Below are 48,483 nucleotides of genomic sequence, written 5' to 3' on the forward strand. Positions count from 1 at the left end.
GGTTCTAAATTTACTCCATTAATATTTTTCTGAGCAAGTACATAGTCTTTATCTAACCACAATGGAATAAAAGGAGTCAGGAGTCAGGGGTTAGAACTAATTACTTAAGAGTAGAGGTTTTAAGTCTACTTAATTTATTAATTCCTCAATGATTTATTCTGAATTTTAGCTCTTGTACCTTACCAATATGTCTTTTGAACTCCCTTGAAAGTTATAACTCTAACTATCTACATAGATTTCTTACTCAAATTCTTTTTCGATCAAAAATCTAATTGACTAAATCATAGTATCTAATTCTCAATCTTTACTTCCTTGTCAATTCCAGTCAGAATTTCTATGATTTATTAATTGTCCAGAAAGGAAATTGCTGAGTCGGTTCTAAATTTACTCCATTAATATTTTTCTGAGCAAGTACATAGTCTTTATCTAACCACAATGGAATAAAAGGAGTCAGGAGTCAGGGGTTAGAACTAATTACTTAAGAGTAGAGGTTTTAAGTCTACTTAATTTATTAATTCCTCAATGATTTATTCTGAATTTTAGCTCTTGTACCTTACCAATATGTCTTTTGAACTCCCTTGAAAGTTATAACTCTAACTATCTACATAGATTTCTTACTCAAATTCTTTTTCGAGCAAAAATCTAATTGACTAAATCATAGTATCTAATTCTCAATCTTTACTTCCTTGTCAATTCCAGTCAGAATTTCTATGATTTATTAATTGTCCAGAAAGGAAATTGATGAGTCGGTTCTAAATTTACTCCATTAATATTTTTCTGAGCAAGTACATAGTCTTTATCTAACCACAATGGAATAAAAGGAGTCAGGAGTCAGGGGTTAGAAGTAATTACTTAAGAGTAGAGGTTTTAAGTCTACTTAATTTATTAATTCCTCAATGATTTATTCTGAATTTTAGCTCTTGTACCTTGCCAATATGTCTTCTGAACTCCCTTGAAAGTTATAACTCTAACTATCTATATAGATCCCTTATATCATGTCTCTCTAAATAACCCCAATAAAAAAAATTTAGGGAGTAAGGAGTAGGGAACAAGAGGAAATTTGTTTGCTCTCCATGACAAACGGAAAAAATATTCTCTCTCAACAGAATAGCATTTTTATTATGGCTAATTAATGAGACTTGATATTACTCAAATTCTTTTCCGAGCAAAAATCTCAATCATTAAATCATAGTATCTAATTCTAAATCTTTACTTCCTTCTCAAATCCAGTCAGAATCTCTATGATTTATTAATTGTCCAGAATGGAAATTGCTGAGTCGGTTCTAAACTAACTCCATTAATATTTTTCTGAGCAAATACATAATCTTTATCTAACCACAATGGAATAAAAGGAACATCTTCTCCTAATAAATCTTGAATTTCTCTGAAAATACCTTGGCGCTTTTCTGGGTTTTGTTCTTGACGTTGTTGCTCTATTAATTGATTGATACGATCGCTATAATAAAATGATCCTTGAAATTGGCTAGCTCCTGCTTCGCAACCTGTTTCTTCTGAGCCTTTTGTACATTCTAAAAATGGTTGGATATAGTTATCAGCGTCAACAAAATCTCCGTACCAATCTAACATAAAAGTTTGATATAGTCCTTTATCTAAATTTTTAAAGGCGGTTGCTGCTTCTACACTATTTAATTCTAATTCCATTAAACCGTCTATTTTTTCTTCTACAGATGCTTTGAGTGTACTAGCGACTAATTGTCTTTTTGTGGAATTAGATGCATACCAAATTTCTATTTTTGCTGGATTATCTTGAGAATATCCTGCCTCTTTTAATAACTCTTTAGCTTTGTCAAAATTTCCATCTCCATAATTTTCTTGAAATACTGGTTTATAACCTGCAAATTTATTGGGAATTAGACTATAAATAGGTTCTGATTGCCCTCGTAAAACTCGTTTATTTAACAAATTTCTGTCAACAATAGCTGCTAATGCTTGTCTCACTGCTTTGTTATCTAATGGTGCTGAATTAAGATTTAAAACTATATAATTAACTGTCTTACCATCTGTAGAAATTACTTGCCAACCTTGACGTTCCGATTCTTGTTCTAAGTTATAAATTTGGTCGGTGTCGAGAGATAAATAAGCTACATCAATAGCACCTGTTTTAAAGGCATTAAATAAATTGGCTGAACTAGAAAATATTTGAATGTCAACTCCTTTATTTTGTGGTTTTTCTCCCCAATAATTTTCAAATATATCTAACCGTAAAACATCAGTTCCGTACTCAGCTAATTTGTATGGTCCCGTACCAATAAATGTATCGGGTTTAAATTTATTTTCATCTGTTGTATATGCTTGAGGCGAAACAGCACAAAGACCAGAAAATGCTAGTAGAGGAGTAAAAGCAGCAAAGGGTTTTTTTAACTTTATTGTTAACTGATATTCTCCCGTAGCTTCTACTGACTCTACTGTATTTGCTAATAAAGAAGAAGGTGGACCTTCATTTTCAATAAAACGTTTTAAAGAAAAGGCCATTGCTTCGCTGTTGAAGGGAGTACCGTCATGGAATGTTACCCCCTGACGAAGAGGAATTGTATATTCTGTGCCATCTTCGCTAATTTTTGGCATTTCTGTGGCTAGTTGAGGGACAAGTTCTGTTGTTCCTAACTTGTAACCGTAGAGGCGATCGCCCAAATTATAGAGTAAGTTACCAGATATTACTTCGTAGGCATCTGCTGGGTCTACGGTACGAGGTTTAAGAGTTGTACCAATTGTAATACGATTTGTTTTGATTTCTGTAGTAGAGGTGTTATTAGGATTATTCTGTGGTTGACTACAACTAATAACTAGGAAACAGCAAAGACAAAACAAACTAATAAATTGAATAATTAGCTGTCGGGAACGGTTGACAGAATTAAATAATTGATGTTTGACCAATTTAATTATTTACCTCACTCATAATGGAGCTTCTTATTTTTTCTGAGATAAATTCTACCAAGATTTTAGTTCCTCAGAAAATTATTTAAAATAGTTAGACATCTTTGGAAAAGAGGGAGTAGGGAGTAGGGAGAAATAACTGATAATTTCTGTACGATAATTGATTTGATTTTTTATTATTGGAGATGTCTATTGCTTCTAAATTATGACTTGTTTAGTGCAAGCTCAAAATATTAAAAAGCTTTTCCGTTCCGGAATGCTCCGCAAACAGCAATTCAGCAGCTATAATTCAGATAAAACTAAGATAAATGCAATTTAAAAAGGTATTTCAACCCTTCTTCAATTGTCTTGCTTGTAGAATTAGGATATTTCAACCCAAGCTGATAGATAGTTCAACAATTAATAATTAATAATTAATAATTAATATAGCAATTCCCATACTGGTAAGGTACAAAATTTTAGCTTTTAGGGAACAGGGAACACCGGATCTGGGAACAGGTATGGAGAGAATAGAGAACATAATAGAAATAAAGATAGGTGTACCTCATTAGCCTGGGAAACGCTATAATCAACAATTACTTCTTCTTTTCAAGGAGAGGATTGACGCTTAAGGAATTTTTTTCTCCTTTATAAGGAGAGACTTTAAACCTTAATTATTCGGTAAAATTGACATTTATAGCGCTGTGCGCAGCTCCGGAAGGCAACAGCTCCGGAAGGCAACAGGGAACCCACCCCTCGCCCCTCCCCCTCCCAGGAGGGGAATAAAAAAACGATAATATAAGATTTTAGCTATTTAGCCCCTCCTGCAATTTGTAAATATACCAGCGCTCATTGCTATACATAAAATTATTCTTACTAGATTTGATGACTACCATGAAAATTTCTTGAGAGTATTTGTCACAACTTCTAATAATAATTTATCTATACATAGGATATAGCAACCCTCAATCATTTGTGATAATTTGATTATTTCTCTATTATTTATATACCCTAAAATTCTAAAATATTTTACAACTGAAATAATATCACTCTATTTATCAATGAACACCATAGTTTTGCTGATGTTAATTCTTATCTAATTTAGAAAAAAATTAAGAATTATCACAGACTATGGATAAGTTTAGAGGTTCATGTTTAAAATTGCGATACCATATAGTTTTTACTGGCAAATTCTATGTGTGATTCTCAAAATATCAATAAAAATTTGAGTGTAGAAGAAGTTTATACTTGTCCTGTATGTTATCATGGCCAGATATCAGCAATGGTTTTAATGGATGCTTTTGCTTGTAACTTCTGTAACCATATTTTTACTGCGGATTTGGTAAAGCAATCATTGAAAATAGCGGATAGTTCTTCTCCTTTAAGTTGGCAGTGGAATGGTAGAAATTGGAAAGTCGATTATCCTAATGCCGAATTGAGTTGGGTAATTAAGTTATTAGCAGTTGCATTTGTAATATTACCAACAACATTAATAGGATTAACGGCTTACTTTTATCCTCCAATACCTGGTACTCCTTTGTGTTGGTTACCGAAAGTTTGGACTGGTTTAACTTTTCTATTTCATTTGCTAATTATCGTTAATATTTTCATTGATTATTATCAGTTTCCAGTCAGGTTATATTTAAAAGCAGTAGGACGGTATTTATGGTTTAGAATTTCAACACAAAATTCTTCTAGTTGAAGAATGAAAAAGTGGATTGGGACTCAAACACAAACCAATTGTAAATATCGTGCAAAGGGTGGAATATTAAACCCAAAAGAAAAAGATAAATTTCAAGATGCTCAATTGCTGAATCAGACATAATTAATGAGCAAGGGATGAAGATATGAGATTTCCAGATGAGTTATGAAGCTGGATTATCATTTTTTACCATACTAAAAACTTGGTAAATTTTTTCATTTTTCCCTGTTCCCTAAAGTCTTAAATTATCTTTTTACCGAAAAATTAAGGTATAAAGCCTCTCCATTCATGGAGAAAAAAGCGATCGTTTGCGTTTGCGATAGCATTCCTTAAGGAAAGCATTCCATAGGATGGGATGGCGAGGTATCCTCGCCATATCCAATCGATCAAGAGAAGAAAAAAATTTCTTTTAACCCAATCCTCTTCTTTTCAATTCTTTTCAAGGAGAGGTAATTCTAAATTCTCAATTCTTAATTCTAAATTATTGAAACCATTTAAAAAAAAGAATGTGTTTGAATAATCACTGTGATTCAAAGACTTTAAAAAAGATGTCTCTTTGACAAAATCGCTAAATTTGAATTGCTATAGCAAAGAATGAGTTGGTTAGGATATAGACTGATAATAAACCTTAGACAGGGAAATATTTTTTCCACTGTTGCCTGTTGCCTGTTGCCTGTCGCCTATTACCTATTACCTATTTCCTATTCCCCATTCCCTGCTATACAAATTATCTTAGCCAAAGATAGCATTAATTAAAACATCAGTTAAATTCATCTTTTCCAAATCATCAATAGTCACAGTATTACAAATATCAAACCTGGCACCTATTGTTTGTAATTCATTATCTAATAATTGAAAAAACTTTGTTACTTCAGGCTTATTTCCTACCTGAATAAGTGAAATACCCAATTCTTCATCTTGTTGCAAATTATTAGCCGCAAAAATTATAATATCCTTGACTCGCTCAGGGTCTTCTATCTCACCTACCGTAACAACTAAGATAGTTTCCCCATTTGGCTTTGCTGTATTTAAAGCACGTCGCTCAAAATAATTATCAATAGCATCCTTAAGAGCATCTGCTAAATTAGTTTTGCCCGAAGGTTGATTTTCCAGGAAGATATGAGCTAAGTCGGTGGATGTCACCTGGTCATATCGTTTAAAATAATCTGAAAATAGGTAAACTGTTAGTCCATCTAAATCTAGCTTCTCACATTCACTTGCTAATTTGATTACCGACTCTTGCATTAGTTCCCAAGGACTTTTGCCTATGGCAGAGTCAGATAGATACATATCTTTGCTTTTATCGATGATTAAGGTGTAATCACGCTGTTGTATAGCAGCACCACCTTCAAGTAACGGGTCCATAATATTGGTCTCCATTATCTTCTCTTACTAAATTGTTAATAGCACCAAAATTTGTTTGTGCTGACTTAATTTTCTACTGTCTGCGGAAAATGTTTTTATCCATCTGTAGAAACTTCTAAGTTATGATGAGATTATAGTTAGAATTTTGATTTTCCAGTAAAAATTTACAATTTCAATAGTTCAACATTATATCATCTTGTTGGTAGTTGCATATATTTTTAATTAAGCAGAAAATTTAGATAGAAGCAAACTTTCATTGACATCAGCTCTAGGAAAATGTCTCTTCTCCGGAAAAACACCCAATTAAATTGAAATAAAGTAATAGTTGTTTTTAGAGCTTTTATGACGAATTATTGCGGAACTAACTGAGTTTTTTGTAAGTCTATTTTAGTTAAATACTATAAATTTGTATTATCTGTAACTAATCAGACAAAATGGTACAAATCAAGTCCATTTTAGTTATGATAGATTAATTAGAGATAGACAAATTAAGTTTAACTAATACTAAATTTTGCAATTCTGCTGTTATATGTAGCCAAGTAGCAGAATAAAATTAAAACTTACACTTTTATTTGATCCTGTAGTTCTAGTCATAGTTCTAAAGTGACTGGTTTCCCTACTAATAATCACAAGTAAACCTAGCAATAATAAATGCGTATTAACCATGAAATTAAACTCTAAAAATCATAAACCAAATCCAAATGAGCGAGTTGATAAGAAATCACCTCATCCTTTTTTACTAGCATTAATTTTGACTGGAATATTAGCTGCGGAAGCATATCCCAATCTTACTGAAACAGCAATTGCTGCTGTAAAAGTGCTTCAATCTCAACAATTAGAAACAAATACCAAAACTCATTCTACAGCTAATAAATTTGCCAACCTTATCAAGTCTGCAACAGAGACTAAAATCGACTATCAGACAGAAAGTTCTCAACCCTTTTTTCTAAAAAATAAATCTATCAATCAGATACTTGCTGTTAGCAAACCTTCCATTAGTCAAAATTTTGATGGTCTAAAAAAAATCAGTAAACCTACCCTAGATAAAGTGGAAAAAATTGCCGATAATCACGAAATAATACCTAATAATATAGTTGATGCTGTTCGCGAAGATTTAAGTAATCAAACGGGTATTTTGCCTGAAAATATCAAAGTCACTCAAGTCAGTCAAGAAACTTGGCCTAATACTTGTTTGGGACTTGCAAATAGTGATGAACTTTGTGGGCAAAGATTAGTAGAAGGTTGGTATATTATCTTGTCTGATGGTAATGAGACCTGGTCTTATCGTACAGATAATAAGGGTAAATTAATCAGAGTAGAACCAAAAAATTAAATATAGTTCTCATAAATCGCCTATATAATTACCAAATACTTTAAAAAGGAGAAATGGAAATTCCATAAATAGATTGTGTTCCACTACGTTTTGCTACATCAAATGAAATATTTGACAATTGTGGAGCAATAGCTAAGTTTGGTATTATGAAAATCTATAGACAACTATAGTTAGCTTTAGTAAGTGAAGGAAAACCTTCAAACAGACTTTAGTCTATCTTAAAAATGATATAGTTTTAAGAACTGAAGTTTTAATTTGAACAAAAAGGAAATATCTGAAGTATTTAGATATTCTTGTTTCAACAGACTTACTCTATCAGGAGTAGTTTATGATTAATTTACCTAGTTTCAGCCGATACAAACAAGAATTGTTCAAACCATTGATAACGGTAAAAAAGTAAACTCGAAGCTGCTATTATTTAAAGTTGAATTTCAGATCTAAGTAGAACATGTTCAACAATTAATAATTAATAATTACCTCTTCCTTTAAAGGAGAGGATTGACGCTGAAGGAAAATTTTTCTTTTTATCCCCTTAAAAGGGGAGGCTTTAAACCACAATTTTTCGGTAAATTTTGGGCGCTATGTATCAAATTAGGTAGTGCAGAGCGCAAAGTGTGGGAATGATTTGATGAATATAGTCCCTAAATCGTGGAAATAATTATGGAATGTCCTCTGTCTGGTGATCATAAACCCCATAAACACGGAAAAACCATTCAACAATGAATAATGAATAATGAATAATGAATACAAAGATAACGGTTAGGTTAGCGTACGCGTACTTCCATTGAATTTGGGTTCGCCCGTCGCACAAGATTATACTGCTGCACAAAGAGCTGAGTTGGCGTTCGCCCAGCGTTGCGTTACTCTGTATCGCTCCTTGGAGTTGGAACGACCTAATTACTTATCCCACACTTTGCGCTCTGCACTACCGAAAATTGTAAATTAGCTCAAAAGTTTATATTCATTGCCTTTAGGGTTTTTTTGATTAAAAATGCAACGTCTTTTTTTTAGCCTGGTCTACTTAAGCTAAGTAGTTTGAGTCTGAAGAATTACTTTCAAAAAAATAGTAAATACCGGAAACCTGCAATATTCTTATCTTTAGAGTTATTACTACAGAACTCTCAGAAGATAGTTGTACAGAAAAATTTAATATTAACATGGAGTTAAGCGGACTCGAACCGCTGGCCCCCTCAATGCCATTGAGGTGCTCTACCAACTGAGCTATAACCCCTAATTGCGAATATTTTAGCCTTTTCTCAACTAACTGTTTTTTCCAATTAGTACTCTAACTATACCAGAACTTCTAGATTTTACAGATACCTTATCAATAATACTTATTTTAAATTAACTTGTATATAATAATATTTGATATTGTTGTCGTATAAAAATTAGCAATTGGCAAATTAATAATGTCTAGTGGTATTTGTATGACATTTGCATATCTTGGGTTGTACCTCTAGATGACCAGATACATCAAGCCCGGCAATTCCCGGCCAAAGTCGGGAAAACCGTTCATAGCAACGTGACGGCAAAACCATCAACGCAGGCGGTATCTCGCAATGCTTCGAGGAAAATCCCCAAAGCGCTATTTTTTGACTTATTTATGGCTAACTCACATGAGTATTTATTTTGCGCTTTCTTTTTCAAGACTTGGCAACCATTCGGGATGACTCACGCGTCGGGATCGAAATAACGCGATACTCAGTTGTCAGTTATTTTCCAACTTCTATCATAACACTATTTTCAGGAAATTGCCAGGGATTATCAAATCTAGTAATGCACCTGTAATAGTTTCGCTATATTTAACTAGAAAAGGAATTAATTTTTACACTTCTTGAGATTGTGACTAAAGAGATGAAATCTTCTCTCTGTCTGCGTTAAGCATGAGTTATCTTGATCATTTTTACTTCTTTAGTATCGAATATATTAACAAAACAATGGATATATTATTAACAGGACTTACCCAAAGACACTATATATAGCGCATACCAATTTAGGAGATTGCTGACGCAAAGCTCCGCTAACGCTATAATTTTTTCAGCATAACCTTCTAATCAACAAGGTCCGCAGAAAAATGGACGTAACAGGACTCGAACCTGTGACCCCTACCATGTCAAGGTAGTGCTCTAACCAACTGAGCTATACGTCCAAACTATATTTTAGTATACCAATTCTAGAGCAAAAGTCTAAATTTTATGAGAAACATATAAACAATAACTATTTTTGATCTATAAATAAATAAGTATATATTATAAATATGCCTTTGACCGAATAATTAAGGTTTAAAGCCTCTCCTTTCCAGGAGAAACAAGCGGTCGATCTTCGGAGCGCACCCGTTGGGTGGGATGGCGTTAGGGTTTGCGATAGCATTCCGCCAGGAAAGCGGCTCTGTCAAGAGCTGGTCTCCTCGCAATATCCAATCGACTCCTGTGAAGAAAATTTTTTCATGATTAGTCAATCCTCTTTTTTTCAAGTAGAGGTAATTAATAATTAATAATTAATAATTAATAATTAATAATTAATAATTAATAATTAATAATGGCTTTGTTGCACAAAGAAACCGAATAAGGTAAAAATAACACTGCATGGCACAACAAACCTATTATTAATTGTTGAACCTAGCAGGGGTATTGTAGTAGATACTGAACTACCCGACTGTAACCTACGCTGTGGGGAGATTTTCTGATTTTAGAGGGGACTGCCGTCTGTTCTTAACTCTACTTTTTTCGCTATACTAGTGCAGAATGGCGGAAATAACTGACCAGTTACAAAATCCTAAAAGCCTTACCAATCAATACTTCTGACTTCTGACTTCTGACTTGGTGACTTCCGCGTAGCGGCACTAGCCTTATCTAAAATATCAATTTTTTTTGAAATGTACAGATATAAAAAATATGAACAAAACTGTAAAAATACTGCTGAGAGATTTCAATAAGCAAGATAATCATCATTGGAGTGAGAGTAATGTTTAGTGTCTGTAGCATCAGCAGTCTACCCTATTATTAAAAAACTTGCCAAAAATTCAACACCACCGATAAACCAGATATGGCAGTAAATGCAATCTTATTCAACCTAAATATTGACAAAGTTCTCACAAAACGAACAGAATATTCATCATACAAATTATGAGTACAAATTCATCACAAGTAAACACATCTGCGGTGCAAGCAGGGGGTCAACTTAGCTTCTTTGAAAAATATCTTACCGTTTGGGTAGCGTTGTGTATCCTCACAGGTATTGCACTAGGGAAAATATTTCCTGGTGTTGCCAGTGCATTAGATGCTATGAGTATTTATCAAGTATCCATACCCATTGCTATCTGTTTATTTTTTATGATGTATCCCATCATGGTAAAAATAGACTTTACCCAAACCAGAAATGCAGCTCGCACTCCCAAACCTGTAATCTTAACATTAATCGTCAACTGGGTAATTAAACCCTTTACCATGGTAGCATTTGCGCAAATTTTCCTCGGTTGGCTATTCCGTCCACTATTAACAGGTACAGAAATATTGCGGGGTACAGAAGTAGCTTTGGCAGACTCCTACATTGCTGGAACAATATTACTTGGTATCGCACCCTGTACGGCAATGGTATTAATGTGGGGTTACCTTTCCTACAGCAACCAGGGACATACATTAGTAATGGTGGCGATTAATTCCTTGACAATGTTGTTTTTGTATGCTCCACTCGGACGGTGGTTACTGTCAGCTAATAATTTAACTGTGCCTTGGGAAACTATTGTTTTATCGGTGCTAATTTATGTGGGTTTACCTCTAGCTGCTGGAATGTATAGTCGTTACTGGATTTTCAAAAATAAAGGAAAAGCATGGTTTGAGCGTAAGTTTCTCAAATATTTAAATCCAGTTTCTACTGCTGCTTTGTTGATAACTTTAGTTTTATTGTTTGCTTTTAAGGGAGAATTAATTGTAGAAAATCCTTTTCATATTTTGTTGATAGCAGTACCACTATTTCTCCAGACTAATTTTATTTTCTTGATTACTTATGTAGCAGCTCTGAAAATGAAATTACATTATGAAGATGCTGCTCCTGCTGCTTTAATTGGAGCTAGTAATCATTTTGAAGTAGCGATCGCCACTTCAGTTACTCTATTTGGTTTGAATTCTGGGGCAGCTTTAGCAACAGTAGTGGGAGTATTAATAGAAGTACCAGTAATGTTGATGTTGGTAGAATTTTGTAAACGTACAGCTTTTTGGTTCCCTCGCGAACCAGAAAAGGCAACATTAATTGACCCCCGTTGTTATGCGACTCCATTGGTAGGGGAGTAGGGGAGAACGTTTCACTGAAGTTAGAATTCAGAAGTCACAAGTCAGAAGTCAGATTTTATCTACTAAAAACTTTGATAAGACTATAGTTTCGGGCAATTATTTGACATTTAAAGAAGCGAAACTATTTGTGACCAATAAATAAGGTCTCAAACCTCCCCTTTCAAGGAGATGAAAAAAAATTAATTCAGTATTTCAAGCCTCCTACTGAAGTAGGAGGTACTGATAACTGATAACTGAAATGACATCCCTACGGAAAACAGTCTCAAATCCTAGTTTGTCGTACCTCATGGGTAAGTCCTGTTTATGAATAAATTGAAACTGCTAATTTAAAATTTGTTCTTGACAACCTACCACCTAAAACCTAAAACCTACCACCTAAATAAAGCATACACTTTGATAACAGAATTCAGAAATGACAAATTTTGACCATCCTCCAAGAATTTTATTCCTATACGGGTCTCTGCGCGAACGTTCCTACAGTCGTTTGTTAGCAGAAGAAGCTGCTCGGATAATTACAGAAATGGGGGCGGAAGTGAAATTTTTTCATCCCCACGATCTACCTTTACGAGGACGAGTAGAAGATTCTCATCCAAAAGTTCAAGAGTTGCTAGGATTAAGTCAATGGTCTGAAGGGCAAGTCTGGACATCGCCAGAAATGCACGGTAATATTACAGGTATTCTCAAAAATCAAATTGACTGGATTCCTTTAAGTATTGGTTCAGTGCGTCCAACTCAAGGAAAAACTTTGGCAGTTATGCAAGTGAGTGGGGGTTCTCAGTCTTTTAATGCAGTTAATAGTCTACGAATTTTGGGCAGATGGATGCGAATGTTTACTATTCCGAATCAGTCTTCTGTAGCGAAAGCTTATCAGGAATTTAATGAAGATGGAACTATGAAAGATTCAGCTTATCGCGATCGCGTTGTTGATGTTATGGAGGAATTGTACAAATTTACATTACTATTACGAAATAAGATTGATTATTTAACAGACCGCTATAGCGAACGTAAAAGTTTGGAGAACAACAGGAAAAACTAACAATGGAACAAGAAACGAATCAACCAATAACAGAAAACTTGTGGTGGGTGATTCCAGATAAACTAGCAGGAGTTCGCAAACCAACTGAAGAAGAGTTACCAGAATTACAGAAACTAGGTATCGGTGCAATAGTCTCTTTGATGGATGACCCTTCTAACTTAGAGCTATACAAACAAGCAAACTTACCTTACTTGTGGTTGCCTACCAAAGGAGGAACTGCACCAAGTCGGGAACAAATTAAACAACTACAGGATTTTATTGATAGTCAAAACAATGGTGTTATAATTCATTGCAGCAATGGCAAAAGACGAACAGCTACTGCTCTTGCGGGGTATTTGATTATTTCTGGTTCATCTTATGATGAGGCAATGGAAATTATTTCAACTGCAAATCCAGAAATTGATTTACGGGAATCTCAAAGTAGCTTTTTACAGACTTTGGCAAAAAATTAACTTGTTTAAGAGGTTAAAAAGCTGGATACTATAACGCCATTTGCTCCTACAGATAGTGTATTATCTAATAATTTGCTTAAGTCCTGAGCTAGTTAAGAAAAAAGAAAATTTGGTGTTGGTGCATTGTAATGGTAGTGCTTTGTAATTATTTTTATTATGAGAAACTACAGTGGGAGCATCTTCTTCCCGTACTATGCTATTCACTATTGCTATGTAAAACTATCGAAAATTTAAAGGAGGAAAAATATAGCAATGCGTATCGGAATAAATGGATTTGGTCGCATGGGAAGGTTGGCACTGCGTGCAGCTTGGGAATGGCCAGAACTAGAGTTCGTTCACATTAATGAAATTAAAGGAGGTACGGCAGCAGCAGCACATTTACTTAAGTTTGATTCTGTACATGGCAGGTGGTCGCCGGAAGTAGAAGCAACAGGCGAACAGGTAATAATTGATGGTAAACCTCTTAGTTTCAGTGAATATTCTCAACCAGGTGAGGTGCCTTGGGAAAATTTTGGTGTCGATCTTGTCTTGGAATGTTCTGGCAAGTTTAGGACTAAAACCACTCTCGAACCTTACTTTCAGCATGGTGTCAAAAAGGTAATTGTGGCAGCACCAGTTAAAGAAGAAGCTTTAAATGTAGTCATGGGTGTTAACGATAATCTCTATGAACCTGAAAAACATCACTTACTCACGGCAGCTTCTTGTACTACCAACTGTTTAGCTCCAGTGGTAAAGGTGATTCACGAAGGATTGGGAATTAAACATGGAGTTATTACTACTATCCATGACAATACTAATACTCAAGTTATTGTTGATGCACCTCATAAAGATTTGCGTCGTGCCAGAGCTACAAGTCTTTCACTGATTCCGACTACAACTGGTTCGGCAACAGCGATAACATTAATTTACCCAGAACTTAAGGGTAAGTTGAATGGTTTAGCGGTGCGGGTTCCTTTGTTAAATGCTTCTTTGACAGACTGTGTATTTGAGGTGGTTCGTCCTACCACAGTAGCAGAAATTAACAGTTTATTGAAAGCTGCATCTGAACAAGAACCACTGAAAGGAATTTTAGGTTATGAAGAACGTCCTTTAGTTTCTATTGATTATAAAGATGACCCCCGGTCTTCTATTATTGATGCTCTTTCAACAATGGTAGTAGATGAGACTCAAGTGAAAATTTTGGCTTGGTATGATAATGAATGGGGTTATGCTAATCGTATGGTAGAGTTAGCTCGAAAAGTTGCTCTGAGTTTGAAATAGGCATTTCAGTTATCAGTTATCAGTTATAGTCATTCTGGTTTAGATTGAGACGAGTTTTTCTTGCTGTGAAAGGCTTTGAGCTGAAAAAGTGCCCCATTCTTATTCAGAATAACTATATCAGTTCTCAGTAATTCTCCTTAGAGACTAATATAGAATCTAGTGAACAGTTGTCATTGCGACGATAGGAAGCAATTTCAGAAGTTAAGGAGATTGCTTTCTTCCACTCCATTCCAGTCGCAATGACTTGGATATAGTAGTTACCCAGATTTTATATAATTACTGGTTTAGTGTAATAATGATCTAATGAGTAATAACTTATGACTGATAACTGATACCAATTTGAAAACAGAATGTTACGAATAATAAGAGCGATAAAAATACTTTACAGAAGCTGTCCCTTTGACAAAAAAGAGAATTTCCGACCTAAAAACAGGTATTAAATCTATTCCCATACGACTTCTGAATTGCAGAATTGCTGTTTGCGGAGCATTCCGTAGGAAATTCTAAGAAATACCCTAGCTATTTGTAGCAAACATTTATCAAAATGGTATGACAATAAGTTAAATAAATAGGATAAAAAGGATAAAAATATGGCTGAAGTTTCTATGACGATGAAAGATATTTTTAAGCACAGAGCAATTCCAATTATAGAGAATTGCCTTGCTACTGATAATTTGTTTGAAAATTTAGAAAGAGATGAAACGCAATATATTCGATACTTTTCTGAGAAATTGTTCTCTAAAAGAATTACAAGAAATGACTGAAGAAATACTTAGTGATAGAATCAGACGTATATTGGGAGGACAAGTATTATTTAGATTACTGAGTGATTTAACACCTAAAGAAATAGAAGATTTTGATGCAGCAATGCGAGATTTGAGGAAAATGCAGTAATGACATATTTATTAGATCCAAATATTCTAACTCCTCTTATTAAACAAGATTCTAGACTATTGGTTCGCCTTGATGATGTTAATTATAGAAGAGAAAAACTCTTTATCAGTTGTATTACCTATTTTGAAAGTAAGGGAGGTTTATTAGCAATTAATTCCCAAAAAAAGTTAGCTATTTTGGATGATTTGTGTAAATAATGATATCAATATTTTGTTTTTAGACAAGATAGAGATAATTAATATTGCCTCTGGCATTTATGCAAATTTAAGGCAAAAAGGAACACCCATACAAGTTCCTGATATTGTGATTGCAGCTACAGCAATTCATCACAATCTGGTGTTAGTTTCTAATGATTCAGATATGTTAAGAATTGAAGTTTAACTTGAGAAAATTGGTTACAATAGTTTAAAGTAATAAAAATCATGGCTTCTACCACAAGTTCTAGTATAAAAAATTATGCCCTAGTCACCCTTGCTTACTGGGGTTTCACCATTACTGATGGTGCTCTGCGAATGTTAGTGCTACTCTACTTCTACAAAATTGGTTACTCTCCCCTAGAAATAGCCTTTTTGTTCTTATTTTATGAAGTTTTTGGCATCTTTACTAACTTTTTCGGCGGTTGGATCGGTTCTCAATTTGGATTAAGAGTAACTCTTTACAGCGGTCTTGCTCTGCAGGTTTTCGCCTTAATAATGCTTTCATGGGTAAACCCAAATTGGGCACAATGGTTGGCTGTATCTTATGTGATGGTAGCACAAGCATTTTCGGGAATAGCAAAAGACTTAACGAAAATGAGTTCTAAAAGTGCGATTAAGTTAGTTGTGCCTGAAGATGCTGAATCATCTCTATTTAAGTGGGTGGCAGTATTAACTGGTTCCAAGAATGCTCTGAAAGGAGTTGGTTTTTTTGTCGGTAGTGCGCTACTGACATTATTTGGATTTGTCAATGCTCTGTGGATAATGGCAGGCGGATTATTTTTAATTCTGTTCACCAGCATAATGTTGCCAGAAGACATGGGCAAAATTAAGCAGAAAGTGAACTTTAAAGAACTTTTTTCTAAAAGTGAGGAAATTAATATTCTTTCTGCTGCTCGCTTCTTTTTATTTGGTTCGCGAGATGTCTGGTTTGTGGTAGGATTACCTGTTTTCCTGGAAGGTACTTTGGGTTGGTCGTTTTATCAAGTTGGTGGATTTATGGCTTGTTGGGTGATTGGTTATGGTATTATTCAATCTTTAGCACCGACTCTGATCCAGAAATTTGGTTCTGGCGAGCCACCACAATCGAAAACTATCCAATTTTGGACATTTACCTTGACTGGTATTCCTGGAGCGATCGCTCTGGCGCTACAATTAGGTTTACCTGCTAATTTGGTAATTGTTAGTGGTTTGATGCTATTTGGCATAGTGTTTGCTTTTAACTCTGCGGTTCATTCCTACCTGGTATTAGCATTTACTGATGATGAAAAAGTGGCTTTAAATGTTGGCTTCTATTATATGGCTAATTCTGGTGGTCGTCTTGCAGGTACGGTTTTATCTGGGTTGGTTTATCAGATATTTGGTTTAGTTGGGTGTCTGTGGGTATCGATGTCGTTTGTGTTAGCAGCAGGTTTAATTTCTTTGAAGTTACCCGATCCTCAACCGAGTCAAGCTATTGCTTGGAAAGCTGGTGGGGGAGATTAATCAGTTATCAGTTATCAGTTATCAGTTATCAGCAGGACTTATGCAGTCAAGTAGGTTGAGTAGAATGATAGTGAAACCTAACCAAATTCCAATTTGAATGGTTTTGTGTTGGGTTATTATATCAAATCCGGATAACTACTATACCCAAGTAAGTCATTGCGACTGGAACGGAGTGGAAGAAAGCAATCTCGTGACACCCCTGAGATTGCTTCCTATCGTCGCAATGACCGTGGATTTGATATTACTTTTAACTGTTAATTTGATTAGCGATCGCATATTGTCAAAATTCCTTTTTCTGAACCTATTGGAGATATAAACCCATTTCCTTCTAGTGTTGTTTCCACAATAACTTGACCTGTAGCAGTTATTCGTCTGATTACTATAGGAAGAAATCTGCGAGTATTACAATCAATTTGCACTCCCATATAAACTTCTCTCATTCCATCTTCGTCTTCCTGGTCGTATTGCTTTAATATTTCTGCTCCCCACAAGTTATCGCCCAGGTATTCAATAGTGTTCATGTTTATTGATGTTGTGGCTTTACGGTTAGCTCCTACGGGATACCATTCTACCATCCGTTGTGTTATCAGCAGACTTGCAAAAAGTTCAAACATAATTAATTCCTCAATAACTAATTAAACAGAAACCAGATTTATCTACGAAATTTCCTGATTTGAAACACAATAATCAGGGGAATAGACCTGATTTCTTCATCGGTTGCTACTCAAACCCCTCATCCACACCAATATTGTAGTTGTGTTCTTGAATTAGGGTGATATATAGATGTCAGACCAGTAAAGTTTTGACTTTCTCCGAACTGATTCTAAAGTTGTTTAGTTGTCGGTTTCTGATAAATTTCTCCTTGTTTCATTACAAACAATATTATGACTATAAATCCTGATATATATAGTAACAGTCAATCACTACTTTTGCAAACAATTATTTAGGCTAATGTTAGAGAATAAACTTATTGTCCACTTTTGTCATCTATTTACCGCATACGGCTCCAAAACAAAATCCCACAAATGATGCGCCATCTCTAATTTACTACAAGAGGGAATATCTAACTGCCTACCTTCTGCATCCAGAAAAATTCCCTGATTTGTATTACTGCCAAAACCTGCACCTTCGCGATCGATAGGGTTAGCAACAATAGCATCTAAATTTTTAACTCGTAATTTCTCCAAAGCAGGGGCAACAATATCTCCAGTCTGTGCTGCAAAACCAATTAAGTATTGATGAGACTGCTTTAATTTTCCTACACTCCGCCACAATATCCGGTACTGGTGTCAAAGGTAATGAATTTGGTAGCGATCGCTTGGGCAATTTCTCACTACTATATTCAGCTTCAAACTTTTTTACTCATAATATTCCGCTATTTGACAATCTTTTCAGGATTTGAAAATTTGTAGCTCTAAGTTTATGAACCCAAAGTTGCACTAAATTTCGGTTTTGCTCAACCAAGGGATGAATTTTTGTACTTCCTCTTTCTCTATAACTCCTCCCACACTCCCCACACTCCCCACACCCCCCACACCCACAAATTCATCCCGCACTCTATGCAACGCCTAAATTTCAGAACCTCTAGCTTCTTCAGCTTGAATGGTATCAGGTGTTAAATGTCGCCATCTAAACCTATGGGAAAATTGATGTGATTTCCCTTCCACAATATCCGCTGCAATTTCTCCTAATAAAGGTGCCATTTTAAACCCATGTCCGCTGCCACCACTACTCACAGAAAGACCTTGAATTTCTGGATGGTTATCTATCCAGAAGTGTCCGTCAAGGGTATCAGTATATAAACATCTACGAGTATACACCAAAGGTGCATCTACCAATTCGGGGAAAGTTATCTTCAGAAAAGACCGCATCTTCTCTACCTCATTATCTTTAATTCGGCGATCGCTATTTTCGGGATGAAGAGGTACACCACTAGAATGTTTAGCTATCTTGACAACACCATATTTAGGCAAAAAAGGAAAACCATACCAACCAGAATTAGAAATATCGGCTGCAAAAACACTCAAATAGGGCGACGAAAAGTATTTAGGGTTTTGAGGTTTTAACCAAAAAACAGGATGACCAGTGGTTTTCATGTAAGGTTGTAGTTCTGGCAAAAGATAGGGAGTATTCGCACCTGCTGCTACCAGCGCATGACCACATTCAAAAGTATTTCCCTCTCTAGTTTTGATTCCTTGCAACTTCCCATTTTCCACAATCAAACTTTCTGCGGTTTGCCCTTGGTAAATTTCAACACCTAAAGAACAAGCATACTCAGTTAGTTTTTCTACTACCAGTGAAGATTCTACATAACCTGCTTTCGGATTAAAATTAGCATCTATGTAAACCGAGTTATTCACCATTGGAAAACGTTCTTTAATACTTTCAGCATTCATTCTGTCTGGAGAATAACCACTTTCAACGAGATTTTGGTAACTAAACTTTTCAAAGCTGTGGCGATCGCTTTCTATTTTATCTTTACACAGCATTAAAAAACCTACTTCGTGATATAATTCTTCCCCAAAAAAATCATTCCATTCTTTCCAGCGGTCAATACATATTTCTGCCATGCGGAAATATTCTTTATCTGTACCATATTCCATACGGACAACTTTAGTAATATCAGTAGAAGCTGCTAGATGATGGGGAATGGTATCTGGGTTAATAACTGCCACTTTATATTTTCTTTTGGCTAATTCTACAACAGCAGTAATACCAAAGATGCCGCTACCTACAATTAGAAAATCATATTTTGTATTGGGATTTTTCATGAGTTTTTATGAATGTTAAACTGATTATGTTGAAAATATCAATTGTATAATTTTCCTATACTTAGATTAAGTCAAATTTTGATAATTATTCTACTTCATAGTTAAATTATACTTTCAGCTTCAGAAACAAAATTAAATCTTTATAATCCTAATTTCACATATTCTTCTTCTCTTTCTATACTGATAGATTTCCTTCCCAATTTTTGAGCGACTACAGATGTAGTAAAAGTTCCTGCAAATAAATCTATAATTAAATCGCCAGGACAACTACTTGCTCTAATAATTATTCCCAATAAAGCTTCTGGTTTTTGAGAGGGAGGAGTGGCAAATATTAGGTCAATACTACTGTCTTTATACACAATTATCTCAAACAGCGATCGCCTCTCCCCAAATATTTTTTTTCTGCAAATTTCCAAATTTTCATTTGCTTTAGGAAGTAGGATACAGGGGTATGTTTCTAACATTATGGTTGTGACAAGATAAGAAAGAAAAAAAAGAGAATATACAGCATTCAATCTTTGTGAGGTACACCCAAGCGGGCAAGATGCCCGCACTTAAATATTTAATTATTAATACCTGTACTTCCTTCCTTCTTCCTTCTTCCTTACCGAATAATTAACTAATTAATAATTAAATAATTCTGGTTTAAAGCCTCCCTTTTTAAGGGAAAAAAAGCGGTCGTTTGCGGAGCATTCCGTAGGATGGGATGGATGGGTTTCCTAACCATATCCAATCGACCAAGAGAAAAGAAATAATATTTCCTTATATTCAATTCCGTAGCGGTTTTAACCAGAGGTAATTATCAATTATCCATTATCAATTATCCATTAATGAATTCAAGCTTCATCACAAGGCTCAAAATCCAATAAATGGACATAAGGTTCAATTAACTCTGGACGTTGAAAGGCGATCGCTCGTAGTATAACAGAGTCTGGCTCAATTCCAATAGCATTAAATTCTTCGCGACTTACTTTGATTTCTATTTCGTAGTAATTTTGTATCTGCTCAGTAAATTGGGGGTAAATAACAGCTTGACAAAATCTATGATTATTTAGAGAAAATCATAGATTTAAGTAAGTTGGCATAAATAAACCAAACTATGTAAAGATAAGTAAATACTAATAATATATCTAATATGAGTGAGAAAATTTACACATGGGGGCTCGTTAACGCCTAGAGCAAACAACATAGTGCCATAGACAATTTTTTTAAAATGTTTTAATTATTCTCGACTTCCAAAATATTAGTTTGTGTACTATATTAACTTGGACTGGTTCCGTAAAAACTATCTAAACAGCTTAAATTCAAGCGAAAAAAATCTATGGTGAATCTCTCTTTAGAAACAATCAGGGCAAAATTTAGGAGAATATTAATATATGGTATTGGAGTTAAACTTCTTGGATATTATGAAAAGTTAATTCCTAAATATTCCTTGATTGGTGATACAGCATTTTTTGACTCTCAACAATTTGACTGGACCACTGAGATAGAAGCAAATTGGGTATTGATTCGGAAAGAATTAGATGAACTCCTCAAATACAGAGATAGTTTACCAAATTTCCAAGACATTTCTCCAGACCAAGCTGATTATACTAGCCCTGATGATTTGTGGAAAACATTTTTTATGTATGGGTATGGTATTAAATCAGAAAAAAATTGTCAAAGATGCCCAGAAACAACTCGTTTAATCGAAAAAATTCCGGGGATGAAAACAGCATTCTTTTCTATTTTATTACCTGGTAAACATATTCCTGAACATCGAGGTCCCTACAAAGGAGTTGTTCGTTATTTATTAGCATTAAAAGTACCTGAACCAAAAGAAAAATGTCGCATTCGGGTGGGTGATGAAACCCGTCATTGGGAAGAAGGAAAAAGTATGATGTTTGATGATTCTTTTCCCCATGAAGCTTGGAATGAAACTGATGGTGTCCGTGTAGTTTTATTTTTAGACATAATGAGACCAATGCGTTTTCCTCTTTCAGTTTTTAATGAATTATTTATGAAATTAATTGCAATTTCTCCCTATATTCAAGATGCTAATATTAATCAGAAACATTGGGCAGACCGTTTAGAAAAATTGTTTGCACAGGAACGTGAAAAAGAGAAAGTTTAAATTTGAAGAAGGAAGAAGGAAGAAGGAAGGAGGAAGGAGGAAAAATATTGCTTTGTCTGAGTTTTAGAGCTTCTCGAATTGTCCTAACCTTTCCTTCTATTATTATTATTGATTGATGCTCTAAGCTAAATTATCAACTTGATATTATTGTTTTTTAATTCAGAGGTGAAGTAAGGCGATCGCTATTTTTTTGCTAGAGGTAAACTTTAAATTTTCAGCTCTTTTATATTGATAATATTTACTGCCCTTTTTGTTCTAGAAAGGACTTACGCACCAGACTCTACAAATAGGGAGGGCGAATACCATTTGTAGGGGCGAATGGTACTTTAAAAGTAAATTTGTGTAAGTCCTGCTAGGTATCAAATTTTTTGTATCTCAAATAACAAACAATTTATTAGAAATTATTCATATATATTAGTGCGAGCATCTTGCTCGCGTCAAGTGAGACGGGGACTTACGCACCAAGCGCCATATATATAGCAACCGCCAAGGCGGTTAGGACAATTAGTGCGAGGATCTTGCTCGCGTCATAAATCATCATAATCACCCGATGTCCTAACTATAGTAGCGCCATATATAGTAGGGGCGAATGGCATTCGCCCCCTACTAATAGCGTATTGTCTAATAATTTGCCTAAGTCCTGATTTAATAAAAAACAAAACTAAAAAAATATATTTGGAGCAGTAGTGGGTTACGATTTTGACGCAATAATTATTGGCAGTGGTGCAGGAGGAGGAACAATTGCCCATACTCTAGCAAAAGCTGGTAAACGAGTTCTGCTCGTGGAACGTGGCCCTAGATTTAGTGATGTTGAAGCCTTTCAAGATGAGCAACGAATGCTGATTAATAAAGAAGCTTTTGACGATCGCCAAATTCAAGTAAATGGACGTAGCGCTCAACTTCACATCGCAGGAATATTAGGTGGTGGTACATCCCTATATGGAGGAGTACTCATGCGCCCAAGTCCCTACGATTTCCATCCAGGTAAATTTTATGACCAATGGTTACCCCGTCATTTATGGGATTGGCCGATCGCCTATGATGATATGGCTCCTTACTTCGACCAGGCAGAAATTTTATTCGGTGTCGCCGGGGATAAGCCACACAAAATGCTGAATATTGGTACGCCAAATAATGGTTATCCGGCCACAGTTCCACCACTCGAACCAATTAACCAACAATTAGAAAAAGGTATCAAAGCTGCGGGACTAACTCCTTTTCATCTTGCCTTCGGTATAAACTTTGATACTTGTCTACGTTGTTCTAAATGTCCTGGTTTTTACTGCCCCAATGAATCTCGTGCTTCTACAGTGATCTGTGCTATTGATCAGGCAACCCTTAATTACCACCTTAAAGTTCAAACTCTGACAGAGGCAGAATATTTAGTTACTAATACCAGTCAAAAAGTTACTGCTATTCGCCTTCGTTGTCGCAAAACTGGCAAAGTGGAGGAACTCACTGCCAAAATTTATATTCTGTCTGCTGGAGCATTGGGTAGTCCAGTTATTCTGATGAAGTCTGGTTTAACAGGGCGTAGTGGACAAGTAGGGCGGAATTATATGTATCATTGTGGTGCTTTAGTGGCGGGATTATTCAAACAATCTACTGGTGGGGCGGATAAATTTATTAAACAGTTAGGGTTTACAGACCTCTATCTTGGTTCCAAAGAATTTCCACATAAATTAGGGTTAGCTCAAACTGTACCTATTCCCGGACTTCTTTCTCTACAAGAAAATTTTCCTGTGCCAATTCCTCAACCTATCGCCGAATTTCTGTTGAAGCGAATGTTAGTAATAACTGGTATTGTGGAAGATTTACCCCAAGAGGAAAATCGGATAGAAGTTGGTAAGGATGGGAAAATTCGTCTGTTCCACAAATTTCATTCTTATGATGTTTTCCGTTCTCGGTATTACATGACTAAGTTAAAACGGGTATTTCGTTCGGCAGGAGCGGTATTATGTTTTGGGGCAATGGGTCATAAGGATGATATTCATACGTCCCACCAAGTAGGTACAACTCGCTTTGGTAAAGATCCAAATACATCTGTACTTGACCAAGATTGTCGTTTACATGACCATGAAAATGTCTTTGTTGTGGATGGTGGTTTTATGCCAAATGCTTTGGGTGTTAGTCCAGCTCTGACTATTGCAGCTAATGCTCTTAGGGTAGGGGATATTATGTTGCAAAAAGCGATAATTTGAATTTGTGGCTTCATGGCGATCGCATTTCTCTAACGATTCCCCAGAACGCGATCGCCGACCCAATTTAACTAAAACTTAAGATTATACAACACTGAGGTCAGCCTCAACAAATGCTCCATTTGTAAACTCAGCAATTAAGTCATTATTAGCACTTAAAATGAGGGATAGTGCTGTCAGCATTTAATTGTTAGACTCTTCTTTCCGGGAAGATACTCGCTTGTTTAATAGGGTACTTCCTGTACCCAGACCAGCAATTACGGTTAGAGCTAGTGTAGAAGTCGGTTCAGGAACAGAAGCAGCTTGGACAAATGGATAAAGGAACTGACGGCCGCCGTAGTCATCGTTACGCAGTGGGCTTGGATCTCCAATTAAAGCACTTGGAATAAAACTTTCCATCAAAATATCAACGCCAAAGGTATCAATACCGGGGTCAGCGTTGGGAACATCAAACAGAGATAAAGGTGAAGCTGCCGGATTAAATGGATCAACTAAACCTGCCCATGAATTAGTTAAAGTAGCTAGAGCAGTCTCGCTGCTACTGCCATCAAAGTTGTCATCAATGAAAACACCAGGATTAATATTGAATTCAACATCTCCTAAGCCGATAGCATGACCAATCTCATGGGTCAGCAATAACTGGAAGAAATCTAGAGAATAAACGGCTTCAGGATTGTTGTTAAGAGTGATGTCTGCTCCAGAGATGGCACCTCCGCCACTGTAATCTGTAGTGCCTGAAGTTAGGGTGACATCACCAAAGGAAGCTCTAAAGAAGGCTTCGCCACGTTGTCCCGAATCTCCTGGGTTCCAGAAAGTTCCATCAATAGCTGCTAAGAGGTCAATCTCGGCTCCTGCGGTATTGACACTGCCTCTGCCAGTACCGACAACCTCTGTTTCCAGGTCAGCCACGAAAAATAAATCCGTTCCTAATCCAGATACTGGGTCAACCAAAGTCCAGGCATTGAACGCATTTTCAATTGCATTTTGAAACTCAGAGACACTAGGCAGTACATTCCAGCTAAATAAATCTCGGTAGGCTTGATAGGAGCCGCCTTGTAGTGAATATCGGAGTCCACCATCAAGTGAGCGTTCATTCCCATTAAGTATTCTTGGGTCTGCATCCCATCGAAACCCTCCAGATAACCCATCATTACCAAAAATAACAGCAGCTTTAGATGGAAGTGGGTTAGTTCCTATCGTAGCACAACTCAAGACAGCACTGGCTGTAGCTATTGAAAATTTTTTCACAACTTTGTTCAACATGATTAAATTTCCTGAGAAAATTCATTACCTGATATTGTTTCACCGCTCCTCCGGAAATTTATGCAAAAATTTCTTGCCTCACTAGATAAAAAAATGCCTGAAAAGTCGTGGCAGTATAGAATAAAGAAAATAAAAATCACACAATAAATCAAATCATAATCATTCCTATAGAGGGATAACCACTTTGCAGTTTTCCCAGGGTCAACGCATCTAATTTTTTTGACAAATGACCAAGAGGTACATTCCGAGAATGGAGACTGTGAGACATCTTAGCTCACGCTCCACAAACGCTATTTTAGAGCGGACGCGATCATGTCCAACCTTGATCGATAACTGATACGGGAGTTTTTATAGCAGGACTTACGCAAAGAGACTATGTATAGCGTATGCTAAATAGAGCGATCGCTATAATTTTTTAAGCGATTGCTGACGCAAAGCTCCGCTAACGTCTAAAGATTTTGGCCATTGTTAAAAAAAGGGTAAAAAACACCTATAAAATTGCTATTATTTCTCCTTCAGTTATTTGACTTACTGACTTGACCCATGACAAAAAACATTGCTGTAATTGTTCTGGGTCTAGACGTGCAAAAACTCGTGCAAATGTATCGTTAGATGGAATGCCATTAGGCAGTTCTAAAAAAGTTTTTAGCCATTCATATTTAGACTCACCATAAGCTTATCCACCCATGTATCCGCACCACAAATTACAGCACAAATAGTAATTATAATAATATCAATTAATTGATGACGTTTAGTTCTATCTACCCTCAGGTCTTCTAGTTCATAAAAATACTCATAAATACTCTTTTTTGGCTGGAGTTTCATTGTTAAATTTTTCTATTATTACTAGGATAATTATCCTAAAAGAAACTCTAATATTCAGTTTAATAGTGATTTTTTAAGTATTAATTATGATATTTATTTGATAGTTTTGACGGTTGAAAGTTTGGGTATTTTTTGATAGTAATTTGAGAAGCGATAGACTTCCAGTCCTCTTTCCTACTGAATGCTACGCAAACGCGATCGCATAGCCTCCATTTGAAATTATCTCCTTGGTCATTTGTCAAAAAAATTAGATGCGTTGACCCTGGTGCAGTAGCTTTAGGTTCACGTTATCAAAGGTCTAAATAGACTTAATTTTTTTGCTGTTTAATTTCAGTATAATTAGTGTAGTAGTTGTGCTTTAGGGACTAAAACACTTATTTTATTGCTCAACAAAGCCCAACTACAAACAAAAACTTGATTATCATCTGCTTACATTAAATTACTCTGATATTTCAACTCCAACTTGCACCTTTACTTCAACTGCTTCCTGTTGAGATTGTATCAATATTTTGCCAGAATTATGATTGGAAACACCTTCTTGTTTTGAAATCCTCAAATTCAACTTCTCAGCTAATACATCCCGTTGATTAATCAAATAAATACTAACTAAGGTTAAACCTACTCCCACTGACTGTAACGAACTCAAAACTTCTCCTAAAAACAAATTTCCAAACAACAAAGCAAAAATTGGAGTTAGAAAAGTTAAAGCACTTAAACTCGTAAGATTTCCAGAAGAAGCAAAATAAAAGAATAAACCATAAGCGATCGCGCTGCCGAAAATTGCGGCATAACCCATAGCTATCCAAGCATACCCATCAATATTTACCCACTGTCCAGACTCAAACCCTGCGGAAAGAGCAAGTAATGGAACACCACCTAAAATTAAATGCCAACCAGTTGCCATAACTGGGTCATTATATCTGCAAACCCAACGCACTAATACTGTTCCTACTGCCATAGATAGAGATGCTAATAACATCAACCATTCTCCACTTTGAAACAGCGCACCTATTCCCAGAGATGCTTCTATTGTTTCTGGATGCAGTAAACTTCCGATCCATTCATCAGGTAAACCAATTAAACTAATACCAAAAACACCAATACCTAAACCTAACCAACCCCAAAATCTAATTCTCTCTTGAAATAACCACAATGATAAAATAGCTACTGCCAGAGGTTGGGAGTCAATCATCACCGAACCCAAACCAGCACCAGTTCTGACTAACCCTTGAGCCAAAAACCCCTGAAACAAAGCACCATCTACTAAGGCAAATAATAAAATCCACAACCAAGCTATTTTTCCTTGTGGTTGAGGTCTTCCCTGAATCATTCCTACCAGTAACAATAATATACCTGCTGGCAATATACGCATTGCTGCCATAAAAAATGGTGTTGTCTGAGGAATAACACCTTTCATCGCTACCATTGCTGTTCCCCAGAAGAAAAAGGGAGCAATTAATAACAGTGGTGCAAAAGGAAGTTTTGAGTTAGTCAGTTTTAGCTGCATAGTTATTTCAGTTATCAGTTATCAGTCATCAGTTAGCCTCCTATCGGAGGAACTTCGTTATCAGTACCGACCGCTGTTTGCGCAGCATTCCGCAGGAAAGTCAGAGGCACCGAAATACTGAAGTTTAATTTTTCTGTCCCCTTGTAGAGCTACAGCTCGTGGCGCAGCCAAGGGGAGACTATTGACCCTATTTTTTGGTCATTATTTTAAACATTAATATTAAAATGTTATTTACAAATTGTAACAATTTTTCGTAAAAATATGTATGATTAAATTTGTTTAACTAATAATAAGGCAAAATTTCAAAATATTCATTAAATATTATTTAAATTGACAATTTAAGTATAATATGTTATTAAATTAATTCAGATAACTTGTGCTATGATTAAATTTGACTTTTGACTGAATAAAAGTATGATTTGGCCATTTAAGCCTCGGTATCGTAAACAAATTGCCCGAATTGAAATTAGTGGTGTTATAGGGAGCGACACCAGAAAACGAGTTTTAGAAGCACTGAAAACGGTAGAAGAAAGAAAATTCCCTGGTCTGTTACTGAGAATTGATAGTCCCGGAGGTACTGTTGCTGACTCTCACGAAATTTACAATGCCCTGAAAAATTTGCAAGATAAAGTCAAAATTGTGTCTAGCTTCGGCAATATTTCAGCCTCTGGGGGCGTGTATATTGGCATGGGTTCTCAACATATTGTGTCTAACCCTGGGACAATCACAGGTAGTATTGGAGTGATTCTGCGAGGTAACAATATAGAACGTCTTTTGGAAAGAGTAGGGGTTTCTTTTAAAGTAGTAAAGTCTGGTCCATACAAAGATATATTAGCCTTCGACCGAGAAATGACAGATCCAGAAAAGCAAATTCTCCAAGACTTGATTGATAATAGTTATCAGCAATTTGTCAAAATAGTGGCTGAGGCGCGAAATTTAGCTGTAGAAACTGTCAGAAGTTTTGCAGATGGCCGAATTTTCACAGGGGAACAAGCATTAGAATTAGGAGTGGTTGACCGTTTAGGTACTGAAGAAGATGCCCGTAAATGGCTTTGTGAACTGATAAAATTAGACCCAGAGAAGACCGAGAGTTGTACCCTCGAAAAACCAAAATCTTTAGTAAGTAAAGTTTTGGGTAATAATCAGGTATCATCAAAACTATCGGCAGCTCAAAGTTGGGTAGAATTTGAAGTATCTACCAATGGCTTACCTCTGTGGCTGTATCGACCTTAAGTTAAAATAAAAAGTTGTTGATTGGGAGGATTTTGGCGTGGTGTGGCGAGTTCAAGCAATTCGTGGGGCAACTACTGTCTCAGAAAACTCAAAAGAAGCCATTCAAGAGGCAGTAACGGAACTACTAGATGAGCTAGAGAACCATAATCAAATTGATCCAGGCCAAATTATTAGTACGACTTTCTCTGTAACTCGTGACTTAGATGCTATGTTTCCGGCAGCGATCGCCCGCCAACGTCCCAACTGGAATAATGTACCTTTATTAGATGTGCAGCAGATGCATGTTGAAGGTAGTTTAGAACGTTGTATCAGGTTTTTGATTCATGTGAATATGTCAGAAACTCAGGCCAAAAAAATTGTTCATACCTATTTGCGAGGGGCAAAAAATTTGAGACCTGACTGGCAGAAGGTATAAAAAAAGACAATAGTCTGTTAAGGATTTTTTTTGCTACGCAACGTTACGCGAATGCAAGCTATTAACTATTAATATTAACTATATCCAATATACTCAAGGGTTACTTTAGCTGTTTAGTGTCACTACACTCATTTTTTTTGATAACCTTTTAAGAAAATAAGCTAGAGTTATTGATAATGCTTACTCTAAATTTTTATTATATGAGAGCGCCATTTTTTGCCAATCTTATTATATCTACCCTTGTTGCCATAGTCACTTGGCTCTGGACTAGCCCTGCTTGGGCAGCAATTCCAGTTAAGTTATACGATCTAGAATACAAAGAATGTCCCTCTAGTTTAGAAAAAGGAATGATTTCTAGTGGTTCTAGCATGGCAGCTAAGTGTTTTATCATAGGTGGTAAAGCCAAAAATTCTTCTGATAAAACTTTATATGATGCTGATGTGTATGGACGTATTTATGATGCTGATAACAATAATGTTATGCAAAATCGTACCAGACTTGGGTCAATTGAAGAAGTACCACCAGGTGTCATTGATTTTGAAATCAGAGTTTCCATACCAGCAAATCTACCTACTCCATTGAAACTTAAACAGTTTAAATCATCTGGCTTTTCTCATAAAGTTCGGTGGCAAACTATTGAAGAATTTGATGGTTTTTAATTATTAAAGGCAGGTTGAGTTTTAAGAATTAATATCTATTTTCAATCTGCCTCAAAGTTTTTTTCAAATGATAGAATCACTATTTGATAGGTCTTTCAAAATATTATAGATACTAGGGCGTGTAATCAATTAAGGAGGTTGACATTAAGAGTATAGTATGCTGATGAAGAATAACTACACCAATCATAAAAAAGGACTGCTCTAAATGACTAGACCTTATGGCTTGCGTATGGGACTAATGGGAACGGATTCAAAATTTTAACTTTCAAACTATTGAGTTTTCTAGGTTCTGGCGTTGGTAGGAGGTGTTTGCCTCTCTCCCTGCGCATTTACTAATCTAGCAACTCTACCTTTGAGTGTCAACCCCTTTGAGCAAACTTTTTTATTTTCATGTGAAAAATAATGGCTGGGTATCATCTCTGGCAAGGCTTTGAAGATTTGAAAATTTATAAAAAAAAATATGAATCGCATTGAAAATCATCTAATTTAAAATGAAGATGTCCCAGAATTTTAGAGCAAGATATAAATATTCTTATTGATAAGGCCGTATGCTGCACAGGGTATTCTGAAAATATATAAAGTTTCAGGGCACAATCAAATGTCCAAAACATACTTAAGTTTAATGCTATGGAAATTTAGGAGGAGTCGTATTGAAAATACTCCTACGTCTATCTAGGATGATTGATGGTTTGAATGAATTAATTGGACGTCTTACTTATTGGTTAGTCTTACTGATGGTCTTAGTTGGTCTTTGGAATGTCATTGGACGCTATTTAGGTAGGAGCATTGGTCAAAACTTAACTTCCAACGCTTTCATTGAAGTTCAGTGGTATATTTTTGATCTGGTTTTTCTTCTTGGTGGAGCTTATTGTGTCAAACATAATCAACACGTTCGTGTAGATATTTTTTATGCTCGCTGGAGTCCTAGAAGAAAAGCTCTAGCTAACTTTATTGGTACGATATTATTTTTAATTCCCTTCAGTCTCATTGTTATTTTTGTTTCTTGGGGAGCTGTTTTAAATTCATGGGCTATCCTGGAAACTTCTCCCGATCCTGGTGGGTTACCTCGTTACCCAATTAAGACAATGATTATAGTTAGTTTTGTATTATTGTTTCTCCAAGGAATTTCTGAAGCAATTAAAAATTTTGCGGTTTTTACAGGCCAACTAACACCCCATAAGGAGTCTGATGAATCTGAGTATTGAATATGAATGGCTAGGTCCATTAATGTTTGCAGGAGCACTGGTGCTACTGTCCGTAGGTTACCCTGTAGCTTTTTCTCTGGGGGGTGTCGCCATAATTTTTGGATTAATAGGTATTGCTTTAGAAGTGTTTGATCCCATATTTATGACTGCAATGCCCCAAAGAATTTTTGGAATTATGGCCAATTATACTTTGTTAGCTATACCCTACTTTATATTTATGGGAGCAATGTTGGAAAAGTCCGGTATTGCAGAACAACTCCTGGAAACAATGGGGATACTATTTGGTAAAGTTAGAGGGGGTTTAGCTCTAGCAGTTGTTCTTGTGGGCGCTCTTTTAGCTGCTACTACTGGCGTGGTTGCTGCCACAGTAGTGGCAATGGGGTTAATTTCTTTACCTATTATGTTGCGGTATGGGTATAATAAAGAATTAGCGACGGGTGTTATTGTTGCATCAGGAACTTTGGGACAGATTATACCTCCTAGTGTAGTTTTGGTAGTATTGGCAGACCAACTAGGAATTTCTGTTGGGGATCTTTTTATTGGCTCTATTTTGCCTGGCCTACTAATGGCAGGAACATTTGCTCTTCATGTTCTAATTGTTGCTTTTATTAGACCAGACTTGGCTCCAGCTTTACCCTCAGAGGTGCGCAGTCTAGGAGGTAAAGCTATGGGTATTAGGGTGCTAACAGTAATGATTCCACCATTATTATTAATTTTACTGGTTTTGGGTAGTATATTTTTTGGTATTGCTACACCGACTGAAGCTGGAGCTGTAGGGTGTGTGGGGGCGATCGCTCTGGCTCTGGCCAATGGTCGATTTAGTTGGACTTCTTTGAGAAATGTATGTGATGTGACTCTCAAGACAACTACGATGGTGATGTTTATACTTCTTGGATCTACCGCTTTTAGTTTGGTTTTTCGGGGGGTTGAAGGCGATCGCTTTATGTTTGATTTACTTTCTAATCTTCCTGGGGGGACAGCAGGTTTTTTATTTGTCAGTATGGCAATTGTTTTTTTTCTTGGTTTTTTTATTGACTTTTTTGAGATTGCTTTTATTGTTGTGCCTTTATTTGTACCTGTTGCTCAACAACTTGGAATTGATTTGGTTTGGTACGGTGTAATATTAGGGGCTAATCTTCAAGCATCTTTTTTAACGCCTCCCTTTGGTTTTGCACTATTTTACTTACGGGGTGTGGCACCTCCAGAGGTTACTACTGGCGAGATTTATAGAGGTGCTATTCAATTTATCTTACTTCAGTTATTGGTATTAGTTATAATTATTTCTTTTCCAGGTATTGTGAATTTTCTGCCATCTTTAAGTAGATAAAAGTTTATAGCGTTGTGCACAGACAACAAGCAACAGGCAACAGCTCATCTGGGGGAGTAAATTGCCGATAGTATAAGACTTTTAGCTATTGGGCACCTCCTGCAATTTGTAAATATACCAGCGCAAACTGCTATAACTTGAAAATCTCTAGCCGAGATATATAGAACTTTTCAGCTCTTTTAACGAATTTTCAAGCAACTGCTGGAGTTTGAAAATAATTAAAAATTTTTCTCAACTATTGCATAAATCAAGGAGTTTAATATATACTGATTTTCAACTCCAGTTGATATGGAGTTACTGAGAAAAATATAGCTAAATTTGGAGAAATAAACTATGTCAAGGAGTTTTAATGTTCAGCAAGCTAGGCCTAGTAAAATTCAAATAGAAGTCACAGACATACCTGTGTTACAGGGAAAAAACTTGGCATCAGGATTAAACTTTGATGCAGATGGTGGCGACCGTAATTTTGATGCAGATGGTGGCGACCGTAATTTTGATGCAGATGGTGGCGACCGTCATCATTAATAGCTAGGTATTCAAGTCTTTTGATTTTTGTTTTGAATATTTAGGGGTTAAGACTTACCTATTTTCCCTATCTTAACTAGTCATGTAAGTCTTGAACTGGTGACAACTAAACAGAGCTAACGGTAAAAGCTTTACCCCTGCTTAATAAAAATATTTAGAGTATTGATTTTCAAAATTAAGTGTATTATATTTTTTCTTTATACAGCCTAAGAAGCGTTTATAGTAATTTCAGTTTAGATTGAGACAAGCGTTTCTTGCCTTGAAAGAGTTTTAGCGGAAAAAGTGTTTCATTACTTATTTGAAATGACTATACTAGAGTAAAATAAATATTAAAATACCAAGTAATTTTTTTGTAATATTGTAATATATAGTATTCATAGTTTCAAAATCTCTTGAAGTACCAAGAGCAACAAGTAAAAAAAATTATTGGTTAGGATTTAGGGTTACAACGTATTCCAGCTTTCTCGAACTTCTAAAAAATACAGAATCAATTTTAGGTAGCTTTATAATATGAGAAAGTTAAGAATTCTATAAAAAACTATGTTAAAAACTTAATAGAAAAAATTATCAATTACCTCAAACCTAAAGTATTTAATAAAGCTCTATCAAAGAATACAGAATCAATTTTAGGTAGCTTTATAATATGAGAAAGTTAAGAATTCTGGAAAAACCCATCCTATAATTATTATCAAAAATTAATAGAAAAAAATCTCGATTATGTCGTGGCTAAAATACTTAATAGAACCATTACCCCAGGAAGAGTTTCTGGAAAACAACTGGACAAAGAAAGCGATCGCCATCTCTAGTAAAGGACAGAAAGATTTTACGGACCTTTTTTCATGGGACAAACTCAACCATCTATTGAACTTCCATCAAATAGAATATCCCGATCTACGTCTTGCATTTGATGGAAAAGTTCTAGAGGCAAAAGAAAATAGAAATCTTACCCAATGGTGTCAGAAAGGTGGGACCTTAATCATAGACCAAATTCATCAAAGGATTCCAGAGGTTTCAATGTTGGCCTCAAAACTTAGTTATGAGTTAGGATATCCTACTCAGGTCAATGCTTACTGTTCCTGGTCTAGTAAACAAGGTTTCTCTCGTCACTACGATACTCACGATGTATTTATTCTGCAAGTAGAAGGAAGCAAACAATGGTATGTCTACACCGACACTTTAAAATACCCATTGCCAAATCAGAAATCATCCTCTATTGAACCACCAGAAGAAGAAGCTTATTTAAGTTGTATTTTGCATCCAGGAGATGTACTTTATATACCTCGCGGACATTGGCATTACGCAGTTACAAAAGAGGAACCATCTATTCATCTAACTTTAGGTATTCACGGTAAAACAGGTATCGATCTATTGGAATGGTTAATCTGTAAATTACAACACAGAGAAGAGTGGAGAGAAAGTCTACCTTTAAGAGTAGATAATAATTCTTTTAATCTAAGCGTAGAAACCTTAATTCAAGACTTAGAACAGTATATAAATAATCATAATATTAGCGAAGAATATTATAGCTATTTAGATAGTTTGGGAAAACCTATCTATCAATATGCTTTGCCATATCAAGCTGGATTTAATATATTTGCGAATGGTATTGAAACTAAGTTTATAACTCCTCAATTTCAACGTTTAAAAATTTCTCAAATAGCCGAGGGAGAAGATGAATATAAAATTATAGTTTCTGGTAAAGAAGTATCTCTAAAAGGAGTACCAGAAAAGTGTATTGAAAATTTATTTAGTCGAGAAACATTTACAGGAAAAGATGTCATAAATTTACTGCCAGATTATGACTGGGAAATAGATATTATGCCAATGTTATCGAAGTTAGTTAATGAAAAAGTTATTTTTGTAGAACCAGGAGTTTAAACATGAATACATATATTTGATAATGCCATGGAAACTAAGTTTAAAATCCCTCAATTTCAACCTTTACAAATTTCTCAAATAGCCGGGGAAATATGAATATAAAATCATAGTTTCTGGTAAATAAGTATCTATTAAAGGAGTACCAGAAAAGTTTATTGAAAATTTATTTAGTCGAGAAACATTTACAGGAAAAGATGTCATAAATTTACTGCCAGATTATGACTGGGAAATAGATATTCTGCCCATGTTATCGAAGTTAGTTAATGAAAGAGTTATTTTTGTAGAACCAGGAGTTTAAACATGAATACATATATTTGATCATCCCATGAAAACTAAAAGTTAAAAATACCTCAATTTCAACCTTTACAAATTTCTCAAATAACTGGGGAAGAAGATGAATATAAAATCATAGTTTCTGGTAAAGAAGTCTCTCTAAAAGGAGTACCAGAAAAGTGTATTGAAAATTTATTTAGTCGAGAAACATTTACGGGAGAAGATGTCATAAATTTACTGCCAGATTATGACTGGGAAATAGATATTCTGCCCATGTTATCGAAGTTAGTTAATGAAAGAGTTATTTTTGTAGAACCAGGAGTTTAAACATGAATACATATATTTGATCATCCCATGAAAACTAAGTTAAAAATACCTCAATTTCAACCTTTACAAATTTCTCAAATAGCTGAGGGAGAAGATAAATATAAAATTATAGTTTATGTTCAAGAATTAATAATTACTTCTCCTTGAAAAGAAGAGACTTTAAAGCTTAATTATTTGGTAAAGAAGTATCTATTAAAGGAGTGCCAGAAAAGTTTATTGAAAATTTATTTAGTCGAGAAACATTTACTGGAAAAGACGTCATAAATTTACTCCCTGATTATGACTGGAAAATAGATATTATGCCAATATTATCGAAGCTAGTTAATGAAAGAGTTATTTTTGTAGAACCTGGAGTTTAAACATGAATACATATATTTGATAATGATGGAAACTAAGTTTAAAATACCTCAATTTCAACGTTTACAAATTTCTCAAATATCCGAGGGAGAAGATGAATATAAAATCATAGTTTCTGAAAAAGAAGTATCTATTAAAGGAGTGCCAGAAAAGTGTATGAAAAATTTATTTAGTCGAGAAACATTTACTGGAAAAGACGTCATAAATTTACTCCCTGATTATGACTGGAAAATAGATATTATGCCAATATTATCGAAGCTAGTTAATGAAAGAGTTATTTTTGTAGAACCTGGAGTTTAAATATGAATACATTTTTTTGCGCTGATGCTTGCCGAAAAGCAAATGAAGATATTATTGGAAGTGGTACAAACTATTCCATATATGTGTTGATAGAGTGCCCTTACCCTTGGGATTATAATGCTTATGAGTCTCGTTATCTACCAGAAAATTTAGAGATTTTGATGAGAGAAGTCAGTAAATCTAAGCTTTCAGTCAGATTTTTACTAATCACTCAAAATCAAAATCAAAGACAAAATAATAGAAAAATTTTAATCTATGAAAAAGAGCAAAGTTCATTTGTAAGTGGTTATAAAAAATATGAATTTGATGTAGAACATCCTGAAAAAATGGCTCCTGTTATTCAAAAATATTTAGCAGGAGATAATTCAGATATTAATGCTCAAGAAAATCAAATTAGGGATATGTTAGTTTGTACTCACGGTAGCCATGATAAGTGCTGTGCTAAATATGGTAATCCGTTTTATATGCAAGCTAAAAAAACTATTTCCGAATTGGGTGTAAAAAATACTAGGATTTGGAAAGCAAGTCACTTTGGTGGCCATAGATTCGCACCTACTATGATTGATTTTCCTGATGGTAGATATTATGGGTTACTTGATGGGGAATCTTTTAAATCTATTTTGCTACGAACGGGCAATATTAAATTATTAGGTGGTGTATATCGAGGTTGGGGCATTTTACCAACTTGTATTCAGGCATTAGAAAGGGAACTTATGTTCCGCCATGGTTGGGAATGGTTTGAGTATAAGATTAATTTTTTAGACCTCGATATAAATTCTGATAGAACATTAATTAACACTCAATTAGCTGTAGTTAAACCTGATGGATCTAGATACACTTGTGAAGGTAGGTTAGTCAAAGATGAAAGTAAAACTATTCAACTCAAAGGTTCCTGCGATGCTACTAATAGTTATGAATTTATAAAGTATTATGTTAGCCATATTAATTTCACAATTGAACGGAAAATTACTGAGAAAGTAGTTGTAAATTATCCTCAGAAAAAAGCAAGTTAAAGTACATAAATTGATGGGGTATGTCTAAAAATTGAAATGGCTCGCCAGTTTCAATAAAACCTATTCTTTTATAGAACTTAGAAGCACTGAGACGAGTCATTACTCTCAAATGTTTTAGTTGTTTTTGCTTGGCAATTTCAATAATTTTTTTGGTTATAGCTGTTCCTATTCCCTGAAATTGAAATTCAGGCAAAACACAAAGATATGCAATACTTCCTAATTCTTCAGATATTTCCCGGAGTCTAGCTGACCCAATAATTTGTTGTTTGCAAATAGCAATAATATGTAAAGCACTATCTTCATATTCGTCTTTTTCTGTTCCTATCTCCATATTTATTGGCGCTCTTAATACTAACCAACGTTGATAATACATTGCATCTTTTTCTTGTTGGTTTTGAATTAAGCGAATCTGAAATTCTCTCATTTTTCAAGCATCTTTAATGGGTGTATCTCAATTTTAAATAAAGCCAAAAATTTATCGCTTTTAGGAAACAACTCATCTGGCAACAGGGAATATATAGGAGAAAGTATGTTTGCAAATATTGAGATGCACCCTCTTTAATTATGGCTTACCGATTAAATTTAAAACCATTGACAGAGTTTGGCTAAAGCCTTTTTGTGGTTGAAAAAAGGTAAGTATTCAGCCTTCAGCTATCAGCTTAATTAGCTTTAATTGTATAGGTTAAAAACTCAAAACAAGTCTTGCTTGTGTTTCAATTTATGGGTAGAAAATGTAGTATAAGTTAAACGAATTTTTACTTCATTCATTAAAAAGCTGAGAGCTGACCGCTAGAGAGCTGACCGCTAATAGCTGTTTGCCCAGCAGTCCGCAGGAAATGCTTACGAAAAAAGTACCAGGTTTCCAGTCCAAAACCCTCAAAAAGTTAGCATAACATAAAAGGCATAATAATTGCAGAAAAATCACTCTAAAAATTGTTCCAACTACCTCCTAATTAAATGCTATTCTCCGTTCCTCCTAACTACTTTCTACTCCCCCACTCCCCTACTCCCCCAATCCTGAAAAAGACTTTATCAGCAAACCCTAATTAAAGGCGATCGCCATTCAGATTAAGGCCAAGCAGGATGAGATAATATAGACCCAAACATTCGTACCCCACGCAGTAAATTGGATAGAGGCAAATGGCCTTTTGGCGCACTCAAATCCCAAGTAAATTCATTTGGATATCTCGTCCAACTATTGCCATTTTTCCAGCCGATTTTTGGTAGCAACTTATCCCAATTTTTACCCACGCTTAACCACATTTCTCTCTGTACAGAATATCCAAATTTACCTTCTGAATAAACCAACCACATAGTATTAATAGTCTGGAAATCTGGAATGGGAATACTATCTACTTCTGAAAAATAAAGCCATTTTCTTTGTACAGCTGCCTCTCCTGCCAATTCACACAATTTTTGCATAGTTAATTTATCAGCTTCTAAAAAATCTTGATGAGCTAGTTTTACTTGTATATGACTATAGTCAACATTAGATTCTGATTTTATAGGTACAACTCCCAGAGGAAAATTTTTATTTATAAATTCATCAACTTTCGATGAATCTACTTGACGTAAAACTTGGTATATTTTTCCTGAAATTATAGTAGGTGAATCTAATTTTTGCGTTTGTAAAAATTCCATTAATATTTGCAAACCATCATTCCCTGTTTGTGCCAAAAGAGGAATTACCTGTAACTGTTTTTTTTCAGAACTAGATTCTAATTGAGATTGCAGTTCAGCTATATTAAATGAGGGGTTTGTTGTAGAATTAATCCTTGATTCTGTCATAAAATTACTGTGTGTTTCAGCTTTTGAAGTTAATTGATAATTAACCGAATAATTAAGGTTTAAAGTCTCTTCCTTAAAAAGATAAAAAAGCAGTCGATCTTCGGAGCTTCCCGTAGGGTGGTATGGTGAGGATACCTCGCCATATCCAATCGACTAAGAGAAGAAAAAATTTTCCTTTTACTCAATCTTGTTCTTGAAAAGAAGAGGTAATTGTTAATTATTAATTATTAATTGTTGAAAACTATTTATTGTGTAAAATACGATTAATAATTCTAGTAGTGGAAGTAGAAACCTCTATTTGAATTAAAGAAATTTTACCACCATATTCGATAATTTTTGGTGCTTCTGGTAATGTTTCAACCGAATAGTCCCCACCCTTAACATATATATCAGGTTTAAGTCGTTCTATCAGATGAGTAGCAGTCGTTTCATCAAACATGACGACTCCGTCCACTGGTTTCAGAGCGACTAAAACTTCTGCCCGTTGGTCTTGGGGGATAATTGGCCGCACAGGATATCCCGATTGTTGTGGCTTAATTGTTTGTACTGATCGGTCGCTATTTAACCCTACTATTAGCGAGCGTCCCAAAGATTTAGCTGCCCATAAATAGCGAATATGTCCTGCATGAAGTAGATCAAAGCATCCATTTGTAAATACTAAAGGTCGCCAATCAGTTGGTTGAAAATTGATTGTCTGTTCTAGTTCAATTAAATTGTACAAACCAGAAATTAGTTTTTGGGAGTCCATTCTTTAATATTTATCTTTATGCTTGACCTTCATTGACATTTTGTTCAGTAGGTACTTGATATCCATGTTCAAACGCATAACGAACTAACTGGGAGCGATTTTCTAAATTTAGCTTTCTCATTATTTTACTCAAATGAGTTTGTACAGTTCGAGGACTAATAAATAGGCGATCGCTGATCTGTTTATTTGTCAAACCTTGAGCTACTTCCCAAAAAACTCTTTCTTCTGCTGGTGTTAGAGGTAGTGGTTCGGGAATTTCCTGAGATTTTGTTGTTTGAACTAGATTCTTTTCAGTAAGCTTTTTCATTTCCAGATGAACACGACGGGAACGGTCTAATTGAGCCTCAATTTTTGCTACCAATTCTCGCATTTCAAATGGCTTATTTATATAATCATCTGCTCCCATAGATAAACCCACAATTCGGTCTTCTAACTCTCCTTTACTCGATAGAAATATAAATGGTACTAATTGACCCAAATCACTAGAGCGTAAACGTTGACAAAATTCCAAACCATCCATTTGCGGCATCATTATATCAGAAACAATTAAATCCGGATTTAATTGTTCTAACATTGATAGTGCATCTAAACCAGAATTTGCATCTTTGACCTCATATCCTTGTAATTCTAGATGTCGTTTTAATAGAATTCTTAAGCTGTCTTCATCATCTACTATTAGTATTTGTTTCTTGTTCTCAATGTTATCGTTCATTGCTGACTTAATCCTCCTCGTTTACCCATTCATACTAGAATAATATCTTGTTATATTTATTTATTTTTACATTAATTTTCTACTTTTAATATGATATAGTAGATATAGTAATTTCAAATAACAATGAAACACTTGTTCTGCTAAAAGTATTTCAATGAAAGAAACCCTTGTCTCAATCTAAACTGAAATGACTCTATTTGTGATTTTCATTAGTATTTTTTTGTAGACTGTAGTTTTTACCATTATTTCTGGTTTTTAACAATTACTGAATCAATTAATTTTTTTGAGATTTGTATTTAACTTAATACGAAATCTTACCTGATTTATTTGAACATTAGTATAAAAAAGTCAATATGATAGGTTTGAAGATCAAAAATCAAACTGTTAAAATAAGCTTAGTCAAGTAACAAAATTGGGTCTTGTAAAGAATGGTAGTAATTTGGCCTATTTCTAGACCATTATTACACAATATATACTTCAGTACCATCAATTTCTAAATAATAGTGATAGATAAATCCTGATAGATTCTTTGTAAACTCTGCGATAATGTTAAAGACAGAGAGTTACAGCTAATAGCTAAAACATATTTTAGCTATTAGCTGTAGTAGAGTGCATCCTCAGAAATTAAGACCCGCTATACCCAGTGAACGATAATTTTATAACTTAGTAAAATGCCATGAAAGCAACAAACATTCGTCAATATTCCTCCATAGCTGCTAGGACTCTTACTGTAGTAGGGATAATTATGATTTTGTCTTCTCTACTTGACTTTGTAGTATTGTCAATTCCTTTCAATATAAGTAGTAGAGCATGGCAAATTGGTCTAGTGACACAGTTAGTTGATCGAGGAATTATTCCTATGGTAGGAATGGCCCTATTATTTACAGGCTATTGGGTAAACAGTAATTCTGGCCTTCAAGATAACTCCACATCCTCTATATTAGATTTGAGATTTTGGGGACTTTTACTAGCGAGCTTATTAGGACTAATATATTTGTTACTATTTCCTCTACATTTAAATAATACTCGTCTAGCTCGGGCAGAGGCCATTGAACGAATAAATCAGCAAGCAAATACAGCTGAAACACAATTAGAAGCTCGTGTCAGTACCAGCGAATTTCAAAATCAGATACAACAAAGGCAAAGTCAATTAAAAAATCAATTTAGTACATTATTAGGAGATGAAACTAGGCTGAATGAAGCATTAGAAAATGAACAATTATCAGAGCAAGTGAAAAGCTTGTTAGAACAATCAAAAGAAAATCCTCAAATTATAGATGAATTTCTCAATCGTCAGGCACAACAATTACCAGCTCAACTTTTAACTAGAATTCGTACTCGCAAGCAAGAATTAGAAGAACAAGCTAACAGCAATTCTTTTAAATCAAGTGTTAGAACAGGTTTTAGCAGCTTACTTTTAGCAGTAGGCTACATTATGATTGGTTGGACAGGTTTAAAAAATATGGGAATTATTAAAGGTAAAGGACGTCGCCAAAATCCTGCTAGATAGTTAATTGAATGCAAAATAATATCTCATAATATTTAGAGTATTTAGAGATAAAAACTTTAAATAATTTGGTAAATTAGGTAGGGCAGTAAGAGCTAATTTTGACCAGTAAGGATTTAAGTTGAAACTTGCTTGATCGCAATGATCAACGCCCTACCTTTGAATATCATAATTTCATTTCCGCATTTACCAACTTAATAACAAAGAGCAGTTACTAAAATTTACCGAATGTTCTCAATTTATATACTGACTTACAACGAAGAGATAGATATCGCGGCTTGTATTGAGTCAGCAATGTTGTCAGATGACATTATAATAGTAGACTCCTTAAGTAGCGATCGGACTGTAGAAATAGCAAAATCTTATAATGTACGGATAGTTCCACATAAATTTGAAAGCCATGGAAAACAACGAACATGGATGCTACAGGAAGTTCCTACAAAATACGAATGGGTCTATATCCTAGAAGCAGATGAACGAATGACCCCAGAATTATTCAACGAATGCCTAGAAGTAATAAAAAGTCAAGAATATATTGGGTATTATGTTGCGGAGCGAGTGTTATTTATGGGGAATTGGATTCGTAATAGTACACAATATCCCCGCTACCAGATGCGCTTATTTCGTAAAGACAAAGTATGGTTTACCGATTATGGTCATACAGAAAGAGAAGTTTGTGACGGTCCCACAAGTTTTTTGAAAGAAACTTATCCCCACTACACCTGCAGCAAAGGAATTTCTCGGTGGATAGAAAAGCACAATCGCTATTCTACAGATGAAGCAGCAGAAACAGTTAGACAACTAGAAACAGGAAACGTATCTTGGAAAAATCTATTTTTTGGAGCTTCAGAAGTAGATAGAAGACGTGCCCTCAAAGATTTTTCCTTACGGTTGCCCTTTAGGCCAGTAATTCGCTTCATATATATGTATATTTTCCTGAAAGGATTTCTTGATGGCCAAGCAGGATTGGCTTGGTGTACCTTGCAAGCTTTCTACGAATATCTCATACTAATTAAAGTCTGGGAAATGAAAAATATGCCTGTACCATCATTAACTTCAGTCATCGATGCTAATTCATCAAAAGTAGAAATAGAGGCACAAGGGTGAAACATAACTTAACCATTGGAACAACTGTTGCTTGCTAGAGCTTAAAAACGTAGACTATCCAAGACTTATATCTACAAAATGTCTATGTTTTTATGCCATTAATTTGTGTTATTATCACATACGTCTGCTAAGACCAGAGGATTTTAGCAACGATTATGGAGTGTTTTGCACTCGACTTTTCATCTCTGATGAAAACCCTAGAGGGAATCCTAAACTCAATGTGTTTGAGCGGAACATTAACCTTCTTTGCCAGTAGACTTATGGACAGGTGAGTCGGAAAATCGCTCTTAGTCACCGATGAAGAGCGTGTCTAGGATTATCTAGATTTTTAGAAGGTGCTAAATAGCTATAGTGATTAAGTTGTTGAGTTTACTGATTATATTATGTAGCCCCACCCACAAAGGCTGATTAATAACTTGAGTATTGCAAGGTAAATCAAAATTAATAGTTAATATTCCCCAGTAAACATCGTAAATCTACACAAAACCTAAATAAATTTAAAGTATGCATCTGAGCGAAATTTCTCATCCTAACCAGTTGCACGGTCTTTCAATTCATCAATTAGAAGAAATTGCTAGACAAATAAGAGAAAAACATCTAGAAACCGTTGCTACAAGTGGAGGACATCTAGGTCCTGGATTAGGAGTAGTAGAACTGACCCTGGGTCTCTACCAAACTCTCGATCTTGATCGGGACAAAGTCCTATGGGATGTCGGCCACCAAGCTTATCCACACAAAATTATCACAGGCCGATATCACAATTTCCATACCTTGCGGCAAAAAGATGGGGTGGCAGGTTATCTAAAACGTTGTGAAAGCAAATTCGACCATTTCGGTGCAGGTCATGCTTCTACAAGTATCTCTGCTGCTTTAGGAATGGCCTTGGCTAGAGATATGAAAGGAGATAATTTTAAGGTAGCAGCAATTATCGGTGATGGTGCTCTAACTGGTGGTATGGCCTTAGAAGCCATTAACCATGCAGGTCACTTACCTAAAACTAATATGCTGGTAGTGCTAAATGATAATGAGATGTCCATCTCTCCTAATGTGGGAGCTATTTCTCGCTATCTTAACAAAATGCGCCTCTCTCCACCAATCCAGTTTCTTAAAGATAACTTAGAAGAACAATTCAAACATATTCCCTTTGTAGGTGAAACCTTTACACCAGAAATGGAAAGGCTCAAAGAAGGGATGAAGCGTTTGGCAGTATCAAAAGTGGGAGCAGTTATTGAAGAATTGGGCTTCACTTATATTGGTCCTGTTGATGGACATAACTTAGAAGAACTAATTACAACTTTCAAGCAAGCTCACGAAATTCCTGGGCCTGTATTAGTTCATGTTTCTACAACTAAGGGTAAAGGATATGCGGTGGCAGAAGAAGATCAAGTCGGTTATCATGCTCAAAATCCCTTTAATCTAGCTACTGGCAAAGCTTTACCAGCAAACAAGCCAAAACCTCCCAAATACTCTAAAGTTTTTGCCCATACCTTGGTGAAACTTGCCGAAAATAATCCTAAAATTATCGGTATTACTGCTGCCATGGGAACTGGTACCTGTCTGGATAAACTTCATGCTAAGTTGCCAAAACAATATATAGATGTTGGTATTGCCGAACAACACGCTGTGACTCTAGCTGCGGGATTAGCTTGTGAAGGGATGCGGCCTGTGGCAGGTATTTACTCGACTTTCTTGCAACGAGCTTATGACCAAATTATCCATGATGTTTGTATTCAAAAGTTACCTGTTTTCTTCTGTTTAGACCGCGCTGGAATTGTGGGAGCTGATGGCCCTACTCACCAGGGAATGTATGATATTGCCTATTTACGTTGTATCCCTAATATGGTAATCATGGCGCCTAAAGATGAGGGAGAGTTACAACGGATGGTGGTGACAGGGATTGACTATACAGATGGTCCTATTGCCATGCGGTATCCTCGTGGTAATGGTTATGGTGTGCCATTAATGGAAGAGGGTTGGGAAGCTATTCCTATTGGAAAAGGTGAAATTCTGCGGAATGGTGATGATGTTTTGATATTGGGATATGGTTCGATGGTACATCCTGCCATCCAAACTGCGGAAATTCTCAGCGAACATGGTATTGCAGCTACAGTGGTAAATGCTCGTTTTGTCAAGCCTTTGGATACCGAATTAATTTTACCTTTGGCACAACGTATTGGACAAGTTGTGACTATGGAGGAAGGCTGTTTGATGGGTGGTTTTGGTTCAGCAGTTACGGAAGCATTGATGGATAATAATGTGCTTGCACCTGTGTTACGTTTGGGTGTACCGGATAAGTTGGTAGATCATGCTAAACCTGATGAGTCGAAGGCTGATTTGGGTTTGACTCCCTCGCAGATGGCAGAACGTATTTTGCAAAGTTTTAAGTCGAAGTTATCCACTGTTAACGTTTAATATTTTTGTGGGAAATTCTTGAATAGTAGGGACGTTCCATGGAACGTTCCTATACTGCTCTAACCACATGAAAACCACTATAATCTTTCAATCATTAAGATTCTGAATTTGGCTAATTAACCAACTATATATTTGACTACGACCATTTGTCCGACACCGACGCAACGCCTCTTCAAGTAAAATTGAGTTTTTCATGGAGCATTCGCTTGCTACCAATATCATCAGAAAAAGACGTTTTGGCAATTTCAATTACTAGATCGGGAGGTGAATAAACATCTAGATCGACAATAGTTGTATCGGGGGGAATAATTTCTGCGTTTTCGCCAATGTAGAATGCCAGGTCTGGTTGTGCTTCACCTTCCCCAATTTTTCGCAAAGAACAGTTGGTGAGTCCTACTAAAGGGATATCTTTGATGCCACTGAATAAAGCTACGGCATATCCAATAGAGAAATTATCATAGGAATGGTCGCACACCCTGGGGTTTCATTTCAATTCTTAGTTCCCCATTGTGATCATAGCATTTAGCTTCTTCTGGTTCTCGAATAGTTTGAATGTACTCGTCCCAAGTAGCTGTTACCTAAATAACGCGGGAGCATGAAAGCCATCGTCTTTTAAGCGATGGATGAAAGGCAACTCGTCGGATTTTAATCCGATGTACTTTATTTGACCGAAAGGCCACGCTGAAGGTCCCCGTGTTTGAACTGGGGGGGATGAAAATCAGGGAGTCGTTTGGACTAGACAAATTTAGTTTTCCTCTGTTACTATGATTGACAATAAGTTTTCGGTCCGCCCGTTTCAAATGTACTCTTGTCAGCAAGTTTTAGTTGCTCAAAATTCTGAATTAATTGCTATCTTAACATTCTTATGTGAACAGTCTCACAAGCTCACTAATATGGGAATATATTATGCCAGGCAACTATATTTTAAGTCTCAAAAAAGCATTGGCAAGTATGACTTGGAAAAAGTCTACAAAAAGAACTATCATTACAAAGTTCTATATTCTCAAGCTGCACAACAAATATTGAGAACTGTAGCTGAATCATTTAGGTCTTATTATGGTCTGATTATGGCCTATAATGAAGGTAAAATCTCAAACAGACCAAGGATTCCTAACTACAGAAAAAAAGGGGGAATGGCTACAGTTAGTTACCCCAAGCAAGCATTAAAACTTAAAGGTAATCAAATTAGAGTCCCACTAGGTAATACTTGTAAGCGCTGGTTTGGAGTAGATAGTTTTTTAATTCCAATGCCTAATAATCTAGCATTTTCTACTCTCAAAGAACTGAGAATATTACCGAGGAATAGATGTTTTTACTATGAATTTGTCTATGAAAAAGAAGTAATAGTTAAACCTCAATTACATCAAGAAAATATCTTAGGAATAGACCATGGTGTAAATAATTGGTTGACCTGTGTATCTAATGTGGGTACGAGCTTAATTGTAGATGGTAAACATCTCAAATCAATGAATCGTTGGTACAACAAACAGATATCAATTATCAAAGAAAATCAACCGACTGGATTTTGGTCAAATAAGCTAGCTGCCATTACTGAAATTCGTAACCGCCAAATACGATTTGGGTATAAATAAAGCAGCTAGAATCGTAATTAATCATTGCGCACAAAAATTCTATTGGTACAATTGTATTTGGTTGGAATAAAGGTCAGAAAAATCAAATAGAATTAGGAAAAAAAAGTAATTCAGAATTTGTACCAATTCCCACAGCTAGACTCAAAGAAAGAATAGCTCAATTATGTGAAGAGTATGGGATTCTATTTATAGAAACAGAAGAAAGTTATACAAGTATGGCTTCATTTTTAGATGGTGATGATCTGCCTAATTATGGTGAGAAACCCAATGATTGGAAACCATCACCGAAAAGAATAAAGCGTGGTTTGTATAGAACAGGTAATAATTGCTTGATTAATGCAGACTGTAATGGAGCTGCAAATATCATCACAAAAGTAAGCAGAAAGCTAAGTTTAGACTTAAGCCAACTGTGTAGGGGCACTTTGACTTGTCCCCAAAGAGTGTATCTTTGGTCAGCTAAGAAGAAACGGAGCAACACGGGTTTACCGGTGTTGCGTAGTATCTGCGCTTGTTTCCCCGTGACTTCAGTCCGGGGAGTAGTCAAACACTTATCTATCGGTAATTTGGTTTGGAGGTAATCTATGAATAACCTCAGTTTCTGAGTATGTTAATTATAACTGTTCTTCAAAGAACCAATATATAAATAGATTTTTCCAATAAAAAATTGTAGGGATGTTCTATGGCATATCCCTACAATGGTTGCTCGAAAAGACTGACTATAATTTCTGAAAAATTCTATTTACGCTTTAACATTGAACTTGCACCAACAGCTCCAAATGCTAATAAACCTAAAACTGAAACTGGTTCTGGAGTTGAAGCTTGCTCGTAAACAACGTTGTCAAACCTAAGTCTGTCAACGAAACCTTCAACTATCGGACCTTCTAATAACATCTCAGAGAAACTCATGTCTGAAACAAAACCGAAAAATCCGAGTGGGGTATCGGGAATATCAATTGTATCAGAACCAATTACAAACTGAGTTGTGAAATTGCCCTCAGATACACTTTGAAAGTCAGCACCAAAGGCAGTAATTGGAGAATCAAAATTTAATTCCACCCTTGAGAATGAAGAAGGAAAAGCAACTACATCAACATTAGGCGTTCCATCTATTACAGTGAATGAAGTATTGATGAAGTTTGCAGTAGGAATTTGAAACAAATCATTAATAAGAGTAAAATCCCCTACATCCAAGCTGCTGCCATTGAAGGATGTATCTTCAGTAAAGTCGTTGAAGTCTTCTTCGCTGAAGGAACCAACTGCTGCTTCCCAGGCAGCGCGGTCTGTAAAAGTAGTAAAGTTTGCAGCTTCAGCAATGCCAGCAGATAAAGTGCTCAAAACAACAGCAGTAGCTAAACTTTTTACGGTCTACGACCGTAAAAAGTTGATTGCATTTTTTTTGTTTACTTGACTAACCATAATAATTACTCTCCATGCAGATGTTGACTTTATTTACAGTAAGTTAAGTTTCTTTAATTAACTTAACTATGAATATACTGACATAAGCATTTTGTGAGACGCAAGTAGTTATTAATAGTCAATCCACT

General features: G+C 35.5%; 41 protein-coding genes, 2 tRNA genes and 3 pseudogenes. 27 read left to right on the forward strand and 19 right to left on the reverse strand.

Going from position 1 to position 48,483, the window contains the following annotated elements:
- Positions 1 to 1,239: 1,239 nt before the first annotated feature.
- A complete protein-coding gene (locus F6K23_RS11670) occupies positions 1,240 to 2,895 on the reverse strand; it encodes an ABC transporter substrate-binding protein (RefSeq protein WP_293154994.1) in 1,656 nt (551 codons plus the stop codon).
- A 1,174-nt stretch (positions 2,896 to 4,069) separates the two neighbouring features.
- Between F6K23_RS11670 and F6K23_RS11675 the strand changes: the two genes are divergently transcribed.
- Positions 4,070 to 4,576 carry a hypothetical protein gene (locus tag F6K23_RS11675; RefSeq protein WP_293154996.1) on the forward strand — a complete coding sequence of 169 codons (507 nt, stop codon included), beginning with the start codon at positions 4,070 to 4,072 and terminating at the stop codon, positions 4,574 to 4,576.
- 732 nt (positions 4,577 to 5,308) lie between these two features.
- On the opposite strand, the gene F6K23_RS11680 is transcribed toward F6K23_RS11675, so the two are convergent.
- Positions 5,309 to 5,941: a VWA domain-containing protein gene (locus F6K23_RS11680; RefSeq protein WP_293154999.1), complete on the reverse strand. Its 633-nt coding sequence runs from the start codon at positions 5,939 to 5,941 to the stop codon at positions 5,309 to 5,311.
- A 664-nt stretch (positions 5,942 to 6,605) separates the two neighbouring features.
- Here F6K23_RS11680 and F6K23_RS11685 point away from each other — a divergent pair.
- Complete coding sequence (locus F6K23_RS11685; protein WP_293155002.1) at positions 6,606 to 7,274, forward strand: hypothetical protein; 669 nt, start codon at positions 6,606 to 6,608, stop codon at positions 7,272 to 7,274.
- Positions 7,275 to 8,432: 1,158 nt separating this feature from the next.
- Here the strand turns inward: F6K23_RS11685 and F6K23_RS11690 are convergent.
- Positions 8,433 to 8,505: transfer RNA gene (locus tag F6K23_RS11690), tRNA-Ala, on the reverse strand.
- A gap of 844 nt (positions 8,506 to 9,349) precedes the next feature.
- Positions 9,350 to 9,423 (reverse strand) — tRNA-Val (locus tag F6K23_RS11695).
- Between the two features lie 976 nt (positions 9,424 to 10,399).
- Here F6K23_RS11695 and arsB point away from each other — a divergent pair.
- The 8 genes from arsB to arsJ all read left to right on the forward strand — a co-directional run bounded on the left by arsB (position 10,400) and on the right by arsJ (position 16,884).
- Positions 10,400 to 11,563, forward strand: a complete 1,164-nt coding sequence (gene arsB / locus F6K23_RS11700) for an ACR3 family arsenite efflux transporter (protein WP_293155005.1) — start codon at positions 10,400 to 10,402, stop codon at positions 11,561 to 11,563.
- A gap of 412 nt (positions 11,564 to 11,975) precedes the next feature.
- Positions 11,976 to 12,599 (forward strand): arsenical resistance protein ArsH, encoded by a 624-nt coding sequence (gene arsH / locus F6K23_RS11705; RefSeq protein ID WP_293155008.1) that lies wholly within the window; start codon positions 11,976 to 11,978, stop codon positions 12,597 to 12,599.
- Positions 12,600 to 12,601: 2 nt separating this feature from the next.
- The gene (locus tag F6K23_RS11710; protein WP_293155011.1) at positions 12,602 to 13,051 is read left to right on the forward strand and encodes a dual specificity protein phosphatase family protein; all 450 of its coding nucleotides are present in this window, start codon (positions 12,602 to 12,604) and stop codon (positions 13,049 to 13,051) included.
- A gap of 252 nt (positions 13,052 to 13,303) precedes the next feature.
- The gene (locus tag F6K23_RS11715; protein ID WP_293155014.1) at positions 13,304 to 14,311 is read left to right on the forward strand and encodes an ArsJ-associated glyceraldehyde-3-phosphate dehydrogenase; all 1,008 of its coding nucleotides are present in this window, start codon (positions 13,304 to 13,306) and stop codon (positions 14,309 to 14,311) included.
- A gap of 696 nt (positions 14,312 to 15,007) precedes the next feature.
- Positions 15,008 to 15,205 carry a hypothetical protein gene (locus tag F6K23_RS11720; protein WP_293155017.1) on the forward strand — a complete coding sequence of 66 codons (198 nt, stop codon included), beginning with the start codon at positions 15,008 to 15,010 and terminating at the stop codon, positions 15,203 to 15,205.
- Positions 15,205 to 15,402 (forward strand): hypothetical protein, encoded by a 198-nt coding sequence (locus tag F6K23_RS11725; protein WP_293155020.1) that lies wholly within the window; start codon positions 15,205 to 15,207, stop codon positions 15,400 to 15,402. Before F6K23_RS11720 ends, F6K23_RS11725 begins: the two co-directional genes overlap by 1 nt.
- A gap of 13 nt (positions 15,403 to 15,415) precedes the next feature.
- On the forward strand, positions 15,416 to 15,586 hold the full coding sequence (locus tag F6K23_RS11730; protein ID WP_293155023.1) for a PIN domain-containing protein: 171 nt from the start codon (positions 15,416 to 15,418) through the stop codon (positions 15,584 to 15,586).
- Positions 15,587 to 15,627: 41 nt separating this feature from the next.
- Entirely contained in the window at positions 15,628 to 16,884 is a 1,257-nt protein-coding gene (gene arsJ, locus F6K23_RS11735; protein WP_293155026.1) for an organoarsenical effux MFS transporter ArsJ, read from the forward strand.
- Between the two features lie 263 nt (positions 16,885 to 17,147).
- Here the strand turns inward: arsJ and F6K23_RS11740 are convergent, their stop codons facing one another.
- The 6 genes and pseudogenes from F6K23_RS11740 to F6K23_RS11765 all read right to left on the reverse strand — a co-directional run.
- A complete protein-coding gene (locus F6K23_RS11740; protein WP_293155029.1) occupies positions 17,148 to 17,498 on the reverse strand; it encodes a hypothetical protein in 351 nt (116 codons plus the stop codon).
- A 369-nt stretch (positions 17,499 to 17,867) separates the two neighbouring features.
- Positions 17,868 to 18,228, reverse strand: a pseudogene (locus F6K23_RS11745) (phosphopantothenoylcysteine decarboxylase); the annotation flags it as partial.
- Between the two features lie 95 nt (positions 18,229 to 18,323).
- Positions 18,324 to 18,449, reverse strand: coding sequence for a hypothetical protein (locus F6K23_RS11750; protein ID WP_293155032.1), 126 nt, complete (start codon positions 18,447 to 18,449; stop codon positions 18,324 to 18,326).
- A gap of 3 nt (positions 18,450 to 18,452) precedes the next feature.
- Entirely contained in the window at positions 18,453 to 19,655 is a 1,203-nt protein-coding gene (locus tag F6K23_RS11755) for an FAD-binding oxidoreductase (protein WP_293155035.1), read from the reverse strand.
- Positions 19,656 to 19,795: 140 nt separating this feature from the next.
- Positions 19,796 to 20,119 carry a DNA methyltransferase gene (locus tag F6K23_RS11760; RefSeq protein WP_293155038.1) on the reverse strand — a complete coding sequence of 108 codons (324 nt, stop codon included), beginning with the start codon at positions 20,117 to 20,119 and terminating at the stop codon, positions 19,796 to 19,798.
- A gap of 372 nt (positions 20,120 to 20,491) precedes the next feature.
- Positions 20,492 to 20,578, reverse strand: a pseudogene (locus F6K23_RS11765) (DUF2555 domain-containing protein); the annotation flags it as partial.
- Positions 20,579 to 20,976: 398 nt separating this feature from the next.
- Here F6K23_RS11765 and F6K23_RS11770 point away from each other — a divergent pair.
- Both F6K23_RS11770 and F6K23_RS11775 read left to right on the forward strand, forming a co-directional pair.
- On the forward strand, positions 20,977 to 21,768 hold the full coding sequence (locus F6K23_RS11770; RefSeq protein WP_293155041.1) for an aspartyl/asparaginyl beta-hydroxylase domain-containing protein: 792 nt from the start codon (positions 20,977 to 20,979) through the stop codon (positions 21,766 to 21,768).
- A gap of 686 nt (positions 21,769 to 22,454) precedes the next feature.
- Complete coding sequence (locus tag F6K23_RS11775) at positions 22,455 to 23,969, forward strand: GMC family oxidoreductase N-terminal domain-containing protein (RefSeq protein WP_293155044.1); 1,515 nt, start codon at positions 22,455 to 22,457, stop codon at positions 23,967 to 23,969.
- Positions 23,970 to 24,149: 180 nt separating this feature from the next.
- Here F6K23_RS11775 and F6K23_RS11780 read toward each other — a convergent pair whose 3' ends face one another.
- From F6K23_RS11780 to F6K23_RS11790, 3 genes and pseudogenes are all read right to left on the reverse strand, one after another.
- Positions 24,150 to 25,229 carry a hypothetical protein gene (locus F6K23_RS11780; RefSeq protein ID WP_293155047.1) on the reverse strand — a complete coding sequence of 360 codons (1,080 nt, stop codon included), beginning with the start codon at positions 25,227 to 25,229 and terminating at the stop codon, positions 24,150 to 24,152.
- 496 nt (positions 25,230 to 25,725) lie between these two features.
- A pseudogene (locus F6K23_RS11785) lies at positions 25,726 to 26,054 on the reverse strand (ISAs1 family transposase); the annotation flags it as partial.
- Between the two features lie 439 nt (positions 26,055 to 26,493).
- On the reverse strand, positions 26,494 to 27,561 hold the full coding sequence (locus F6K23_RS11790; protein ID WP_293155050.1) for a DMT family transporter: 1,068 nt from the start codon (positions 27,559 to 27,561) through the stop codon (positions 26,494 to 26,496).
- A 414-nt stretch (positions 27,562 to 27,975) separates the two neighbouring features.
- On the opposite strand from F6K23_RS11790, the gene sppA reads away from it, so the two are divergent.
- From sppA to F6K23_RS11840, 10 genes are all read left to right on the forward strand, one after another.
- The gene (sppA, locus tag F6K23_RS11795) at positions 27,976 to 28,794 is read left to right on the forward strand and encodes a signal peptide peptidase SppA (protein ID WP_293155053.1); all 819 of its coding nucleotides are present in this window, start codon (positions 27,976 to 27,978) and stop codon (positions 28,792 to 28,794) included.
- Positions 28,795 to 28,831: 37 nt separating this feature from the next.
- Entirely contained in the window at positions 28,832 to 29,209 is a 378-nt protein-coding gene (aroH, locus tag F6K23_RS11800; protein ID WP_293155056.1) for a chorismate mutase, read from the forward strand.
- 200 nt (positions 29,210 to 29,409) lie between these two features.
- Positions 29,410 to 29,868 (forward strand): hypothetical protein, encoded by a 459-nt coding sequence (locus F6K23_RS11805; protein ID WP_293156137.1) that lies wholly within the window; start codon positions 29,410 to 29,412, stop codon positions 29,866 to 29,868.
- 650 nt (positions 29,869 to 30,518) lie between these two features.
- Entirely contained in the window at positions 30,519 to 31,073 is a 555-nt protein-coding gene (locus F6K23_RS11810) for a TRAP transporter small permease subunit (protein ID WP_293155059.1), read from the forward strand.
- Positions 31,057 to 32,400, forward strand: coding sequence for a TRAP transporter large permease subunit (locus tag F6K23_RS11815; RefSeq protein WP_293155062.1), 1,344 nt, complete (start codon positions 31,057 to 31,059; stop codon positions 32,398 to 32,400). Before F6K23_RS11810 ends, F6K23_RS11815 begins: the two co-directional genes overlap by 17 nt.
- Before the next feature lie 333 nt (positions 32,401 to 32,733).
- Positions 32,734 to 32,925, forward strand: a complete 192-nt coding sequence (locus tag F6K23_RS11820; protein ID WP_293155065.1) for a hypothetical protein — start codon at positions 32,734 to 32,736, stop codon at positions 32,923 to 32,925.
- A gap of 717 nt (positions 32,926 to 33,642) precedes the next feature.
- Positions 33,643 to 34,803, forward strand: coding sequence for a cupin domain-containing protein (locus F6K23_RS11825; protein ID WP_293155068.1), 1,161 nt, complete (start codon positions 33,643 to 33,645; stop codon positions 34,801 to 34,803).
- Between the two features lie 800 nt (positions 34,804 to 35,603).
- Complete coding sequence (locus F6K23_RS11830) at positions 35,604 to 35,762, forward strand: hypothetical protein (protein WP_293155070.1); 159 nt, start codon at positions 35,604 to 35,606, stop codon at positions 35,760 to 35,762.
- 22 nt (positions 35,763 to 35,784) lie between these two features.
- On the forward strand, positions 35,785 to 36,060 hold the full coding sequence (locus F6K23_RS11835) for a hypothetical protein (RefSeq protein WP_293155072.1): 276 nt from the start codon (positions 35,785 to 35,787) through the stop codon (positions 36,058 to 36,060).
- Between the two features lie 2 nt (positions 36,061 to 36,062).
- The gene (locus F6K23_RS11840; RefSeq protein ID WP_293155074.1) at positions 36,063 to 37,073 is read left to right on the forward strand and encodes a sucrase ferredoxin; all 1,011 of its coding nucleotides are present in this window, start codon (positions 36,063 to 36,065) and stop codon (positions 37,071 to 37,073) included.
- Here F6K23_RS11840 and F6K23_RS11845 read toward each other — a convergent pair.
- The 4 genes from F6K23_RS11845 to F6K23_RS11860 form a co-directional block, all read right to left on the reverse strand.
- A complete protein-coding gene (locus F6K23_RS11845) occupies positions 37,027 to 37,497 on the reverse strand; it encodes a GNAT family N-acetyltransferase (RefSeq protein ID WP_293155077.1) in 471 nt (156 codons plus the stop codon). The genes F6K23_RS11840 and F6K23_RS11845 overlap by 47 nt on opposite strands.
- Before the next feature lie 644 nt (positions 37,498 to 38,141).
- Positions 38,142 to 38,861, reverse strand: coding sequence for a GUN4 domain-containing protein (locus F6K23_RS11850; protein ID WP_293155080.1), 720 nt, complete (start codon positions 38,859 to 38,861; stop codon positions 38,142 to 38,144).
- A 241-nt stretch (positions 38,862 to 39,102) separates the two neighbouring features.
- The gene (locus F6K23_RS11855; protein ID WP_293155084.1) at positions 39,103 to 39,609 is read right to left on the reverse strand and encodes an adenylyltransferase/cytidyltransferase family protein; all 507 of its coding nucleotides are present in this window, start codon (positions 39,607 to 39,609) and stop codon (positions 39,103 to 39,105) included.
- A 16-nt stretch (positions 39,610 to 39,625) separates the two neighbouring features.
- Positions 39,626 to 40,321 (reverse strand): response regulator transcription factor, encoded by a 696-nt coding sequence (locus tag F6K23_RS11860; protein ID WP_293155087.1) that lies wholly within the window; start codon positions 40,319 to 40,321, stop codon positions 39,626 to 39,628.
- Between the two features lie 676 nt (positions 40,322 to 40,997).
- Here F6K23_RS11860 and F6K23_RS11865 point away from each other — a divergent pair.
- The 3 genes from F6K23_RS11865 to dxs all read left to right on the forward strand — a co-directional run bounded on the left by F6K23_RS11865 (position 40,998) and on the right by dxs (position 45,347).
- Positions 40,998 to 41,831, forward strand: a complete 834-nt coding sequence (locus F6K23_RS11865; RefSeq protein WP_293155090.1) for an HpsJ family protein — start codon at positions 40,998 to 41,000, stop codon at positions 41,829 to 41,831.
- Positions 41,832 to 42,056: 225 nt separating this feature from the next.
- Positions 42,057 to 42,935, forward strand: a complete 879-nt coding sequence (locus F6K23_RS11870; RefSeq protein ID WP_293155093.1) for a glycosyltransferase family 2 protein — start codon at positions 42,057 to 42,059, stop codon at positions 42,933 to 42,935.
- A 504-nt stretch (positions 42,936 to 43,439) separates the two neighbouring features.
- Positions 43,440 to 45,347, forward strand: a complete 1,908-nt coding sequence (dxs, locus tag F6K23_RS11875; protein ID WP_293155096.1) for a 1-deoxy-D-xylulose-5-phosphate synthase — start codon at positions 43,440 to 43,442, stop codon at positions 45,345 to 45,347.
- Between the two features lie 172 nt (positions 45,348 to 45,519).
- On the opposite strand, the gene F6K23_RS11880 is transcribed toward dxs, so the two are convergent.
- Entirely contained in the window at positions 45,520 to 45,822 is a 303-nt protein-coding gene (locus tag F6K23_RS11880) for a Uma2 family endonuclease (RefSeq protein WP_293155099.1), read from the reverse strand.
- Between the two features lie 325 nt (positions 45,823 to 46,147).
- Between F6K23_RS11880 and F6K23_RS11885 the strand changes: the two genes are divergently transcribed.
- Positions 46,148 to 46,939 (forward strand): transposase, encoded by a 792-nt coding sequence (locus tag F6K23_RS11885; RefSeq protein ID WP_293155101.1) that lies wholly within the window; start codon positions 46,148 to 46,150, stop codon positions 46,937 to 46,939.
- Between the two features lie 215 nt (positions 46,940 to 47,154).
- Entirely contained in the window at positions 47,155 to 47,517 is a 363-nt protein-coding gene (locus tag F6K23_RS11890) for a hypothetical protein (protein WP_293155104.1), read from the forward strand.
- Between the two features lie 157 nt (positions 47,518 to 47,674).
- Here the strand turns inward: F6K23_RS11890 and F6K23_RS11895 are convergent, their stop codons facing one another.
- Positions 47,675 to 48,274, reverse strand: a complete 600-nt coding sequence (locus F6K23_RS11895) for a hypothetical protein (RefSeq protein ID WP_293155107.1) — start codon at positions 48,272 to 48,274, stop codon at positions 47,675 to 47,677.
- Positions 48,275 to 48,483 lie beyond the last annotated feature (209 nt).

Origin of the sequence: Okeania sp. SIO2C9, assembly GCF_010672455.1 — a bacterium.
Classification (GTDB): domain Bacteria; phylum Cyanobacteriota; class Cyanobacteriia; order Cyanobacteriales; family Microcoleaceae; genus Okeania.

Excerpts from the sequence above, each read along its gene's own strand:
- F6K23_RS11675 (WP_293154996.1), top strand. The coding sequence starts at position 4,070 with ATGTGTGATTCTCAAAATATCAATAAAAATTTGAGTGTAGAAGAAGTT.
- F6K23_RS11680 (WP_293154999.1), bottom strand. The coding sequence starts at position 5,941 with ATGGACCCGTTACTTGAAGGTGGTGCTGCTATACAACAGCGTGATTAC.
- F6K23_RS11685 (WP_293155002.1), top strand. The coding sequence starts at position 6,606 with ATGAAATTAAACTCTAAAAATCATAAACCAAATCCAAATGAGCGAGTT.
- arsB (WP_293155005.1), top strand. The coding sequence starts at position 10,400 with ATGAGTACAAATTCATCACAAGTAAACACATCTGCGGTGCAAGCAGGG.
- arsH (WP_293155008.1), top strand. The coding sequence starts at position 11,976 with ATGACAAATTTTGACCATCCTCCAAGAATTTTATTCCTATACGGGTCT.
- F6K23_RS11710 (WP_293155011.1), top strand. The coding sequence starts at position 12,602 with ATGGAACAAGAAACGAATCAACCAATAACAGAAAACTTGTGGTGGGTG.
- F6K23_RS11715 (WP_293155014.1), top strand. The coding sequence starts at position 13,304 with ATGCGTATCGGAATAAATGGATTTGGTCGCATGGGAAGGTTGGCACTG.
- F6K23_RS11720 (WP_293155017.1), top strand. The coding sequence starts at position 15,008 with ATGAAACGCAATATATTCGATACTTTTCTGAGAAATTGTTCTCTAAAA.
- F6K23_RS11725 (WP_293155020.1), top strand. The coding sequence starts at position 15,205 with ATGACATATTTATTAGATCCAAATATTCTAACTCCTCTTATTAAACAA.
- arsJ (WP_293155026.1), top strand. The coding sequence starts at position 15,628 with ATGGCTTCTACCACAAGTTCTAGTATAAAAAATTATGCCCTAGTCACC.
- F6K23_RS11740 (WP_293155029.1), bottom strand. The coding sequence starts at position 17,498 with ATGTTTGAACTTTTTGCAAGTCTGCTGATAACACAACGGATGGTAGAA.
- F6K23_RS11755 (WP_293155035.1), bottom strand. The coding sequence starts at position 19,655 with ATGAAAAATCCCAATACAAAATATGATTTTCTAATTGTAGGTAGCGGC.
- F6K23_RS11760 (WP_293155038.1), bottom strand. The coding sequence starts at position 20,119 with ATGTTAGAAACATACCCCTGTATCCTACTTCCTAAAGCAAATGAAAAT.
- F6K23_RS11770 (WP_293155041.1), top strand. The coding sequence starts at position 20,977 with ATGGTGAATCTCTCTTTAGAAACAATCAGGGCAAAATTTAGGAGAATA.
- F6K23_RS11780 (WP_293155047.1), bottom strand. The coding sequence starts at position 25,229 with ATGTTGAACAAAGTTGTGAAAAAATTTTCAATAGCTACAGCCAGTGCT.
- F6K23_RS11790 (WP_293155050.1), bottom strand. The coding sequence starts at position 27,561 with ATGCAGCTAAAACTGACTAACTCAAAACTTCCTTTTGCACCACTGTTA.
- sppA (WP_293155053.1), top strand. The coding sequence starts at position 27,976 with ATGATTTGGCCATTTAAGCCTCGGTATCGTAAACAAATTGCCCGAATT.
- F6K23_RS11805 (WP_293156137.1), top strand. The coding sequence starts at position 29,410 with ATGAGAGCGCCATTTTTTGCCAATCTTATTATATCTACCCTTGTTGCC.
- F6K23_RS11815 (WP_293155062.1), top strand. The coding sequence starts at position 31,057 with ATGAATCTGAGTATTGAATATGAATGGCTAGGTCCATTAATGTTTGCA.
- F6K23_RS11820 (WP_293155065.1), top strand. The coding sequence starts at position 32,734 with ATGTCAAGGAGTTTTAATGTTCAGCAAGCTAGGCCTAGTAAAATTCAA.
- F6K23_RS11825 (WP_293155068.1), top strand. The coding sequence starts at position 33,643 with ATGTCGTGGCTAAAATACTTAATAGAACCATTACCCCAGGAAGAGTTT.
- F6K23_RS11835 (WP_293155072.1), top strand. The coding sequence starts at position 35,785 with ATGATGGAAACTAAGTTTAAAATACCTCAATTTCAACGTTTACAAATT.
- F6K23_RS11840 (WP_293155074.1), top strand. The coding sequence starts at position 36,063 with ATGAATACATTTTTTTGCGCTGATGCTTGCCGAAAAGCAAATGAAGAT.
- F6K23_RS11845 (WP_293155077.1), bottom strand. The coding sequence starts at position 37,497 with ATGAGAGAATTTCAGATTCGCTTAATTCAAAACCAACAAGAAAAAGAT.
- F6K23_RS11850 (WP_293155080.1), bottom strand. The coding sequence starts at position 38,861 with ATGACAGAATCAAGGATTAATTCTACAACAAACCCCTCATTTAATATA.
- F6K23_RS11855 (WP_293155084.1), bottom strand. The coding sequence starts at position 39,609 with ATGGACTCCCAAAAACTAATTTCTGGTTTGTACAATTTAATTGAACTA.
- F6K23_RS11860 (WP_293155087.1), bottom strand. The coding sequence starts at position 40,321 with ATGAACGATAACATTGAGAACAAGAAACAAATACTAATAGTAGATGAT.
- F6K23_RS11865 (WP_293155090.1), top strand. The coding sequence starts at position 40,998 with ATGAAAGCAACAAACATTCGTCAATATTCCTCCATAGCTGCTAGGACT.
- F6K23_RS11870 (WP_293155093.1), top strand. The coding sequence starts at position 42,057 with ATGTTCTCAATTTATATACTGACTTACAACGAAGAGATAGATATCGCG.
- dxs (WP_293155096.1), top strand. The coding sequence starts at position 43,440 with ATGCATCTGAGCGAAATTTCTCATCCTAACCAGTTGCACGGTCTTTCA.
- F6K23_RS11885 (WP_293155101.1), top strand. The coding sequence starts at position 46,148 with ATGTACTCTTGTCAGCAAGTTTTAGTTGCTCAAAATTCTGAATTAATT.
- F6K23_RS11890 (WP_293155104.1), top strand. The coding sequence starts at position 47,155 with ATGGCTTCATTTTTAGATGGTGATGATCTGCCTAATTATGGTGAGAAA.